Source organism: Thauera sp. DNT-1 (assembly GCF_055393985.1).
On sequence record NZ_AP043752.1, the window covers coordinates 3372830 to 3428327 of the forward strand.

General features: G+C 66.2%; 53 protein-coding genes and 1 pseudogene (2 of these 54 cut by a window edge). 24 read left to right on the plus strand and 30 right to left on the minus strand.

Annotated features, from left to right (window positions below; all coding sequences use genetic code 11):
• The 5 genes in view from ACZ5PP_RS15565 to ACZ5PP_RS15585 are tightly spaced (at most 56 nt apart) and all read right to left on the minus strand, a layout consistent with a single transcriptional unit that may run on beyond the window.
• Positions 1-168, minus strand: partial view of an alpha/beta hydrolase gene (locus ACZ5PP_RS15565; protein ID WP_464826228.1) — the beginning only. The gene continues 636 nt to the left of window position 1, outside the view; 168 of the gene's 804 nt are visible here — the first part of the coding sequence; its start codon is at positions 166-168; its stop codon lies off the left edge, out of view.
• Positions 165-1391, minus strand: a complete 1227-nt coding sequence (locus ACZ5PP_RS15570; RefSeq protein WP_464826229.1) for a multifunctional CCA addition/repair protein — start codon at positions 1389-1391, stop codon at positions 165-167. Before ACZ5PP_RS15570 ends, ACZ5PP_RS15565 begins: the two co-directional genes overlap by 4 nt.
• Positions 1391-2035 carry a glutathione S-transferase family protein gene (locus ACZ5PP_RS15575; RefSeq protein WP_464826230.1) on the minus strand — a complete coding sequence of 215 codons (645 nt, stop codon included), beginning with the start codon at positions 2033-2035 and terminating at the stop codon, positions 1391-1393. Before ACZ5PP_RS15575 ends, ACZ5PP_RS15570 begins: the two co-directional genes overlap by 1 nt.
• A gap of 25 nt (positions 2036-2060) precedes the next feature.
• On the minus strand, positions 2061-3017 hold the full coding sequence (locus tag ACZ5PP_RS15580) for a complex I NDUFA9 subunit family protein (RefSeq protein WP_004306736.1): 957 nt from the start codon (positions 3015-3017) through the stop codon (positions 2061-2063).
• 56 nt (positions 3018-3073) lie between these two features.
• Positions 3074-5017 carry a lytic transglycosylase domain-containing protein gene (locus ACZ5PP_RS15585; protein ID WP_012584592.1) on the minus strand — a complete coding sequence of 648 codons (1944 nt, stop codon included), beginning with the start codon at positions 5015-5017 and terminating at the stop codon, positions 3074-3076.
• A gap of 45 nt (positions 5018-5062) precedes the next feature.
• On the opposite strand from ACZ5PP_RS15585, the gene ACZ5PP_RS15590 reads away from it, so the two are divergent.
• Positions 5063-5653 carry a 5-formyltetrahydrofolate cyclo-ligase gene (locus ACZ5PP_RS15590; RefSeq protein ID WP_464826231.1) on the plus strand — a complete coding sequence of 197 codons (591 nt, stop codon included), beginning with the start codon at positions 5063-5065 and terminating at the stop codon, positions 5651-5653.
• Between the two features lie 37 nt (positions 5654-5690).
• Here ACZ5PP_RS15590 and ilvA read toward each other — a convergent pair whose 3' ends face one another.
• The 16 genes from ilvA to ubiB all read right to left on the minus strand — a co-directional run bounded on the left by ilvA (position 5691) and on the right by ubiB (position 21027).
• Positions 5691-7214, minus strand: coding sequence for a threonine ammonia-lyase, biosynthetic (ilvA, locus tag ACZ5PP_RS15595; protein ID WP_004306745.1), 1524 nt, complete (start codon positions 7212-7214; stop codon positions 5691-5693).
• A gap of 72 nt (positions 7215-7286) precedes the next feature.
• Positions 7287-8234 carry an HPr(Ser) kinase/phosphatase gene (hprK, locus tag ACZ5PP_RS15600; protein WP_004306747.1) on the minus strand — a complete coding sequence of 316 codons (948 nt, stop codon included), beginning with the start codon at positions 8232-8234 and terminating at the stop codon, positions 7287-7289.
• Positions 8203-8688: a PTS IIA-like nitrogen regulatory protein PtsN gene (gene ptsN / locus ACZ5PP_RS15605; RefSeq protein WP_012584594.1), complete on the minus strand. Its 486-nt coding sequence runs from the start codon at positions 8686-8688 to the stop codon at positions 8203-8205. The genes hprK and ptsN overlap by 32 nt, the downstream gene beginning before the upstream one ends.
• A gap of 136 nt (positions 8689-8824) precedes the next feature.
• The gene (hpf, locus tag ACZ5PP_RS15610) at positions 8825-9148 is read right to left on the minus strand and encodes a ribosome hibernation-promoting factor, HPF/YfiA family (RefSeq protein ID WP_004306751.1); all 324 of its coding nucleotides are present in this window, start codon (positions 9146-9148) and stop codon (positions 8825-8827) included.
• Between the two features lie 18 nt (positions 9149-9166).
• Positions 9167-10621, minus strand: coding sequence for an RNA polymerase factor sigma-54 (locus ACZ5PP_RS15615; protein ID WP_464826232.1), 1455 nt, complete (start codon positions 10619-10621; stop codon positions 9167-9169).
• 22 nt (positions 10622-10643) lie between these two features.
• Complete coding sequence (lptB, locus tag ACZ5PP_RS15620; RefSeq protein WP_004306760.1) at positions 10644-11366, minus strand: LPS export ABC transporter ATP-binding protein; 723 nt, start codon at positions 11364-11366, stop codon at positions 10644-10646.
• A complete protein-coding gene (recX, locus tag ACZ5PP_RS15625) occupies positions 11353-11802 on the minus strand; it encodes a recombination regulator RecX (protein ID WP_276662687.1) in 450 nt (149 codons plus the stop codon). Before recX ends, lptB begins: the two co-directional genes overlap by 14 nt.
• Before the next feature lie 16 nt (positions 11803-11818).
• The gene (gene recA / locus ACZ5PP_RS15630; RefSeq protein ID WP_004306766.1) at positions 11819-12856 is read right to left on the minus strand and encodes a recombinase RecA; all 1038 of its coding nucleotides are present in this window, start codon (positions 12854-12856) and stop codon (positions 11819-11821) included.
• 196 nt (positions 12857-13052) lie between these two features.
• The gene (gene pncC, locus ACZ5PP_RS15635; RefSeq protein WP_464826233.1) at positions 13053-13541 is read right to left on the minus strand and encodes a nicotinamide-nucleotide amidase; all 489 of its coding nucleotides are present in this window, start codon (positions 13539-13541) and stop codon (positions 13053-13055) included.
• Between the two features lie 4 nt (positions 13542-13545).
• Positions 13546-14028 carry a phosphatidylglycerophosphatase A family protein gene (locus ACZ5PP_RS15640; RefSeq protein ID WP_004306772.1) on the minus strand — a complete coding sequence of 161 codons (483 nt, stop codon included), beginning with the start codon at positions 14026-14028 and terminating at the stop codon, positions 13546-13548.
• A 31-nt stretch (positions 14029-14059) separates the two neighbouring features.
• Complete coding sequence (thiL, locus tag ACZ5PP_RS15645) at positions 14060-15019, minus strand: thiamine-phosphate kinase (protein WP_464826234.1); 960 nt, start codon at positions 15017-15019, stop codon at positions 14060-14062.
• A 120-nt stretch (positions 15020-15139) separates the two neighbouring features.
• On the minus strand, positions 15140-15676 hold the full coding sequence (gene ubiT / locus ACZ5PP_RS15650; protein WP_004306779.1) for a ubiquinone anaerobic biosynthesis accessory factor UbiT: 537 nt from the start codon (positions 15674-15676) through the stop codon (positions 15140-15142).
• A 36-nt stretch (positions 15677-15712) separates the two neighbouring features.
• On the minus strand, positions 15713-16609 hold the full coding sequence (locus tag ACZ5PP_RS15655) for a U32 family peptidase (RefSeq protein WP_004306781.1): 897 nt from the start codon (positions 16607-16609) through the stop codon (positions 15713-15715).
• A 118-nt stretch (positions 16610-16727) separates the two neighbouring features.
• A complete protein-coding gene (gene ubiU, locus ACZ5PP_RS15660) occupies positions 16728-17744 on the minus strand; it encodes a ubiquinone anaerobic biosynthesis protein UbiU (RefSeq protein WP_012584597.1) in 1017 nt (338 codons plus the stop codon).
• Positions 17745-17870: 126 nt separating this feature from the next.
• Positions 17871-19331, minus strand: a complete 1461-nt coding sequence (locus tag ACZ5PP_RS15665) for a high affinity choline transporter 1 (RefSeq protein ID WP_012584598.1) — start codon at positions 19329-19331, stop codon at positions 17871-17873.
• Positions 19332-19497: 166 nt separating this feature from the next.
• On the minus strand, positions 19498-21027 hold the full coding sequence (gene ubiB / locus ACZ5PP_RS15670; RefSeq protein WP_004306790.1) for a ubiquinone biosynthesis regulatory protein kinase UbiB: 1530 nt from the start codon (positions 21025-21027) through the stop codon (positions 19498-19500).
• Between the two features lie 160 nt (positions 21028-21187).
• Here ubiB and argS point away from each other — a divergent pair, with 160 nt between their 5' ends.
• The 4 genes from argS to ACZ5PP_RS15690 all read left to right on the plus strand — a co-directional run bounded on the left by argS (position 21188) and on the right by ACZ5PP_RS15690 (position 24767).
• The gene (gene argS, locus ACZ5PP_RS15675) at positions 21188-22951 is read left to right on the plus strand and encodes an arginine--tRNA ligase (protein WP_464826235.1); all 1764 of its coding nucleotides are present in this window, start codon (positions 21188-21190) and stop codon (positions 22949-22951) included.
• A gap of 16 nt (positions 22952-22967) precedes the next feature.
• Positions 22968-23636 (plus strand): SPOR domain-containing protein, encoded by a 669-nt coding sequence (locus ACZ5PP_RS15680; protein ID WP_464826236.1) that lies wholly within the window; start codon positions 22968-22970, stop codon positions 23634-23636.
• Between the two features lie 73 nt (positions 23637-23709).
• Positions 23710-24336, plus strand: a complete 627-nt coding sequence (locus tag ACZ5PP_RS15685; RefSeq protein WP_012584602.1) for a thiol:disulfide interchange protein DsbA/DsbL — start codon at positions 23710-23712, stop codon at positions 24334-24336.
• A 2-nt stretch (positions 24337-24338) separates the two neighbouring features.
• Positions 24339-24767 (plus strand): PilZ domain-containing protein, encoded by a 429-nt coding sequence (locus ACZ5PP_RS15690; protein WP_004312080.1) that lies wholly within the window; start codon positions 24339-24341, stop codon positions 24765-24767.
• A gap of 76 nt (positions 24768-24843) precedes the next feature.
• On the opposite strand, the gene ACZ5PP_RS15695 is transcribed toward ACZ5PP_RS15690, so the two are convergent.
• Positions 24844-27450 (minus strand): TRAP transporter permease, encoded by a 2607-nt coding sequence (locus ACZ5PP_RS15695; RefSeq protein ID WP_464826237.1) that lies wholly within the window; start codon positions 27448-27450, stop codon positions 24844-24846.
• Positions 27451-27573: 123 nt separating this feature from the next.
• Complete coding sequence (locus tag ACZ5PP_RS15700) at positions 27574-28542, minus strand: TAXI family TRAP transporter solute-binding subunit (protein ID WP_464826238.1); 969 nt, start codon at positions 28540-28542, stop codon at positions 27574-27576.
• A gap of 271 nt (positions 28543-28813) precedes the next feature.
• Here ACZ5PP_RS15700 and ACZ5PP_RS15705 point away from each other — a divergent pair, with 271 nt between their 5' ends.
• Complete coding sequence (locus ACZ5PP_RS15705) at positions 28814-29653, plus strand: helical backbone metal receptor (RefSeq protein ID WP_004312076.1); 840 nt, start codon at positions 28814-28816, stop codon at positions 29651-29653.
• Between the two features lie 9 nt (positions 29654-29662).
• Here ACZ5PP_RS15705 and ACZ5PP_RS15710 read toward each other — a convergent pair whose 3' ends face one another.
• The 3 genes from ACZ5PP_RS15710 to ACZ5PP_RS15720 form a co-directional block, all read right to left on the minus strand.
• Positions 29663-30139 (minus strand): PIN domain-containing protein, encoded by a 477-nt coding sequence (locus ACZ5PP_RS15710; protein ID WP_004312075.1) that lies wholly within the window; start codon positions 30137-30139, stop codon positions 29663-29665.
• 97 nt (positions 30140-30236) lie between these two features.
• Positions 30237-32060: a class I poly(R)-hydroxyalkanoic acid synthase gene (phaC, locus tag ACZ5PP_RS15715; RefSeq protein WP_004312074.1), complete on the minus strand. Its 1824-nt coding sequence runs from the start codon at positions 32058-32060 to the stop codon at positions 30237-30239.
• 49 nt (positions 32061-32109) lie between these two features.
• Positions 32110-33144, minus strand: a complete 1035-nt coding sequence (locus ACZ5PP_RS15720) for an MBL fold metallo-hydrolase (protein ID WP_464826239.1) — start codon at positions 33142-33144, stop codon at positions 32110-32112.
• Positions 33145-33295: 151 nt separating this feature from the next.
• On the opposite strand from ACZ5PP_RS15720, the gene ACZ5PP_RS15725 reads away from it, so the two are divergent.
• The 8 genes from ACZ5PP_RS15725 to ACZ5PP_RS15760 all read left to right on the plus strand — a co-directional run bounded on the left by ACZ5PP_RS15725 (position 33296) and on the right by ACZ5PP_RS15760 (position 40138).
• Positions 33296-33763 carry a PaaI family thioesterase gene (locus tag ACZ5PP_RS15725; RefSeq protein ID WP_464826240.1) on the plus strand — a complete coding sequence of 156 codons (468 nt, stop codon included), beginning with the start codon at positions 33296-33298 and terminating at the stop codon, positions 33761-33763.
• A 59-nt stretch (positions 33764-33822) separates the two neighbouring features.
• Positions 33823-34965 (plus strand): carbonate dehydratase, encoded by a 1143-nt coding sequence (gene can / locus ACZ5PP_RS15730; protein ID WP_464826241.1) that lies wholly within the window; start codon positions 33823-33825, stop codon positions 34963-34965.
• Between the two features lie 47 nt (positions 34966-35012).
• Entirely contained in the window at positions 35013-36221 is a 1209-nt protein-coding gene (locus ACZ5PP_RS15735) for an acetyl-CoA C-acetyltransferase (protein ID WP_464826242.1), read from the plus strand.
• A 133-nt stretch (positions 36222-36354) separates the two neighbouring features.
• Positions 36355-37488 (plus strand): acyl-CoA dehydrogenase, encoded by a 1134-nt coding sequence (locus ACZ5PP_RS15740; RefSeq protein ID WP_464826243.1) that lies wholly within the window; start codon positions 36355-36357, stop codon positions 37486-37488.
• Positions 37489-37904: 416 nt separating this feature from the next.
• Positions 37905-38426: a phage tail protein gene (locus tag ACZ5PP_RS15745; RefSeq protein WP_464826244.1), complete on the plus strand. Its 522-nt coding sequence runs from the start codon at positions 37905-37907 to the stop codon at positions 38424-38426.
• Positions 38427-38474: 48 nt separating this feature from the next.
• Positions 38475-38993 (plus strand): phage tail protein, encoded by a 519-nt coding sequence (locus ACZ5PP_RS15750; RefSeq protein ID WP_464826245.1) that lies wholly within the window; start codon positions 38475-38477, stop codon positions 38991-38993.
• Between the two features lie 102 nt (positions 38994-39095).
• Positions 39096-39599 (plus strand): phage tail protein, encoded by a 504-nt coding sequence (locus ACZ5PP_RS15755; protein ID WP_464826246.1) that lies wholly within the window; start codon positions 39096-39098, stop codon positions 39597-39599.
• Between the two features lie 5 nt (positions 39600-39604).
• Positions 39605-40138, plus strand: a complete 534-nt coding sequence (locus ACZ5PP_RS15760) for a GNAT family N-acetyltransferase (protein ID WP_464826247.1) — start codon at positions 39605-39607, stop codon at positions 40136-40138.
• A 29-nt stretch (positions 40139-40167) separates the two neighbouring features.
• On the opposite strand, the gene ACZ5PP_RS15765 is transcribed toward ACZ5PP_RS15760, so the two are convergent.
• The gene (locus ACZ5PP_RS15765) at positions 40168-40833 is read right to left on the minus strand and encodes a PEP-CTERM sorting domain-containing protein (protein ID WP_464826248.1); all 666 of its coding nucleotides are present in this window, start codon (positions 40831-40833) and stop codon (positions 40168-40170) included.
• 304 nt (positions 40834-41137) lie between these two features.
• Here ACZ5PP_RS15765 and ACZ5PP_RS15770 point away from each other — a divergent pair.
• From ACZ5PP_RS15770 to ACZ5PP_RS15780, 3 genes and pseudogenes are all read left to right on the plus strand, one after another.
• Positions 41138-41433: pseudogene (locus ACZ5PP_RS15770) on the plus strand (acyl-CoA dehydrogenase family protein); the annotation flags it as partial.
• Positions 41434-41719: 286 nt separating this feature from the next.
• Complete coding sequence (locus ACZ5PP_RS15775; protein ID WP_464826249.1) at positions 41720-42133, plus strand: hypothetical protein; 414 nt, start codon at positions 41720-41722, stop codon at positions 42131-42133.
• A 65-nt stretch (positions 42134-42198) separates the two neighbouring features.
• Entirely contained in the window at positions 42199-42666 is a 468-nt protein-coding gene (locus tag ACZ5PP_RS15780) for a hypothetical protein (protein ID WP_464826250.1), read from the plus strand.
• Between the two features lie 39 nt (positions 42667-42705).
• Here the strand turns inward: ACZ5PP_RS15780 and ACZ5PP_RS15785 are convergent, their stop codons facing one another.
• Positions 42706-43293, minus strand: a complete 588-nt coding sequence (locus ACZ5PP_RS15785; protein WP_464826251.1) for a DUF2889 domain-containing protein — start codon at positions 43291-43293, stop codon at positions 42706-42708.
• 129 nt (positions 43294-43422) lie between these two features.
• Here ACZ5PP_RS15785 and ACZ5PP_RS15790 point away from each other — a divergent pair, with 129 nt between their 5' ends.
• Positions 43423-43848 (plus strand): nuclear transport factor 2 family protein, encoded by a 426-nt coding sequence (locus ACZ5PP_RS15790; protein WP_464826252.1) that lies wholly within the window; start codon positions 43423-43425, stop codon positions 43846-43848.
• Positions 43849-44432: 584 nt separating this feature from the next.
• Here ACZ5PP_RS15790 and ACZ5PP_RS15795 read toward each other — a convergent pair.
• Positions 44433-45140 carry a response regulator transcription factor gene (locus tag ACZ5PP_RS15795; RefSeq protein WP_464826253.1) on the minus strand — a complete coding sequence of 236 codons (708 nt, stop codon included), beginning with the start codon at positions 45138-45140 and terminating at the stop codon, positions 44433-44435.
• 57 nt (positions 45141-45197) lie between these two features.
• Positions 45198-46838, minus strand: a complete 1641-nt coding sequence (locus ACZ5PP_RS15800) for a PAS domain-containing sensor histidine kinase (RefSeq protein ID WP_464826254.1) — start codon at positions 46836-46838, stop codon at positions 45198-45200.
• Between the two features lie 76 nt (positions 46839-46914).
• Here ACZ5PP_RS15800 and ACZ5PP_RS15805 point away from each other — a divergent pair, with 76 nt between their 5' ends.
• The 6 genes from ACZ5PP_RS15805 to ACZ5PP_RS15830 form a co-directional block, all read left to right on the plus strand.
• Positions 46915-47457: a transposase gene (locus tag ACZ5PP_RS15805; RefSeq protein WP_464826255.1), complete on the plus strand. Its 543-nt coding sequence runs from the start codon at positions 46915-46917 to the stop codon at positions 47455-47457.
• A 259-nt stretch (positions 47458-47716) separates the two neighbouring features.
• Positions 47717-48757, plus strand: coding sequence for an IS630 family transposase (locus ACZ5PP_RS15810; RefSeq protein ID WP_464825996.1), 1041 nt, complete (start codon positions 47717-47719; stop codon positions 48755-48757).
• Between the two features lie 631 nt (positions 48758-49388).
• Positions 49389-50345, plus strand: coding sequence for a WD40/YVTN/BNR-like repeat-containing protein (locus tag ACZ5PP_RS15815; RefSeq protein WP_464826256.1), 957 nt, complete (start codon positions 49389-49391; stop codon positions 50343-50345).
• 20 nt (positions 50346-50365) lie between these two features.
• On the plus strand, positions 50366-52837 hold the full coding sequence (locus ACZ5PP_RS15820; RefSeq protein WP_464826257.1) for an efflux RND transporter permease subunit: 2472 nt from the start codon (positions 50366-50368) through the stop codon (positions 52835-52837).
• Between the two features lie 21 nt (positions 52838-52858).
• Positions 52859-54871, plus strand: a complete 2013-nt coding sequence (locus tag ACZ5PP_RS15825) for a DUF1302 family protein (protein ID WP_464826258.1) — start codon at positions 52859-52861, stop codon at positions 54869-54871.
• A gap of 21 nt (positions 54872-54892) precedes the next feature.
• Positions 54893-55498, plus strand: the 5' end (the start) of a protein-coding gene (locus ACZ5PP_RS15830) for a DUF1329 domain-containing protein (protein WP_464826259.1). 699 nt of this gene lie beyond the right edge of the window; only the first 606 of its 1305 coding nucleotides appear in the window; its start codon is at positions 54893-54895; its stop codon lies beyond the right edge, outside the window.

The following is a 55498-nucleotide window of genomic DNA, read 5'->3' on the forward strand; positions in this document are numbered from 1 at the left end:
GACGGCATAGGTCTGCCAGCCGCGGCGAGCGAACCAGGGCTGGAAATGCTCTTCCCAGCACCATGCCGCGACGTAGGCGCCGTGGACGAAGAGCAGGGGGTGTTCATGGGTGGGGCGTTCGGAGGCGTGGCACAGCACCTCGAGTTCGCCGAAGCGGGTTGCGTTCATGCGGGGTCCTTGTCCAGGGCCTTCACCGCGGCCACGCGGGCGGCGTGCAAGGCCTGAGGAATCAGCGATTTGTCGCTGCACTCGGTTGCGATTCTACCGGCATCGACCGCGCGCACGGCCTGCAGCGCGCACTGCCAGCGTGACAGGGGTCTCCACTCCGACGCGTTTTCTGCGCCGCTGCCGCGGCCGGCGTGATCGCAGGCTGCCGCCTGCAGCATCAGCAGGAAGCGTTCGGGACGGCGCAAGCCGTCGCAGCGCTCGATCAGCTTCACCATGGTCTCGGCCCGCAGCTCGTGCGCGCGTGCCAGGACGCCGTGCTCGCGCGCCACCATCTCGGCGAGGTCGCGGCAGTCGGCGGGCGCTTTCAGGCGCTCCGACACCTCGCGCGCGCGGCGCGCACTCGCGGCCTCGTGGCCGTAGTGGTGCGGCAAGACCTGCGCAGGTGTGTCGCCCTTGCCGAGATCGTGCAGCAGGCAGGCCCAGCGCACCGCGAGCGGCTCGTCCGCGGCGGCGGCGTGGTCGAGCACCATCAGCACGTGCTCGCCGGTGTCGATCTCGGGGTGGTACTTCTCCGGCTGCGGGATCCCGAACAGGCGGTCGAGCTCGGGCAGCAGGCGTGCGAGTGCGCCGCAGGCACGCAGCACGCGGATCATCCGCGAGGGGCGCGCCTCCATGAGCCCGCGCGCGAGTTCCTGCCAGACGCGCTCGGCGACCAGATGGTCGACCTCGCCGGCCACGACCATCGCGCGCATCAGTTCCAGGGTCTCGGGTGCCAGCTCGAAGTCGGTGAAGCGCGCGGAGAAGCGCGCCACGCGCAGGATGCGCAGCGGATCCTCGGCGAAGGCGGGCGACACATGGCGGAAGACGCGCGCGGCGAGGTCGCCCCGGCCACCGCAGGGGTCGATCAGGCGGCCGTCCTCGGCGCGCGCGATCGCGTTGATGGTGAGGTCGCGGCGCAGCAGGTCCTCTTCGAGCGTGACCTCGGGCGAGGCGTGGCAGACGAAGCCGGTGTAGCCGTGGCCCGACTTGCGCTCGGTGCGCGCGAGCGCATATTCCTCGTTGGTGTGCGGATGCAGGAAGACCGGAAAATCGCGGCCGACCGGGCGGAAGCCGCGCGCGAGCATCTCCTCGGGCGTGCTGCCGACCACCACCCAGTCGCGATCCTTCACCGGCAGGCCGAGCAGGGCGTCGCGCACCGCTCCGCCCACGACATAGGCCTGCATCAGCCGTAGAGGTCCTCTTCCGGGATCGACTCGGTCTCGGCGCGTGCCGCCGTCGCCCACTCCTGCATGTGCGGGTTGGCGAGCAGGGTGGCGAGGTACTCGCCGGCCGCGCCCGCGGGCTTCACCGCGTAGGTCTGGAAGCGGAAGGCCACCGGCGCGAAGGCCGCGTCGGCGAGGCTGAAGCGGCCGAAGAGGTAGGGGCCCACGGCGCCGAAGCGCGCGCGGCAGTCGTTCCAGATCGCCACGATGCGCGCGATGTCGGCATCGACCTCGGGGCTGTGGCCGAAACCGGTGTAGTCCTTGCGCACGTTCATCGGCATGCCGCTGCGCAGGTTCTGGAAGCCGGAGTGCATCTCGGCGGTGACCGAGCGCGCCAGCGCGCGTGCGACCGGGTCGGCGGGCAGCAGACCGGGGCGCTTCTCGGCGAGGTATTCGCCGATCGCGAGCGAGTCCCACACCACCACGCCGTGGTCGTTCAGGCAGGGTACCTTGCCCGAGGGCGAGTGCGACAGGATGCGCTCGCGGCTGCCGGGGATGAACAGGGAGATGTGGATCTCCTCGAAGGTGAAGCCGCCCTCGCGCGCAGCCAGCCAGGCGCGCAGGGACCAGGAGGAATAGTTCTTGTTGCCGATGATCAGCTTCATCGCGGACTCCGTAGAGAGTTGCTCTTCAGCGCCGCGCGTGGCGGCGGAAGGGGTAGTAACGGGCTCGCGGCGCCGCCTGGCCGAGCCAGGCCGGGGCCACGGTCTCGAGCGCGGTAGGCACCATGCCGAAGGGTTGCGGGGTGCCGCTGGCGACGTTGTCGACCTTCATCGAGCGCACGTTGTCGCGGCTCATCAGGGGCTGGGGGGCGAGCTCCATGAGGCGCGCCTGCCACATCGCCAGCTTCTCGGACAGCGGATAGATCGGGCGCGGCTTGCCCACGAGCGCGGAGACGTACTCGACGAGCTGGCGCAGCGTGTAGACGGTCGGTCCGGCGAGCTGGAAGGTCTGCCCGCCTGCATCGTCGCGCGTCAGGCTCTGCCACACCGCCTCGGCGACGTCCTCGACATACACCGGCTGGAAGCGCGCGGTGGCGCCGGCGAGCGGCAGCACCGGGAACATGCGCGCGAGGTCGGCGAAGAGGTTGAGGAAGCTGTCGCCGCGGCCGAACACCACCGAAGGCTGCAGGATGGTCCACGCGATCTCGGGCGAGCCGGTGCGGATCGCGGTCTCGCCGGCGGCCTTCGAGCGCTGGTATTCCGACGGGCCGTCGGAATAGGCGCCGAGGGCGCTGATGTGCACGAGGCGGGGCACGCCCGCCGTGCGACAGGCGGCGACGATCTTCTGCGGCAGCTCGACGTGGGCGCGCGCGAAGTCGGGGCCGAAGGGCCTGCCCGGGCGCGAATGCAGGACGCCGACGGTGTTCACCACGGCGTCGGCGCCCTCGAACAGGCGCGCAAGCAGGGCGACGTCATGCACGTTGCCCTCCACCACCTCGACGTTGGGTAGCAGCAGAACATGGCCGGCGCGGCTGCGGCGGCGGGTGGGAATGAGGACCTTGACGCCTTCCTTGCAGAGACGATTGGCGATGGCGCTGCCGATAAAGCCGGAGCCGCCGACGATGACGACGCGTTTCGGGTTCATGTTTCGACTGGACCGTGCTGTTGCTGTGGATGGAATGGGTTGGCGCACGCGGAAGCTTACTCGCTGGCAGCCCCGGGTGCGATCGTGCCGAGTCGTGCCTTGAGCGATTGCGGCCGTTTTTCGAGCATCGCCGCGTAGATCACCGCGTTGGCGAGCACCTTCTTGACGTAGTCGCGGGTCTCGTCGAACGGGATCGTCTCGGTATAGATCGCGCCCTCGAGCGGCGCCGCGTCGCGCCAGCGCCGCGCCCGCCCGGGGCCGGCGTTGTAGCCGGCGCTGGCGAGCACGGGGTGGGCGTCGAGCCCCTCCATGATCAGGCGCATGTAGCTGGTGCCGAGCAGCACGTTGGTCTCGGGGTCGGTGAGCAGGCGCTGGTTGTAGCCGGCGAGGCCGATCCGATCCGCCACCCACTTGCCGGTGGCGGGCATCACCTGCATGAGGCCCTGGGCGCCGACGCTGGAGCGTGCCGGAACCACGAAGCGGCTCTCCTGGCGCATGAGGCCGTACACCCAGCCGAGGTCGAGCCCCTGCGCGCGCACCTGCGGCTCGATGAGGTCGCGATAGGGGGTCAGGAAGCGCAGCTCGAAGTTGCTGCGCGGGTTGGCCAGCTCGGCGGTATTGATCGCGCGGTCGTAGAGCTCGTTGCGCAGCGCAAGGTGGGCGGCGGCGAGGCGGAACTGCTCGTCGCGTTCGCGCACGCCCCAGACCCATTCGCGCAGCGCCTCGGTGCGCAGCTCCAGGCGGTAGAGCGCGAGTGCGCGCTGCAGGCCGGGGTCGCGCTCGGCCTCCTCGAGCTTGGCGCGCGGTAGCGGCGCGGTGGCGGGGGGCGGCGGGAAGGCCTCGCCGAGCTCCTCGCGCGCGAGCATGCCGTAGAAGTGCGGCTCGCCGGCGATACGCACGTAGAGCGACTCGGCGGCGTCGCGGCGCCCGGCCGCGGCGTGTGCGCGGCCCAGCCAGTAGATCCAGTCGGCGGCTTCGCGTTCGTCGGCGGGCATGGCTTCGATCGCCTCGCGCACCGCGTGCCAGTCGCCGATGCGCAGCGCCGCACGCACCCGCCACGCACGTTGCTGGGCGGTGGTCTCGATGTCGCCGGCGGCGGCGTAGAGCGCGCTCGCCTCGGGCAGGCGGTCGAGCGCGGCGTGCATGCCGAGCGCCAGATGGGCGTAGTTGCGCTCGGCCGCGCCGAGGCGGTCCTGGATGCGCAGCAGGCGCAGGCGCGCGGCGGAGACGTCTTCGCGCGCCAGGCGCACCAGTGCGGCGAGCGCGAGCTCGCGGCCGGCGCGGCTCACGGCGAAGTTGGGCTGCAGCCGATCCAGCCAGGGTGCGGGCGAGCGGATCGCCTGCGCCAGGTCGGCGTGGGCCGGGGCGTTGCCGGCGGGCAGCAGCGACAGGCTGGCGAGCGCAGCCTCGGGCTTGCGGGTGTCGATCTGTCGGCGGATGCGCCACCACACGCGTTCTTCGTCCACCGCGCCGGAGTCGACCGCCGCGCGCAGCGGCGTGTCGCAGGTCGGATCGGCGTCGGCGAGGGTGTCCCATTCGCGCGCGAGCTCGGCGAAGACGCTGCGCTCGCCGGTCAGCACGCGCGCGCTCCAGGCGTTGCAGCGCAATTCGGCGTCGGGGCTGCGCAGGTCCGCGTACACCGCGAGGAAGCCGTTCCAGTCGCCGTCCCTGGCGAGGCGGCGCAGCCAGTCGGCGCGCAGGCGTTCGGCGAGGTTGGAGCCGGCTTCTTCGGCGAGGAAGGCTTGCAGGGCCGCGACGGGCACGGGTTCTTCGGCACGCGCGAGGCGGTTGATCAGCAGCCAGTAGCGCGGATAGGCGTCGAGGGGGTGGGCCTCGCGCACGGCTGCGAGGCGTTCGAGCGTGCTGCGGTCGCCCTTGCGCAGGGCCTCGCGAGCGGCGACGATACGCCCGTCCCCGGACTCGCCGCCGATCTGTGCGAACGCGCCGGCGGGGGCGAGGAACGTCGCGGCCGTGAGCGCCGCAACCAGTGCCTTCTTCATGCCAGGTGATGCCTCCGTTTGACCGCCAACCATACCATATCGAAGATGAGTTTCGCCCCCTTGTCCCATGATCCCGGCGCGCGTCGCCAGCGCATGCGCGAACATGCGCTGGCGTTGCGCGAGCGCCTGCCTGCCGAGCGTCGCGAGCGCCTCGCCGCGGCAATCGGCGAGCATCTCGACGACCTGGTCGGACGCTTGCAGCCACGCCGGCTCGCCTTCTGCTGGCCCTACCGCGCCGAGCCCGACCTGCGCCCGTGGGTGCAGGCCTGGCGTGCGGCCGCGCCCGGGCGGGTGGCGGCCTTGCCGGTGGTGCTCGAGCGCCATGTGCCGATGATGTTCCGCGCGTGGACGCCGGGCGTGCCGATGCCGCTCGACCGCCATGGCATCCCCCACCCGGCGGACGGCGAGGCGGTCGAGCCCGAGCTGGTGCTGATCCCCCTCAATGCCTTCGACGAACGCGGCTACCGCCTCGGCTACGGAGGGGGCTACTTCGACCGCACGCTGGCGGTGCTGCGCACCGTGGCGGTGGGCGTGGGCTTCGAGGTCGGGCGCGTGCCCGACACGCTGCCGCAGGAGTTCGATCGCCCGATGGACTGGCTGGTGACCGAGGCGGGGGTGGCGAAGCCGCGCGCCTGAGCGGCGGCTGCAACCCTGCACGGCCTGCCTGCGGGGCTCAGCTCCCGGACAGGAACATGCGGTAGGCGGGGTTGTCGGTCTCGGCCACGTAGTCGTAGCCGAGCCGCTGCAGGAAGGCGTCGAAGGCGTCCTTGTCGGCCGGCGGCACCTGCATGCCGACCAGCACGCGGCCGAAGTCGGAGCCGTGGTTGCGGTAGTGGAACAGCGAGATGTTCCAGTCCGAGCGCAGGTTGGAGAGGAAATTCATCAGCGCGCCCGGGCGCTCGGGGAAGACGAAGCGGTATACCACCTCGTTTTCCACCTGCGGTGCGCGTCCGCCCACCATGTAGCGCACGTGCGACTTGGCCATCTCGTCGTCGGTGAGGTCGAGCGCAGGCAGCTCGTGGCGCTCGAGCATCTCGACCAGGCGTCCGACCTCGCTGCGGTTGTGCACGGTGACGCCGACGAAGATGTGGGCGCGCTCGGCGTCGGCGTAGCGGTAGTTGAACTCGGTGATGTTGCGGTTGCCGAGCACGCTGATGAACTTGCGGAAGGAGCCCGGCTTCTCGGGGATGGTCACCGCGAGCACGGCCTCGCGCTGCTCGCCGAGCTCCGCGCGCTCGGCGACGAAGCGCAGGCGGTCGAAGTTCATGTTGGCCCCCGAGGCCACCGCCACCAGGCTCTTGTCGCGCAGCTTGTTGCGGCGGGCGTACTCCTTGGCGCCGGCGACGGCGAGCGCGCCGGCGGGCTCGAGGATGGAGCGGGTGTCCTCGAAGACGTCCTTGATCGCGGCGCAGATGGCGTCGTTGTCGACCACGATCATCTCGTCCACATACTGCTGGCACAGGCGGAAGGTCTCGGCACCGACCTCCTTGACGGCGGCGCCGTCGGCGAAGATGCCGACCTGCTCGAGCGCGATGCGCTTGCCCGCGGCGAGCGAGCGCGTCATCGCGTCGGCGTCCACCGCCTCGACGCCGATGATCTTCGTCTCCGGGCGCAGGCGCTTGATGTAGGCCGCCACGCCGGCGATCAGCCCGCCGCCGCCGACACAGCAGAACACCGCGTGGATCGGCTTCGGGTGCGCGCGCAGGATCTCCAGGCCCACCGTGCCCTGGCCGGCGATCACGTCGGGGTCGTCGAAGGGGTGGACGAAGGTGAGTTTCTCGCTCTTCTCGAGCTCGAGCGCGTGCGTGTAGGCGTCGGAATAGGATTCTCCTGCGAGCACGACCTCGCCGCCGCGCGCCTTGACCGCGTCGATCTTGATCTGCGGCGTGGTGCTCGGCATCACGATCACCGCGCGCACGCCCAGCCTGGCCGCCGACAGCGCCACGCCCTGGGCGTGGTTGCCCGCCGAGGCGCAGATCACGCCGCGCTTCAAGGCCTGCGGCGACAGGTTCGCCATCTTGTTGTAGGCGCCGCGGATCTTGAAGCTGAACACCGGCTGCATGTCCTCGCGCTTGAAGTAGATGCGGTTGTGCGTGCGCGCCGACAGGTTGGTGGCGAGGTCGAGCGGGGTTTCGACGGCGACGTCGTACACCTGCGCGTTGAGGATGCGTTCCAGGTAATCGGGAGTGGAGCTCATGGCCGGCCAGTAGGCTGCTGCAAAGCGATCGAGCGTAACAGCCGGCGGCGCCGTGCCGCAAGTGCGGGTGGCTCAGTCGGCGCGGTAGGCCTCTTCGGCGTGCAGCGCGCGCGCCTGGCGGTCGATGAATTCCTGGGTGGAGTCGATGCCGCGCAGCTTGAGGATGGTCGAGCGCACTGCGGCCTCGAGCAGCACCGCGAGGTTGCGTCCCGCGGCCACCGGCAGCACGACGCGGGCGACCTTCACGCCGAGGATGTCCTGCGTCTCCTGCTGCAGCGGCAGCCGGCAGGGGTCGTCGGGACCGGGTTGGCGGCGGTCGAGGTGGCAGATCAGGCGCAGGCGCATCTTCCGCCGGCACGCGGTCTCGCCGAAGATGGTGCGGATGTTGATCAGGCCGAGGCCGCGCACTTCGATGAAATCCTGCAGCATCTCGGGGCAGCGGCCCTCGAGCACCGTGGGCGCGATGCGCGACAGCTCGACCACGTCGTCGGCGACGAGGCCGTGGCCGCGCGAGATCAGCTCGAGGCCGAGCTCGGATTTGCCCGCGCCGGAATCGCCGGTGATCATCACGCCGAGCCCGAGCACGTCCATGAACACGCCGTGCAGCGAGACCTTCTCGGCGAGCTCGCGCGACAGGTAGAGGCGGAGCTGGTCGATCACGCTCGCCGAGGGGTGGCGCGCGGTGAACAGCGCGACGTCGTGCGCCTCGCAGATGCCGTGGAGGATGTTGGGGATCTCGCAGCCGTCGGCGACGATGATCGCGGGGGGGTGCGCCGAGAGGATCTCGTTGAGGTGGTGGGCGACCTTCTCGTTCGCCTGGCGTTGCGCCCACGCGAGCTCTGCGGCGCCGAGCACCTGTAGCCGGGTGGGGTGGATCAGGTTGAGGTGGCCGACGAGGTCGGCCGGCCAGATGCGCTCTTCGGCGACCGACAGACGGGCACCGATCGGTCCGCTGACGTGGACGAGGCTCAGGCTTTCGCGGTGCGCCTCATACAGCCGGGTCAGGCTGGTTTGCCGCATCGGCACCCCAATTCACGAACAGGCGGTGGATCTGTGCGGCATCCGTCGCGCCGTGCAGGGTCTCGCGGAACTCGCGGTCGCTGAACATCTGCGCGAGCTCGGACAGCAGCTGCAGATGGGTTTCGTTGGCCTGTTCGGGCACGAGCAGCACGAACAGCATGTCCACCGGACGGCCGTCGGGAGCGTCGAACTGCACCGGGGTGGCCAGGCGCAGAAAAGCGCCGGCGGCGTCCTTGAGCCCCTTGATGCGGCCGTGCGGGATGGCGATGCCCTGACCCAGTCCGGTCGAGCCGAGGCGTTCGCGGGTGAACAGGCTGTCGAACACGGTGCTGCGGGCGATGCCCTGGTTGTTCTCGAACAGCAGGCCGGCCTGTTCAAAGACGCGCTTCTTGCTGCTCGCGTCGAGATCGATCACCACGTTGGAAAGCGGCAGGAGTTGGGATATCAGGCTCATTCGCAGGTGGGCTCGCGCACTCTTCCGTCAGCTGCCGCCAGGGGGGCGGGAATCCGGTCCGGGGCGTGTGCGGCCGCGCTTCGTGAAAACGCGCGCATTATAACCACACCCCGGACGGGGAGCTTCAAGCCGGTCCTCAGGCCTCGGGGACCTGGTGCTTGAGCGACTCGTGGTTATGGTCGGACTGCTTCTGCTTGTACTTCTGAACCTGACGGTCGAGCTTGTCGGTCATCGCGTCGATCGCCGCGTAGAGGTCGGCGTCGTCCGCTTCGACGAAGAGGTCCTTGCCGCGCACGTGCAGCGTCACCTCGGCTTTCTGCTTGAGCTTTTCGACCGACAGGATGACGGTGACGCTGGTGACGTTGTCGAAATGGCGGATGACGCGATCGAGCTTGGAGGTCACGTATTCGCGGATGGCGGGGGTGACTTCGACGTGGCGCCCGGTGATGTTCAGATTCATGGATGACTCCTGTTGTTGTCAGAGGGATTTGCGCAGGCTGACCGGCGGGATGTTGAGGGACTCGCGGTACTTGGCGATCGTGCGCCTCGCCACGACGATTCCCTGTTGGCCGAGGATTTCGGCGATCCTGGCGTCGGACAGCGGCTTCTTGCTGTCTTCCGCGTCCACCAGCTGGCGAATCAGCGCGCGAATCGCCGTGGAGGAAGCCGCACCGCCGGTGTCGGTCGCGACATGGCTGCCGAAAAAGTACTTGAGCTCGAAGACCCCGCGCGGCGTCGCCATGTACTTCTGCGTGGTGACGCGCGAGACGGTGGATTCGTGCAGCTCGAGCTGGTCTGCGATCTCCCTTAGGGTGAGTGGCCGCATCGCCACGTCCCCATGATCGAAGAACTGCCGTTGCTGGTCAACGATGGCCTGGGACACGCGCAGGATGGTGTCGAAGCGCTGCTGGACGTTCTTGATCAGCCAGCGCGCCTCCTGCAGCTGTCCACCCAGGCCGCCGCCCTGTGCGCGGTTCTGCTGCAGCAGACTGGCGTAGAGGCGATTGATGCGCAGACGCGGCATCGCTTCCTGGTTCAGGCTCACGGTCCATTGGCCGCGCAGCTTGCGCACGACGACGTCGGGCAGCACGTAGCGCGTCTCGGCGGTGGAGTAGCGCGAGCCGGGGTGGGGGTCGAGGCTGCAGATCAGGGCCTGCGCTTCGCGCAGACCCTCGTCGTCACAGCCGGTGAGCTTGCGGATACGGGCGAAGTTGCGCTCCGCGAGCAGTTCGAGGTGGCTGGTCACGATCTCGAGAGCGAGAGGGCGTATCGGGCACTCGGGCAAGGCCTGGAGCTGCAGGGCCAGACATTCCTGCGGGCTGCGCGCGCCGATCCCGGCCGGCTCGAGGCTCTGCACGTGGCGCAGGGCGATGGCGAGCTCGTCGAGATCGACCTCGGCGTCCTGCGGCAGCAGCTCGAGGAGATCTTCCAGCGGCTGGTGCAGGTAGCCGTCGTCGTCGAGCGCCTCGATCAGGAAGCGCACCAGCGCGCGGTCGCGGTCGGACAGGGGCGAGAGGGCGACCTGCTGGTCGAGGTGTTCGCGCAGCGACACGCCGGCGGCCTGGATGTCCTGGTAGTCGCCGTCCTCGTCGTCCTCGCTGCGGCTGGACGCGCCCTGACCCACGTTGGACCAGTCGATGCCCTCGTCCTCGCTGCTGCCTTCGCCGCCCTCGTGCGTGATCGACTCGCCCGCCGGTTCGGCGGCGGGTTCCGGCGCGGCTTCGCGCTCGGGCGCGTTGCCCGGCGGCGGCGCGGGGGCGTAGTCGACGCCGCCGTCGCCATCCTCGCGCTCGAGCATGGGATTCTCGAGCAGCACGCGCTCGATCTCCTGGTTCAGCTCGATCGTAGACAGCTGCAGCAGCTTGATCGACTGCTGCAGCTGGGGCGTCAGCGTGAGGTGCTGGGAGAGCTTGAGCTGGAGGCTGGGTTTCATCGCGGTCGGCAGGAGGGCGGGCTCACAGGCGGAAGTGCTCGCCGAGGTAGACCTGGCGCACGCGCTCGTTCTCGATGATCTCGGTAGGTTCTCCGCTCGCCAGCACGCGACCTTCGCTGATGATGTAGGCGCGGTCGCAGATGCCCAAGGTCTCGCGCACGTTGTGGTCGGTGATCAGCACGCCGATACCGCGCTCCTTGAGGAAGCGGATGATCTTCTGGATGTCGATGACCGCGATCGGATCGACTCCGGCGAAGGGCTCGTCGAGCAGGATCAGGCGCGGGTCGGTGGCGAGCGCGCGGGCGATCTCGCAGCGCCGGCGCTCCCCGCCCGAGAGCGAGATCGCGGTGTTGTCGCGCAGGTGATGGATGCCCAGTTCCATCAGCAGTTCCTCGAGCCGCTCCTCGATCTGGCGGCGTTCGAGCCCCTGGAGTTCGAGCACGGCGCGGATATTCTCGGCCACGCTGAGCTTGCGGAACACGCTCATCTCCTGCGGCAGGTAGGACAGGCCCAAGCGCGCGCGGGCGTGGATCGGCAGGTGGGTGAGGTCGGTGCCGTCGAGGGCGATCTGGCCGCCGTCGGCGCGCACCAGACCCACAATCATGTAGAAGCAGGTGGTCTTGCCGGCGCCGTTGGGACCGAGCAGGCCGACGACCTCGCCCGAGCCGACCTCGAAGCCGACGTCATGCACCACGGTGCGCGCCTTGTAGCGCTTTTGCAGGCCGGCGACCTTAAGCAGACTCATCGTAGGGCTCTTTCAGCAGCTTGCGGATCAGCTCGGGGGCGAAGCCCCGGGTTTGCAGGAAGCGCGCCTGGCGCGCCCATTCGCGTGCGTCGGCGGGTGGGGTGGCGAAGCGGCCGCGCAGCACCGCGCGCGCCCGCTCGATCTCGGATTCTACGCACTCGTCGGCGAGCGCCTCGTCGATCCGGTCACGGTCGATGCCTCGCCGCACGAGCTCGTTGCGCAATCGTGCGGTGCCGAAGCGCGCCGCCTTGCCGCGCACGAAGGCCTCGGCGTAGCGCTCGTCGGACTGCAGGCCGAGCTCGCGCATGCGCTCGAGCACCGCTTCGATCTCGGCCGGCTCGCCATGGGGTGCGAGCTTGCGCGCAAGTTCGGCGCGCGAGTGGTCGCGCCGGGCGAGATGGCGGAGCGCACGTTCGCGCAGGCTCGGCTCGCCCATGTCGGCGTCGACGGGGTCAGGCCTCGGCCGGCGCCGGGGCGGACGCGGCGGCGGGCGGCAGCTCGGGCAGGCCGACCGCGACCCGCACCTTGTTCTCGATCTCGCGGGCCAGCACCGGGTTGGCGCGCAGGAACTCGCGCGAGTTGTCCTTGCCCTGGCCGATCTTGTCGCCCTTGTAGGCGTACCAGGCGCCCGACTTGTCAACGATCTTGTGCTCGACGCCGAGGTCGATGATCTCGCCTTCGCGCGAGATGCCCTCGCCGTAAAGGATGTCGAAGTGGGCTTCCTTGAACGGTGGCGAGACCTTGTTCTTGACCACCTTGACGCGGGTCTCGGAGCCGACCACCTCGTCACCCTTCTTGATCGTGCCGGTGCGGCGGATGTCCATGCGCACCGAGGCGTAGAACTTGAGCGCGTTGCCGCCGGTGGTGGTCTCCGGGCTGCCGAACATCACGCCGATCTTCATGCGGATCTGGTTGATGAAGATCACCAGGGTGTTGGTGCGCTTGATGTTGGCGGTGAGCTTGCGCAGTGCCTGCGACATCAGGCGGGCCTGCAGGCCGGGGAGCTGGTCGCCCATCTCGCCCTCGATCTCGGCCTTGGGCGTGAGCGCGGCGACCGAGTCGATGACCACGATGTCCACGCCGCCCGAGCGCACCAGCATGTCGGCGATCTCGAGCGCCTGTTCGCCGGTGTCGGGCTGCGAGATCAGCAGATCCTCGATGTCGACGCCGAGTTTTTCCGCGTAGCCCACGTCGAGCGCGTGCTCGGCGTCGATGAAGGCCGCGGTGCCGCCGAGCTTCTGCATCTCGGCGATGACCTGCAGGGTGAGCGTGGTCTTGCCGGAGGATTCGGGGCCGTAGATTTCGACCACCCGACCGCGCGGCAGACCGCCGAGCCCGAGCGCGATGTCGAGTCCGAGCGAGCCGGTGGAGACGGTCTGGATGTCGCGCTCGATGCTGCCGTCGCCCATGCGCATGATCGAACCCTTGCCGAACTGCTTTTCGATCTGCGACAGCGCCGCGGAGAGGGCTTTGGCCTTGTTTTCGTCCATGGAAGTGCGTCCTGTTTGATTGCCTGATTATGGCACAAAGATTGCAGACATGCGGGGTGCAGGCCTGATGCCGTAAGTGTAGAGCCTGTATGCAATTACAGCAAACATGTCATGGGGATTTCCGGCGCGGGGCTGCGTCCGGCGAAGTGGCGAGGGTGGCGGTTCGGATTTCCCGGCCCCGTGCGCCCTGCGCCCCTCAGACGCAGCGTTCGAGTACGCCTTGCAGGGCGAGGATCACCGTCTGCCGGCGCACCGCGGCGCGGTCGCCGTCGAGATGGACGGTGACGACCCCGGTGGGGCGGTCGCGCCGTGCCCAAGCGAGGCAGACCGTGCCGACCGGCTTGGCGGGGCTGCCTCCACCCGGTCCCGCGACCCCGGACACGGCCACCGCGAGGTCGGCGCGGCTGTGGTCGAGCGCGCCAGCGGCCATTTCGCCCACGGTGGCTTCGCTGACCGCGCCGTGCGTCTCCAGCGTCGCGGCGCGCACGCCGAGCATTTCGGCCTTGGCGTCGTTCGAGTAGGTCACGAAGCCGCGGTCGAACCAGCCCGAGCTGCCGGCGATCGCGGTGACGGCCTCGGCGATCCAGCCGCCGGTGCAGGACTCCGCGGTGGCCAGCCACAGCCTGCGGTTGGCGAGGGCTTCGCCCACCCTGCGCGCGAGGGCGTCGAGTTCGTGATCGGTCATGGTCTCAGCTCCCCAGCAGGTGGACCAGCACCGCGAGCGCCAGCAGGGTGTAGCCGGCGGCGACGAGGTCGTCGAACATGACCCCGAAGCCGCCCTTGAAGCTGCGGTCGGCCCAGCGCACCGGAGGCGGTTTGACGATGTCGAAGAAGCGGAACAGTGCGACCGCGATCGCCTGCCACAGCAGCCCGGCGGGGGTGAACAGCAGCACCAGCCAGATCGCCACCATCTCGTCCCAGACGATGCCGCCGTGGTCTGGCACCCCCAGCGCTTGCCCGGTGCGCTCGGCGGCGAGCACGCCGGCGAGGAAGAAGCTGGCGAGCAGTGCGAGGAAGACGAACTCCGACACCGGGGTGCGGATCAGTGGGTAGATCGCCCACCCGAGCAGGGTGCCGACCGTGCCCGGCGCCCACGGCGACAGCCCGGCGCCGAAGCCCAGCGAGATGAAGTGGGCGGGGTGGCTCATCAGCAGGCGGGCGGTGGGGCGCATGGTCGTTTCGAGAGGTGGGCCGGATCGGGCCTCAGGCGAAGTGATCGTAGCCGCATGCGGCCGGGGCCGCCAGGCCGCCGTCGGCCTCGCGCAGCAGCAGGCGCTCGCGTCCGGGGGTGAATTCGCCGATGCGATGCAGGGGGAGGTCGAGTCGGGCCGACAAGGCATCGATCTCGGCACGGTGTCGGGGCGCGGCCGCGAACAGCAGCTCGTAGTCGTCTCCGCCCGCGATCAGGCAGCGCCGGCACAGCGCGGGATCGGCGCCGCTGGCGGCGAGCGCGGCGAGCGGCAGCGCCGCGACCTCGACGATGGCACCCGTGCCCGAGCATTCGAGGAGGTGTCGCAGATCGCCGAGCAGGCCGTCGGAGACGTCCAGCATCGCGCTCGCCAGGCTGCGCAGCGCGAGCCCGAGCGCTACGCGCGGCTGCGGCCGTTGCAGGGCGTCGACGAATTCGGCGTGGTGGATGGCGTCCAGGCCGGTTTCGCCGCGCAGCGCCGCGAGCCCGAGCGCGGCGCGGCCGGGCTGGCCCGAGATCCACAAGTCGTCGCCCGCGCGCGCTCCGCCACGGGTGATCGCGGCGCCGGCCGGGACCTCGCCGACGATGGTCACTGAAAGCGTCAGCGGTCCGCGCGTGGTGTCGCCGCCGGCGAGGTCGATCGCGAAGGCGTCGGCGCAGGCGAAGAAGCCGCGCGCGAACGCAGCGATCCAGGCCTCGTCCGCCTGCGGCAGCGCGAGCGCGAGGAAGGCCCAGCGCGGCTCGGCGCCCATGGCGGCGAGGTCGGAGACGTTGACCGCGAGCGTCTTCCAGCCTAGCCCTTCCGGGTCGGTGTCGGCGAAGAAGTGGGTGCCGGCCACCAGCATGTCGGTGGACACCGCCAGCCGCATGCCGGGGCGCGGCGCGAGCAGGGCGGCGTCGTCGCCCACGGCGAGCTCGGTGTGGCGCGCGGGGCGGGTGAAGTGGCGCCGGATCAGGTCGAATTCGGAGGGCATGGCGGCAAACGTCGGGCAGCGGACCGCGAGCTTACCGCGGATGCGGACGGACGCGCTGCGGTCGATGCGCGGCGGTGGCCGGAGGGGCCGGTTCGCGGCTTGCGCCGCTCCTGCAGGGGGTCAGCCGTGGCGGCCGAGCAGCTTCGCCTTGAGGGCGTCCCAGTCCACCGCGTCGAGCGTGTTCTTGACCAGCAGGCCGAGATCGGTGTCGCCTTCCATGCGCAGGCGGCGGCTGAAGAAAAGGGTGTCGGGGTCTTCCTCGCGCAGTGCCAGCGCCATGAAGTCGCGCGTGGTGGCGGAGAGGATCAGGTCCGGTCTGGCGCCCGCGGCCGGGGTGGCACGGCGGAAGCCGCGCTCGCCGAGGGTGAAGTCGAGCGTCAGCCCGGCGTCGAGCACACGCATCTGCAGGTGGCGGCCGCTCAGCGGTTCGAGGGTGTCGCGCGGCAGGATGCGGTCGAGCGCGAGGTTGAGCGCGAGCGTGAGCACGTGGGTCGGCGGCTGCTGGGGCAGGCGCGACACCAGCTTCGCCACCGGGGCGGGCACGGTGAAGTCGGGGATGCGCAGGGTGGCGAGGCGTTCGCCGATGCGCTGGCGCAGGCTGCCGGGCAGCAAGTGCGAAGGCAGCGGCGGGCGGGGCAGGGCAGGCAGTGCGGGCATGTGCGGACTCCGGGTTTGCAGCAGGTCGGAAAGGGGTCAGGCGGCGACGTACTGTTCGACGCCGGCGCGGCCGTGCCAGAAGCCGTTGCAGGGCTCCTCGACCATCCACTCGCGGCTGGCGGCGAGCGCGTCCGCCGGACCGCGCTGCTCGTCGAGCGCGGCGCGGAAGAGTTCGACGATCTGGCGAGTGTGCGCCCCTTGCGGGCTGATGCGCAGCACCTCGGCGCTGGCGCGCACGGCGGGCAGGTCGCCGAGCAGGTTGTGCACCCGTGCAGACTGGGTCTGCACGCCGTTGAGCGTCAGGAAGGGCGCGCCCTCGCGGGTGCGCAGCGTGATCCCGTCCATGATCGACAGGCAGCGGAACTCGCAGGTGTCCTTTTGCAGGTTGAAGTGGCGGGCGGTGAAGCAGCGCGCCGAGTGCGCCAGTGGCAGGCGGCCGTAGGCGAAGACTTCGGTCTCGATCGGCCTGGCGAGCGCGGCGCGCACCTCGGCGAGCGCCGCGCCCGACATCTCGGGGGCGACCGCCCAGCGCGTCGCGCCCGAGTCGATCATGAGCTGCAGCGTCGTGGGGTTGAAGATGTTCAGCGTGGGGCCGGCGATCCAGTTGTCCACGCCGGCCTCGACGAGCAGGCGCACCGCGCCCATGTCGTTGGCCTCGACGCGGAAGTCGTGCTGCCGGACGATGCGGCGCAGGGTCTTGAGGTCGGACTCGGATTCGATCAGGGCCTGCGAGCTGATCACCACCTCCTTGCCGGCGGCGGCGAGAACCTTGCCGACCTCCAGCCAGTCGTCCAGGCGCAGTTCGTGGCGGCGCGAGCACACCGTCTCGCCGAGATAGACGCTGTCGAGCGGGGCTTCGGCCAGGTCGGCGTAGAAGTCGAGCACGCTCTGGTGGGGCCAGTAGTAGAGCAGGGGGCCGAGGGCGAGTTTCATCGGGCGGTTCTCATTCGGATGGGGGGGCTCGACGCCGCGGGCGGGCGCGCTGCGGGCGCCTGCTCCGCGCGGCGGCGATCGGATCGGGTCGGGACGGCGCGGGCGGTCGGCGCGAGGCTCACTTCCACGGGCGGTAGTAGGCGCCGAGGGTGTGGCTCTGGCCTTCGGAGACCTTGTTGAGCTCGGCCATCCACGCCGGCAGCACGCTGAAACCTGCGGCGCCGCCGCTGTTCAACTTGTCGAGCGCGGCACGCCACACCTTGGTGACCTGGGCGACGTAGGCCGGGCTGCGCTGGCGACCCTCGATCTTGATCGCGCGGATGCCGATGCGCGCGAGTTCGGGCAGCAACTCGAGCGTGTTGAGGCTGGTGGGCTCCTCGAGGGCGTAGTAGGTCTCGTCGTTGACCTCGAAGCGACCCTTGCACAGGGTGGGATAGCCGGCACGCTCGCCTTCGGAGAAGCGGTCGATGAGGATGCCGTTGAGGCGCGTCTCCATGCCGCGCGGGGTGTCTTCCCAGCGCACGTGCTTGCCCGGCGAGCAGGCGCCGTTGCAGTTGGGCGACTCGCCGGTGGCGTAGGCCGACAGTGCGCAGCGGCCCTCGACCATCACGCATAGGCCGCCGAAGCCGAACACCTCGATCTCGACTTGGGTGTTGGCGACCACGCTCTCGACCTGGGCCATCGACAGCACGCGCGGCAGCACCGCGCGCTGGATGCCGAAGCGTTCGCGGTACCAGTTGATCGCCTCGTAGCTGGTCGCCGAGCCCTGCACCGACAGGTGCAGGCGCAGCTGCGGGTGGGTCTTTGCGGCGTAGGCCATGAGCCCGGGATCGGCGAGGATCACCGCGTCAACGCCGTAGTCGGCGGCGCGGTCGATCGCCTGTGTCCAGGACGACCAGTTGTCGGTCTGGGGATAGGTGTTGAGCGCTAGCAGCACCTTGCGCTTGCGTGCGTGCGCATAGGCGACACCCTCGCGCACCTGCGCCGGATCGAAGTTGAGCCCGGAAAAGTTGCGTGCGTTGGTGGCGTCCTTGAAACCGAGATAGACGCAGTCGGCGCCGTGATCGATGGCCGTCTTGAGGGCCGGGAGGCTGCCCGCGGGGCAGACGAGTTCGATCGGGGAAGACACGGACATGGAGCGGGGTTTCCAGAGGAAAAAAACGCCGCAACCATAAACGAGACCGGCGACCGACGCGTTGATCACCATCAAACGCATCGGCCGCCGGTGCGGGCTGCACGCACCCGGGCGGGCGCGGGACGGTCAGCGATGCGTGTGGTGGGTGCCCGCCGCCGCATGGTGGCCGCCGATGTGCGGGCGGTGGTGCGGCTGCCGGCCGATCAGTCCACCCGCCAGCATGCCGAGCGCGCTCGCCGCCACGCCGTAGAGCTGGGGCTCGATGTCGCCTTCGGGGACGAAGAGCTCGAAGAGGATCCAGGTCGACAGGCCGAGGATGATCGCCAGCGCGGCGCCGAGGTTGTTGGCGCGCTTCCAGAACAGGCCGGCGGCGAGCGGCACGAAGGCGCCGGCCAGGGTGACGCGGTAGGCGTTCTCGACCATCTCGTGGATCGAGGATTCGGTGCTGGTGGCGTACCAGGTGACGAAGGCTGTGAACAGCACCACGGTGATGCGCGTGCTGAGCAGGAAGGCGCGGTCGCCCATGCCCGGGAAGAAGCCGCGCAGCACGTTCTCGGAGAAGGTCACCGAGGGGGCGAGCAGGGTGCCGGAGGCGGTCGACATGATGACCGACAGCAGCGCGCCGAAGAAGATCACCTGGGCGTAGAAGGGCATGTACTGCAGGATCAGCGTCGGCAGGATGAGCTGCGAGTCCTGCTCCATCAGGCGCTCGACCATGCCGGGATCGATGATGTTGGCGGTGTAGGCGAGGAAGAGCGGCACCGCGGCGAAGAAGAAGTAGCTCACCCCGCCGAGCGTCGTGCCCCAGATCGCGACGCGCTCGTTCCTGGAGGAATTCACGCGCTGGAACACGTCCTGCTGCGGGATAGAGCCGAGCGCCATGGTGGCGAACGCGGCGATCCAGGCGACGATCTCGACCGCGTCCAGCGCGGGCAGGAACTCGAACTTGCCTTCGGCCGCGGCCTTGGCGATCACGTTGTCGAAGCCGCCCGCCATGTCGCCGGCGATCCAGCTCACCCAGACCAGGCCGATCACGATCACGATCATCTGCACGAAGGTGGTCATCGCCACCGACCACATGCCACCGAACAGGGTATAGACGAGGACGACGCCGGCGCCGATCAGCATGCCCTGGTTCATCGTGACCGCGTCGCCCGAGAGCACGTTGAACACCAGCCCGAGCGCGGTGACCTGCGCCGCCACCCAGCCCAGGTAGGAGAGCACGATGCAGATCGACAGCACGAGTTCGGTCGTGCGGTTGTAGCGCACGCGGAAGAAATCGCCCAGCGTGAGCAGGTTCATGCGGTACAACGGGCGGGCGAAGACGAGGCCGAACAGCACCAGGCAGGCCGAGGCGCCGAGCGGGTCGGAGATCAGGCCGTGGAAGCCTTCCTCGAGGAAGGTGGCGGAGATGCCGAGCACGGTCTCGGCGCCGAACCAGGTGGCGAACACCATCGCCAGCACGACGATCATCGGCAGGTTGCGCCCTGCGGTGATGTAGTCACGCGCATTGTGCACCCGGGTGGCGGCATACAGGCCGATGCCGATGGAGACGACCAGGTAGGCGACGACAAGCCAGAGCAGCATGGTTGGGCCTTTCGTGTTGGCGCATCCGCGCGCGGTGAGCGAAAAAAGAGGGCGCGAGTGTACCAACAGAACGCCGCCGCGGGGGGCGGGATGCGCGCGCCAAGGGCTTGATCGTTCGCGCTTTATTGCATGGGCGCAACGTCGGCGTTCAATGCCGCGGCGCGCGTCAGCCGAACAGGCGGTAGAGCTCCAGGCCGAGCAGGCCCATGGCGACGGCGCCGATGAAGAGCAGCAGGCGGCCCTGGGTGCGTTGCCCGGCGGCGAGCTCTTCGAGGCGCTGCTGCTGGGCGCTCTGGTGACGGGCCGATTCGGTGAGCGCCTGATGCACCAGGCGCGGCAGCTGCGGCAGGGTGCCGGCCCAGGCCGGCGCCTCTTCCTTGACCCCGCGCACCAGCGCGCGCACGCCCATGCGCTCGTCCATCCAGCGCTCGAGGAAGGGCTTGGCGGTCTTCCACAGATCGAGCTCGGGGTCGAGCTGGCGGCCCAGACCCTCGATGTTGAGCAGGGTCTTCTGCAGCAGCACGAGCTGCGGCTGCACCTCCATCTCGAAGCGGCGCGCGGTCTGGAACAGGCGCAGCAGGGTCTTGCCGAAGGAGATGTCCTTCAAGGGCTTGTCGAAGATCGGTTCGCACACGGTGCGGATCGCCGCCTCGAACTCGTCCACCCGCGTCTTTGCCGGCACCCAGCCGGCCTCGATGTGGGCGAGCGCCACGCGCCGGTAGTCGCGCTTGAAGAAGGCGAGGAAGTTGGTCGCGAGGTAGTTCTTGTCCACCTCGTTGAGCGTGCCCATGATGCCGAAGTCGAGCGCGATGTAGCGCCCGTCCTGATGCACGAAGATGTTGCCCGGGTGCATGTCGGCGTGGAAGAAGCCGTCGCGGAAGACCTGGGTGAAGAAGATCTCCACGCCGGCACGGGAGAGTGCTTTCAAATCGGTGCCCTGGGCGAGCAGCGCCGGCGTCTGCGAGATCGGCACGCCGCGCATGCGCTCCATCACCATGACCTTGCTGCCGCACCAGTCCCAATACACCTCGGGCACGATCAGCAGCGAGGAGTCGGTGAAGTTGCGCCGCAGCTGCGAGCAGTTGGCCGCCTCGCGCATCAGGTCGAGCTCGTCGTGCAGGTACTTGCTGAACTCTGCGACCACCTCGCGTGGCTTGAGGCGGCGGCCTTCGGGCCAGATCTTCTCCAGCAGCACCGCGGCGACTTCGAGCAGGGCGAGGTCGTGCTCGATGACGCGCTCGATGCCCGGGCGCAGCACCTTGACCGCGACGTCGGTGCCGTCGGGCAGGCGCGCGAAATGCACTTGCGCCACCGAGGCCGAGGCCACCGGCGTGCGCTCGAAGTCGTCGAAGACCTCGTCGATCGGACGACCGTAGAAGCCTTCCAGCACTTCGAGCGCCTGCTCGGTCGGGAAGGGTGGGACGCGGTCCTGCAGCAGGGCGAGCTCGTCGGCGAGGTCGGGCGGCAACAGGTCGCGCCGGGTCGACAGCATCTGGCCGAACTTGACGAAGATCGGCCCGAGCGACTCCAGCGCCTGGCGCAGGCGCGCGCCGCGCGACTCGGAAAAGGTGCGCCAGAAGAAGACCTTGTGCCACACGTGCGCCAGCCGGCCACTGCTGTCGGCGTCGAGCACCATGCGGTCGAGGCCGAAGCGCAGGCTGACGGAGACGATCTTGGCGAGGCGGAAGAGGCGCACGTTAACAGGCCGGGCAGACGCAAACCGCGGACTTTAGCCCGAAAGCGCCTGCGGGGGAACGGGCGGGAGCGCACCGCAGCGCAACCTGCGCTCACATCCTCGCCGGGGCGGACCGTGCCGATCCGCTATAATCGCGCGTTTCGAATTCATTCCGAGTGCCATGAGCGCCGATCCCAAAGTCCTGCTGACCGACCTGCTCCAGACCGCGCTGAAGAGCGTGGCGCCGGAGCTGGCAGCCACCCCCATCCTGCTGGAGCGCCCCAAGCAGGCGAGCCACGGCGACTTCGCCACCAACCTCGCGCTGCAGCTCGCCAAGCCGCTCAAGCGCAACCCGCGCGAGCTCGCCGGCCTGCTGCTCGCCGAGCTGCCGCCCTCGAAGCTGGTCGCCAGGGCCGAGGTCGCGGGCGCCGGCTTCATCAACTTCACGCTCGCCTCCGACGCCAAGACCGCGGTGGTGCGCGAGGTGCTGGCCAAGGGCGCGGATTTCGGCCGCGGGGCAGGCAAGGGCATCAAGGTGCAGGTGGAGTTCGTCTCCGCCAACCCCACCGGCCCGCTCCACGTCGGCCACGGTCGCGGCGCCGCCTATGGCGCCTCGCTCTCGGACGTGCTCGCCTTCGCCGGCTACGAGGTCAGCCGCGAGTACTACGTGAACGACGCTGGCCGCCAGATGGACATCCTGGCGCTGTCGACCTGGCTGCGCTACCTCGCCTTCTTCGGCATCGAGATTCCCTTCCCGCCCAACGCCTACCAGGGCGACTACGTGGTCGACATGGGCCGCGAGATGCGCGACGCCCACCAGGACCGCTTCGCCAAGGTCACCGCCATGCAGATCCTGGCCGGGACGCCCGGCCTGCCGCCTTCCGATCGCAAGGACGACGAGGCCAAGCAACAGCGCGAGGAACACCTCGACGCGCTGATCGCCAACGCCAAGAAGCTGCTCGGCGAGGACTACCCTTGGGTGCACGGCTTCGCGCTCAACGAGCAGCTCGGCGATGGTCGCGAGGACCTGCAGGAGTTCGGCGTGCGCTTCGACAAGTGGTTCTCGGAGCAGAGCCTGTTCGACACCGGCCTGGTCGAGCGCGCGGTGATCCAGCTCGAGAAGGCCGGTCACATCTATCTCCAGGACGGCGCGAAGTGGTTCCGCTCCACCGCCTTCGGCGACGAGAAGGACCGCGTCGTGCAGCGCGAGAACGGCCTCTTCACCTACTTCGCCTCCGACATCGCCTACCACCTCAACAAGTACGAGCGCGGTTTCGACCGCATGATCGACATCTGGGGCGCCGACCACCACGGCTACATCCCGCGCGTGAAGGGCGCGATCGCCGCGCTCGGGCTCGATCCGGCCCGACTGGACGTGGCCTTGGTGCAGTTCGCGGTGCTCTACCGCGACGGCCAGAAGACCTCGATGTCCACCCGCTCGGGCGAGTTCGTCACCCTGCGCGAGCTGCGCCGCGAGGTGGGCAACGATGCCTGCCGCTTCTTCTACGTGCTGCGCAAGTCCGACCAGCACCTCGACTTCGACCTCGACCTCGCCAAGAGCCAGAGCAACGAGAATCCGGTGTATTACGTCCAGTACGCCCACGCCCGCGTGTGCTCGGTGCTCGACCAGTGGGGCGGCGAGGCCGCGGAGCTGGCCGGTGCCGACCTCGGCCTGCTGCAGAACGAGCGCGAGCTCGCGCTGTGCGCGCGTCTGGCGAGCTTCGCCGAGCTGGTGCAGGACGCCGCCGCCGGCTACGCGCCGCACCAGATCGCGTTCTACCTCAAGGATCTCGCTGCCGACTTCCATAGCTGGTACAACGCCGAGCGCATGCTGGTCGAGGACGAGGCGCTCAAGCTCGCCCGCCTCGCGCTCGCCGCGGCGGTGCGCCAGGTGCTGGTCACCGGCCTGAAGATGCTGGGCGTGTCCGCGCCCGAGTCGATGTGATGCAGGGGGGGCAATCGTGAGTCGAGATCGCGGCCCGGTCCGCAAGCCGGCGCGCGCACCGGCCAAGAGCGCCGGCGGAACGCTGATCGGCATCTTCATCGGCCTCGTCTTCGGTGCGCTGATCGCGGCTGGCGCGGCGTGGTACTTCACCCGCAGCAATCCCTTCCAGGCTGCACCGGTGGCGCCGCGCGTGCAGGCGCCGGCGGCGCAGGGGCCGGCGGCGCTGCCCGGCAAGCCGGGCGACCGCCCGGTGGCCAAGCAGGATTTCGAGTTCTACCGCATCCTGCCGCAGGGCGACAACGTGCCTTCGTCGGCGGCGCAGGTCGTGCCGGTGCCCGCGCCCCAGGTGCAGGCGCCGCCCCCGCCCGTGCCCGCGCAGCAGGCCCCGGCGCCGGTGGTCGAGGCCTCGCCGCAGCCCGCGGCGGTGACGCCGCCCGCGCCCCAGCGCAACGAGCGCATCTACCTGCAGGTGGGCTCGTTCGAGAATCCGTCCGAAGCGGACAACCTCAAGGCGCGGCTGGCGCTCTCGGGCATCCAGGCGAGCGCGCAGCGCACCCAGCTGCCCGACGGGCGCATCGTGCACCGCGTGCGCGTCGGTCCCTTCGCCAAGCCCGAGGACATGAACCCGATGCGGGCCCGCCTCTCCGATGCGGGTTTCAATGCCTCGGTGAGCCGCAACCAGTGAGCCTGGACACGCTGCGGATTGAACGTCCGTGCGCCGTCCGCGTCTCACCCAGCCTCAGTCAAAGGAGTTCCGCATGAATCGTCGTGATGCCCTCAAGCTGGCCGGCCTGGCCCTCGCCCTTCCCGCCGCCTCGGTCGTGCAGGCGAACGAGCCCTTCCAGATCATCGAGCCGGCACAGAAGGCGGACGATCCCTCGAAGATCGAGGTGCTCGAGTTCTTCCACTACGGCTGCCCGCACTGCCGCGACTTTCATCCGCTGATCACCGCGTGGAAGAAGAAGTTGCCGGCCGACGTCGCCTTCCGCGCGGTGCCGGCGGTGTGGAACAACGCCCAGCTGAGCGGTCTCGCCCGGCTGTTCTACGCCGCGCAGATCACCGGCGATCTCGCCGCGCTCGAGCCGGCGATCTTCGCCGCGGTGCAGGACGACAAGCGTCCGCTGTTCAACGAGCAGCAGGTTTCCGAGTGGGTCGCCGGCAAGGTGGGCGATGCGGCGAAGTTCGTCGAGACCTACAAGTCTTTCGGCGTGGGTTCGATGGTGCAGCGCGCCGACCAGCTCGCGCGCGCGCTGAAGATCCAGGGCGTGCCGTCCATGGTGGTCGGCGGACGCTACCTGACCTCGGCCTCGCTCACCGGCAGCCACGAGAATACGCTCAAGGTCGCCGACGAGTTGATCGCCCGCGTACGCAAGGAGCGCGGCTGAAGATGAGCGATCGTGGCGCCAGCGCCGTGCCGCAGGCGGTCGAGGCCGCCGAGCGCCGCCGCATTCAGCGCTTCCTGGCCCAGCGCCGTGGCCAGCCTTGGTTCTGGGTGATGATCGGCGACGAGCGCATTGAGCTGCGCGACATCTCGGTCGATGGTTTCGCCATCGCCGCCGAAACGCCTCCGGCGGGCGGCGAGCCTTTCGACTTCGTGCTGCAGCGCGAGGGCGTTCCCGACCACATCCGCGGTCGGGCGCAGGCGGTGAATTTCATCGCTGCGAGCGGGCAGGCGGGCTGCCGCTTCCGCGCGCTCGAGGGCGATGGCGCCGAGCGCTTGCGCGACTGGCTGATCGCATTGGTGATCATGAACGCGAGCGTGCGCATCAGCGAGAAGGACGCGGCGGCAATCGTCGAGGGGCCGTCGCTGATCTGAAACTTCCTGACGTGCCCGGCAGTCGTGGGGGACGGACGTTGCTCTGGAGGTAGCGACGTCCGTCCCCCACGGCCTTTCAGGCGCGCGTGGGCTGCTGCCGTCGCGCGCGGCGAGTCTGCGCGAACCAGACGAAGCCCAGCAGCGCGAGCGCGGGCACGAACATCCATTCCCTCGACGGACGGTCGACGGACGGTACCTCGATGCGGGCGATCCTGTACCCCTGCTCCAGCCCCAGCTTCTCGCTCTGGCTCCCGAAGCGCACCGCGGCGACCTGGACTTCATCTCCAAGGCTCATCAAGGTCAGCCCGACCCTGCCCAGGCGCTCCCTGGCGCTGGGCGCAGTGTCGCCGAGCGGAAGCAGCATGCCTTTCGAGACTTCCTCGCCCTCGAGCGAAATCCCCTCCACCCAGATGCGCAGGTTGTCGTTGCGTGGAGCCTCCTCGACCAGGCGGGTCAGCTCCGAAGCCGGCAGCTCCTGATAGGGTGGGTACAGCATGTCCATCCAGAAGCCCGGGCGGAACAGCGTGAAGGTCACCAGCAACAGCAGGATCGACTCGTGCACGCGGTTGCGGGTGATGAACCAGCCCTGGGTGGCCGCCGCGAACATCAGGTTCGCCACGATCGCACTCGATACCGTCAGGGCGAACAGCCACACCGAATCGACGCCGATCATCAGCAACTGGGTGTTGAAGATGAACATGAAGGGCAGGATCGCCGTCCGCATCGAGTACAGGAAGGCCTGCACGCCCGCAGCGATCGGGTCGCAGCGTGCGATCCCCGCGGCGGCGTAGGAGGCGAGGCCGACCGGTGGGGTGACGTCGGCCATCAGGCCGAAGTAGAAGACGAACATATGCACCGCGATCAGCGGGACGAGCAGGCCGCTTTGCGCGCCGACCTCGACCACGACCGGCGCCATCAGGGTCGACACCACGATGTAGTTCGCCGTGGTGGGCAGGCCCATGCCGAGGATCAGGCAGATGACCGCGACCATGACCAGCATCACCATCAGATTGCCGCCAGACACCGCCTCGACGAACTCGGTGAGCACCAGGCCGACACCGGTCAGCGTGACGGTGCCGACGATGATGCCGGCGGTCGCGGTCGCGATGCCGATGCCGATCATGTTGCGCGCCCCGGTGACCAGGCCGGTGTGGAGGTCGGCGAAGCCCTGCCGGGTTGCCTCACCCACGTTGCCGGTGTTGCGGAAGATCGCCTTGAGCGGGCGCTGCGTGACCAGGATGAAGATCATGAACAGGGTCGCCCAGAACGCCGACAGCGCAGGCGAGAGCTCCTCCACCATCAGGTTCCAGATCAGCGCGACCACCGGCAGCAGGTAGTACAGGCCCGTCTTCAGCGTCGGGCCGGTCTCCGGCAGCTCGGTCAGGGGGCTGCTGGGGTCGTCCATGTGCAGCTCGGGGTGCCGCGTCGCGTACCACAGCAGGCCGATGTAGCAGCCGAACATGAGCACCGCGACGATGATCGCCGAGGCGTCGCCTGCCAGCGCCTTGATCCAGCCCATGCCGTAATAGACCGCCCCGGCAAGGACGATCAGGCCCGACACGGTGAGGCCGAAGGACAGCAGGCGATGTCCGGCGGATTTCGTCACCCGGCGCGGCAGCCCGCGGATGTCGGCCTTGAGCGCCTCGAGGTGCACCACGTAGAAGAGCGCGATGTAGGAGATCAGCGCCGGCAGGAAGGCATGCTTGATGACCTCGGTGTAGGGAATGCCCACGTACTCGACCATCAGGAAGGCCGCAGCGCCCATGACCGGCGGCATGATCTGGCCATCGACCGAGGCCGCGGCCTCGACCGCCGCCGCCTTCTTGGGCGCATACCCCACGCGTTTCATCAGCGGGATCGTGAAGGTGCCGGTGGTGACGACGTTGGCGATCGAGGAGCCGGAGATCAATCCCGTGCTCGCGGAAGCCACCACGGCGGCCTTGGCCGGGCCGCCGCGCAGATGCCCGAGCAGCGAGATCGCCGACTTGATGAAGTAGTTGCCGGCGCCCGCGGTCTCGAGCAGGGAGCCGAACAGCACAAAAAGGAAGATGAAGCTGGTCGATACCCCGAGGGCCACCCCGAACACGCCCTCGGTGGTCAGCCACAGGTGGCTCATCCCCTTCGCCAGCGAGGCGCCGCGGTGGGCGATCATCTCCGGCATGTAGGGGCCCAGAAAGACGTAGCCGATGAACACCACCGACAGCACGACCATGGGCAGGCCGAGTGCGCGGCGTGCGGCTTCGAGCAGCAGGATCAGGCCGCACACGGCCACCGCGAGGTCCGTCGTGGTCGGCAGGCCGGGGCGGGCGGCCAGTTCCCTGTAGAAGAGGAACAGGTAGCCCATGCAGAACGCCCCGACCGCTGCAAGTACCCAGTCCCCGAGCGGGATCCGGTCGCGTGGAGAGCGCTTCAGTGCCGGGTAGGCGAGAAAGGCGAGAAACACGGCCAGTGCGAGGTGGATCGAGCGCGCCTCGGTGTCGTTGAAGACGAACATGCCGAGCGAGAACGGCAGCGGCGAGGCGATCCAGAGCTGCATCAGGGACCATGCCAGCGCGACCAGCACGATGAGCCGCGCCGGCCATCCGGTCGGCTTGCGCCCACCCGTGTCGGCCTCGGCGACGATCTGGCGGAGCTGTTCGTCGGTGAGCTCGAAACCGTGTTCTTGTTTTTCCGGGCTGGCCATGGCCTACCTCGTCGTGAAAGTCCGCATTCGACGGACGATGGAAAGAAAACGGCGAGGGCCTCGGGACCGCCGCCGTTCTCGTGACATCGGGCTTGCTCGCCAGGGATGTGGCAAGCGGTGGACTTACATCCAGCCCTTTTCCTTGTAGTACTTCACCGCGCCCTCGTGCAGCGGGGCCGACATGCCGTTCTTGATCATGTCCTGCGGCTGCAGGTTGGCGAAGGCCGGGTGCAGCTTCTTGAAGTCCTCGAAGTTCTCGAACACCGCCTTGACCATGATGTAGACCGACTCCACCGGCACCTTGGCCGAGCTCACGATGCTCGCCACCACGCCGAAGGTCTTGGTCGCATCCGGGTTGTTGGCATACATGCCGCCCGGGATGGTGACCGGAGCGAAGTAGGGGTACTGGGCGAGGATCTTGTCCACGCCCGCGCCGGTGATCGGCACCAGCTTGGCGCCGCAGGTGGTGGTCGGGTCCTGGATGTTGGCCGCCGGGTGGCCGACCACGAAGGCGAAGCCGTCGATCTTGTTGTCGCATAGCGCGGCGCCGTGCTCGTCGGGCTTGAGCTCGGAGGCGAGCGAGAAGTCGGCGAAGCTCATGCCCATCGCCGGCAGAAGCACCTCGAGGGTCGCGCGCTGGCCCGAACCCGGGTTGCCGATGTTGAAGCGCTTGCCCTTGAAGTCCTCCATCTTGCCGATGTTGGCTTCCTTGCGCGCCAGCACGGTGAGCGGCTCGCCATGCAGCGAGAACACCGAGCGCAGGTCTGCGAAGGCGCCGCCGTCCTTGAACTGGACCTCGCCCTTGAGCGCGTTGTACTGGATGTCCGACTGCGAGACGCCGAAGTCGAGTTCGCCGGCCTTGATGGTATTCACGTTGTACACCGAACCGCCGGTGCTTTCGACCGAGCAGCGCACGCCGTGCTGGGCGCGGTCCTTGTTGATCAGGCGGCAGATCGCGCCGCCCGCGGCGTAGTAGACGCCCGTGACACCCCCGGTACCGATCGTGATGAACTTCTGCTGGGCGTGCGCGGGGGCGGCGCCGAGCGAGCCGGCGATTGCGAAGGCGGCAGCCAGGGCAGTCAGTCTTTTCATGTGAGCTTTCTCCGTGAAGGTGGAACGCCGGCTGGCCGAAGGGGCGCCGACAGGGAGGACACGTGCTGCGGATCGGGGCGGGAGCCGGGTGGCCGCGAAAGCGGCCACGAGCGCCCACCAAGAATGGCCAAGCTTGGCACAAAACGATTCCTGCCTGCACTCGGGATTTCCCGAGGTGCGCGGCTTGCACATGAATTCCCCGCAGGGCGCGAGGGCGGGAGGGTGTGGCGCGATAAGATGCGGCTCCGCACGTTTCATCCGAGCATTGACCATGCATTCCAAGGCTTCACAGGACGGGTGCCCGACCTGGATCGACGCTGCCGGGCGGCTGCATTCGCCCGCCGGCGCGGACGCGCGCATCGTCTCCCTGGTGCCCTCCCTGACCGAACTGGTGTTCGACCTCGGCCTGGGCGAGCGCCTCGTCGGGCGCACCGGCTTCTGCGTACACCCGCGCGAGGCCTTGCGCGCCGTTCCCAAGGTCGGCGGGACGAAGGACGTCAATCTCGCGCGCATCCGCGAGCTCGCGCCCACGCATGTTCTCGTCAACATGGACGAGAACCGCCGCGAAACCGTCGACGCGCTCGCCGCCTTCGTGCCCCACATCGTCGTCACCCATCCCAACACGCCGCAGGACAACCTGGTCCTCTTCGCGCTGCTCGGCGGCGTCTTCGGCGCTGAAGGAGCCGCCGCCCGGCTCGCCCACGAACTGCGCGCAGTGCTCGACGAGGCCGCGGCGTTGCGCGCGGCGCTCGCCGGCGAGCGCGTGCTCTACCTGATCTGGCGCGAGCCCTGGATGACGGTGGCGCGCGACACCTACATCGCCGCCACGCTCGCCGAGGTCGGCTGGAGCACCCTGCCAGCGGTGGAAGGTGGCGAGACCGGAGCGGCGCGCTATCCCGCCTTCGACTGGAATGCGCCCTGGCTCGCCGGAGTCGAGCGCGTGCTGCTGTCCACCGAGCCCTACCGCTTCCGCGCGGCGCATCTCGCCGAGGTCGCGCGCCTGGCTGCGCGCCCGGCGCTGCTGGTCGATGGCGAGATGGTGTCGTGGTACGGTAGCCGTGCCGCGCGCGGCCTGCGCTGGCTGATGGCGCTGCGGCGCGGGCTGGCGTGAGCCGGGGGCTCAGGCCGGCGTTGCGCGCGGCTGTGCGAGCGTGTGCTGCACTCGTTCCGGGGTGAGGATGGCGAAGCGCTCGCGTACGAGGCGGTGGCGCGCCAGGCGCAACAGGGCTTTGTCGCGGGTGATCAGCGTCGCCATGCCGGCGGCGCCGGCGATTTCGAGGAACTTCTGGTCGTCGGGGTCGCGACAGCTGGGGAGCGTGCCGGCGTCGGCATCGTCCGCCAGCACTGCGATGCGGTCGATGTAGCGTGCGCGCAGGCCATCCTGGCGGCCCGGGTCGAGACCGAACTGCGCATAGGCGAGCACGCGGCGCAACTCTTCCAGCGCATCTGCACGCGAGACCAGGCGGCACGATCCTGCGTCGATCCACGCGCGTAATGCCTCGAGCGCGGGGTCGCGGAACATCCACAGCGCGAGCACCGTGTTGGTGTCGAGCACGAGGGTGGGCGGCAGGGGGGCTTGCGAGGAGGGTTCGGTCACGTTCGCAGTGGGTGAGCCGGGTCGCCGGCGCGGCGATGCAGCGTGGTGAACGAAAAACGGGGAGGGCTTCCCCTCCCCGTACTCGTCGCGACAAGGCTCAGGCGGCGGCCTTGGCGTCGATGCGGATCTTGACGAAGCTGCCCGGGGCGTCTTCGAGGACCTCGAGCTTGCCGTTCACCGGATCGCGCGCCTCGGTCTGCTCGCTGTCGTGTGCGGTGACCCAGGCCTGCCAGTCGGTCCACCACGAGCCCGGGTGCTGCTGCGCGCCTTCCAGCCAGGCGTCGGCGGTCTCGGCGAGCTTCGCGCTCGGGTTGAGCCAGTAGCCGTACTTGTTGGCGGCGGGCGGGTTCACGATGCCGGCGATATGGCCGGAGCCGCCGAGCACGAAGCGGGTCGGGCCGCCGAAGCGACGGGCGCCCATGTAGGTGCTCTTCCACGGCGCGATGTGATCCTCGATCGTGGAAATGAAGTAGCACGGCACCTTGATCTTGCCGAGGTCGATCGGGGTGCCGTCGATCTCGATGCCGCCCGGCTCGATCAGGCGGTTTTCCATGTACATCGTGCGCAGGTAGAAGCTGTGCATGGCCGCCGGCATGCGGGTCGAGTCCGAGTTCCAGTACAGCAGGTCGAACGGGAACGGATCCTTGCCGAGCAGGTAGTTGTTGACCACGAAGGACCAGATGAGGTCGTTGGCGCGCAGCATGTTGAAGGTGCCGGCCATCTCCGAGCCTTCCAGGTAGCCGCGCTCGAACATCTTCTTCTCGAGGCTGGACACCTGGCCTTCGTCGATGAACACGCCGAGTTCGCCCGGATCGGTGAAGTCAGTCATGGTGGTGAAGAAGGTCGCCGAGAGGATGCGCTTCTGGCGCTTGGCGGCGAGGTAGGCGAGCGTGGTCGCCAGCAGGGTCCCACCCAGGCAATAGCCCGCGGCATTCACTTCCTTCTCGCCGGTCTGGCGCTCGATCGCGTCGAGGGCGGCGATGACGCCTTCCTTGACGTAGGCGTCGAAGCTCTTCTGCGCCAGGCGCTCGTCGGGGTTGACCCAGGAGATCACGAACACGGTGTGGCCCTGGTCCACTGCCCACTTGATGTAGGAGTTCTTCTCGCGCAGGTCGAGGATGTAGAACTTGTTGATCCAGGGCGGCACGATCAGCAGCGGCTTCTTGAGGACCTTTTCGGTGCTCGGGGTGTACTGCAGCAGCTGCATCATCTCGGTCTGGAAAACGACCTTGCCCGGCGTGGTGGCGACGTTCTTGCCCAGCTCGAAGGCCGAGGTGTCGGTCATCTTGACGCGCAGGTTGCCGCCGCCGTCCTCGACGTCGCGCAGCAGGTTGTTGAGGCCCTTGAGCAGGTTCTGGCCGTGGCTCTTGACCGTCTCGCGGAAGACCTCGGGGTTGGTCATCGCGAAGTTCGACGGCGACAGCGCGTCGATATACTGGCGGGTGTAGAAGGTGACCTTCTTCTGCGTCTGCTCGTCGAGGCCGTCGACGCCGCTGACGGTGTCGTGGATGTGGCGCGCGGCGATCAGGTAGGACTGCTTGATGAAGTCGAACAGGAAGTGCTGCTCCCACTCCTCGTCCTTGAAGCGCTTGTCGCTCTTCTCGGGGGCGGCGACGGGCGAGGCGCTCAGGCCGGCGACACGCATCATCGAGTGCTGCCACAGCGAGAAGTAGTCCCACACCAGATTCATCTGCGCCTGGGCGAGCTTGTACGGGTTGGCCAGCAGCTTGGCCATCATGTCCATGAAGGCCTGGGCGATGCCGAGCTCGTCGGCGGGGGTGCTCACGCCCTTCTTGAGTTGGCGATGAACGTGGTCGCTGATCAGGTGCGAGGCGCGGCGGGCGACTTCGGCATAGGTCTTGGCGACTTCCTGCGGGTCGGGCAGGTCGCAGGCGGGGGTCTCGTTGCTGGGTGCGGCCATCTTGTTCGGGCTCCTGTTTTTGCGGCGGGGCGGTCTGTTGCGGACAATGTTACGGACAATGGGTGAAACGGATCAGGCCGTCCGCATCGACGCGTCTCGAGAGCTCTCCCCTCTTCTCGAGATGGTTGAGGTGAGCGATCGCTTCCCCCATGGCGAACATGACCTGATGGGTATCGAGCTCGCGCGGAAACAGCGTCGGCAGCAATGCTGCGGCGCTTTGCGGCATGGCACAAGCCGCCACAAGCACCTCGCAACGTTCGCGATGATGCTCGACGAGCTGCTCCACGCGTGCCCGGATACCCTTGAAAGGTTTGCCATGTGATGGTAGCACGAGCGTGTCGTCGGGCAAGGTGCAGAATTCTCGCAATGAGTGGAGAAACCATCCCAGGGCGTCGCCATGCGGCGTTGCAGCATAAACGCTGACGTTGGTGGAGATGCGCGGCAGCAACATGTCGCCCGCGACCAGTACACCGAGCTCGGCGCAATAAAGGCTGGCGTGCTCGGGTGCGTGGCCGAAGCCGACGATGACGCGCCAGGTATGGGCGCCGATGCGCAACTCGTCGCCGGCAAACATGCGCTCGTAGCGGCCGGGCACCTGCGGCGCACCGATGCGGTAGGCGTTGCCGCGGGTCAGCAGGGCGTCGCGGCGCATCTCGTCGAGGCCGTGGCGGCGGAACTGCTCGACCATGTCGGTGGCGCAATAGCCCGGCAGCTGGTGCCACACTGCCTGGGCGGCGAAGAACTCGCCCTGGGTCATGTGGATCGCCGCGTCGTCGCGCGCGGCCAGCCAGGTGGCGAGGCCGATGTGGTCGGGGTGGTGGTGGGTCACCACGACGCGGCGCAGTGGCCGGCCGTCCGCGGCGAGCACGGCGTCCCACGCCTCGCGCGTCTCGTCGCGGGCGAAGCCGCAGTCCACCACCGCGAGCGTCTCGCCTTCGTCGAGCAGCCACAGGTTGATGTGGTCGAGTGCGAAGGGCAGGCGCATGCGCACCCAGCGCAGGCCGGGTGCGATCTCGATCGTGTGGCCGGGTGCGGGCAGGCTGTCGAAGGGGTATTCGAGGGCCGTCGGGGTGGCGGTGTTCATGGGGTCTCCTCTGTGGGGGGCGGGCTCGTCCGCTGCGTGGATTCGTATGCCCGGGCGGCGTTCCTGCCGTCGAGCGGTTCCGGAACGAAGGTTATTACGTGAACGTTAACGTATCGACAGGCATAATTACAGCTTCGACGGAGACATGAGCATGCGACCCGAATTGCCCCAGTTCCAGCCCCGCGACCCCGGCTACGCCGAGCGCGTGCGCGCCAGCTTCGCGCTGCAGCAGGCGATGAGCCTGATCGGTGCCGAGATACCCGTGGTCGAGCCCGGCTACACCGAGATCCACCTGCCCTTCAGGCCGGAGATCTCCCAGCAGCACGGCTTCATCCACGGCGGGGTGGTGGGCATGATCGCCGACTCGGCCGCGGGCTACGCGGCCAACACCCTTACCCCGGCGGACACCAGCGTGCTCACCGTCGAGTACAAGCTCAATCTCGTCGCCCCCGCCGACGGCGAGCGCCTGGTGGCACGCGGCGAGGTGGTCAAGCCGGGTCGCACGCTGATCATCACCAAGGCCGAGGTCTTCGCCATCCGTGACGGAAAATGGACCTTGTGCGCCCTGATGCAGCAGACGATCATGGCCATGCACGGCAAGAAGGAGCGCGCCGCCTGAAGGCTTGCTCTTCCCCTTCCCCCGAGAGATCCGTTCCCGAACCTTCCCGGAGTCCTGCCATGCCCTCCCGTCTGTGCGCACTCGGCGCCAACGACACTACCGAGCTCGAGCACGTGCGCGGATTTTTCCGCCAGTACGCCGCTTGGCTCGGCGTGGACCTGAGCTTCCAGGGCTTCGCCGACGAGATCGCCAACCTGCCGGGCGCCTACGGTGCCGCCGACGGCCGCCTGTTCTACGCCGAGGTCGATGGCAAGCCGGCCGGCTGCGTGGGCATCCGCCGCTTCTCCGAGGGCGTGTGCGAGATGAAGCGGCTCTACGTCGATCCGGCCTTCCGTGGCCGCGGCGTGGGGCGCAAGCTCGCGCTCGCCGCCATCAAGGCGGCGCGCCTGTTCGGCTATCGCCGCATCCTGCTCGACACCATCCCGTCGATGCGGATCGCGGTAAAGCTCTACCGCGAGCTCGGCTTCAAGGAAGTGCCCGCCTGTTACCCCTCGCCGATCGAAGGCGCGATTTTTCTGACCCTCGACCTGGAGAACTGGTCGGAGGACGAGGTCAACAACGAGAACCTCTTCCACCTCTTCGACTACAACCAGGCGTGGTCGCGCCAGATGCAGCAGCTCGATCCCGGCTTCTTCGGCAAGCTGGCGCAGCTTCAGGCCCCGGAATACCTCTGGATCGGCTGCTCCGACTCGCGCGTGCCGGCCAACCAGATTGTCGGCCTGCTGCCGGGCGAGGTCTTCGTCCACCGCAACATCGCCAACGTGATCGTGCACACCGACCTCAACGCGCTGGCGGTGATCCAGTACGCGGTCGATGTGCTGCAGGTGAAGCACATCATGGTCGTCGGCCATTACGGCTGCGGCGGCGTCAAGGCGGCGCTCGAACGTACCCGCGTGGGCCTCACCGACCTGTGGCTGCGCCACGTGCAGGACGTCCACGTGCGCCACCTGCAGGCGGTCGATGGCCTCCCGCCCGAGCGGCGCCACGACCGCCTGTGCGAACTCAACGTCATCGAACAGGTGGCCAACGTTGCGCAGACCGTGGTCGTGCAGGACGCCTGGCGGCGCGGTCAGCGCGTCACCGTGCATGGCTGGATCTACGGCCTGCAGGACGGACTGATCCGCGACCTGGGGATGAACGTCAGCCGCCCCGACGATTTCATGCCGCGCTACGCAGCGGCGCTCCAAGCGCTCGGCAACTGAGCTCCGCGCAGATTCGAATCGATCAACACTCGTAACAGGAGAATCACATGTCCGATCCCGTCGTCATCGTTTCCGTCGCCCGCACCCCGCTGGGCGGTTTCCAGGGCGACCTGTCCGGCCTCACCACGCCGCAGCTCGGCGCCATCGCCATCAAGTCGGCGGTCGAGCGTGCCCGCCTCTCGCCCGAGCAGGTGCAGGAGGTGATCATGGGCTGCGTGCTGCCCGCCGGCCTGGGCCAGGCGCCCGCCCGCCAGGCCGCGCTCGGCGCCGGCCTGCCGCTGTCGGCCGGCTGCACCACGATCAACAAGGTGTGCGGCTCGGGCATGAAGGCCACCATGCTGGCCCACGACCTGATCTTCGCCGGCAGCAACGAGATCATGGTCGCCGGCGGCATGGAGTCGATGTCCAACGCGCCCTACCTGCTGCCCAAGGCGCGCGCGGGCTACCGCCTCGGCCACGGTCAGATGTTCGACCACATGTTCCTCGACGGCCTCGAGGACAGCTACTCCAAGGAGAACAAGGGCCGTCTGATGGGCACCTTCGCCGAGGACTGCGCCGGCCACTTCGACTTCACCCGCCAGGCCCAGGACGAGTTCGCCATCGCCTCGACGACGCGCGCGCAGGCCGCGATCAACAACGGCGACTTCTCCTGGGAGGTGGTGCCGGTGACCGTTTCCGGCCGCAAGGGCGACGTGGTTGTCGACAGGGACGAGCAGCCGCTGAAGGCGCAGATCGACAAGATTCCGGGCCTGAAGCCCGCGTTCAAGAAGGACGGTACCGTCACCCCGGCCAACTCGAGCTCCATTTCGGACGGCGCCGCCGCGCTGGTGCTGATGCGCAAGTCCACCGCCGACAAGCTCGGCCTCGAGCCCGTCGCCACCATCGTCGGCCATGCCACCCACGCGCAGGCGCCGGCGCTGTTCACCACCGCCCCGGTGGGCGCGATGCAGAAGGTGCTGGCCAAGGCCGGCTGGACCACCGAGCAGGTCGACCTGTGGGAGATCAACGAGGCCTTCGCGGTCGTCACCATGGCGGCGATGCACGAGATGAAGCTGCCGCACGACAAGGTCAACGTGAACGGCGGCGCCTGCGCCCTCGGCCACCCGATCGGCGCCTCGGGCGCGCGCATCCTGGTCACGCTGATCGGCGCGCTGCGCAAGCGCGGCCTCAAGCGCGGCGTGGCCAGCCTGTGCATCGGCGGCGGCGAAGCCACCGCGATGGCGATCGAGGTCGATTCGTCGGTGGCTTGCGGCTGAATCGGATCAACCGCTGCGGCCGCTCGCGAGACGACCCTGCCAGGTCCCTCGTTTCGGTAGGGGCGACCCGCCGGGTCGCCCCTACGACGCGCAGCGCCACACCAGCAAGGACTTCTACAAGGACAGCAGTGCAATGATTCTCACCCAGGAACAGGAACTCATCCGCGACTCCATGCGTGCCTTCGCGCAGGAGCGCCTGGCCCCCTTCGCCGCCGAATGGGACCGCAACCACACCTTCCCGCGCGAGGCGCTGAACGAGCTCGCCGAACTCGGCGCGCTCGGCATGGTGGTGCCCGAAGAGTGGGGCGGCGCCGGCATGGACTACATGAGCCTGGTGCTGACGCTGGAAGAGATCGCCGCCGGCGACGGCGCCACCTCGACCATCGTCAGCGTGCAGAACTCGCTGCCCTGCGGCATCCTCAACCGCTTCGGCAGCGACGCGCAGAAGGAAGCCTGGCTGAAGCCGCTCGCGCGCGGCGAGCGGCTCGGCTGCTTCTGCCTCACCGAGCCGCACGTGGGCTCGGACGCCTCGGCGATCCGCACCACGGCCGTGCGCGACGGCAACGAGTGGGTGTTGAACGGCGTCAAGCAGTTCATCACCACCGGCAAGCACGCCGACGTCGCCATCGTGTTCGCGGTGACCGACAAGGCCGCCGGCAAGAAGGGCATCACCTGCTTCCTGGTGCCGGCGAACGCGTCCGGTTATCAAGTCGGCCGCATCGAGGAGAAGATGGGGCAGAAGGCGTCGGACACCACGCAGATCCTGTTCGAGGACTGCCGCATCCCCGCCGATTCCGTGATCGGCAAGGAAGGCGAGGGCTACAAGATCGCGCTGTCGAACCTCGAGGCCGGCCGCATCGGCATCGCCGCGCAGTGTCTCGGCATGGCGCGTGCGGCGCTGGAAGCCGCGGTCAAGTACGCGCAGGAGCGCGAGAGCTTCGGCAAGCCGATCTTCGAGCACCAGGCGGTCAACTTCCGCCTCGCCGACATGGCGACCCAGCTCGAGGCGGCGCGCCAGCTCGTGTGGCACGCCGCCAGTCTCAAGGATGCCGGCCGGCCGTGCCTCAAGGAAGCCTCGATGGCCAAGCTCTTCGCCTCCGAGATGGCCGAGCGCGTGTGCTCGGATGCCATCCAGGTGCATGGCGGCTACGGCTACGTCACCGACTTCCCGGTCGAGCGCATCTACCGCGACGTGCGTGTGTGCCAGATCTACGAAGGTGCGAGCGACATCCAGAAGCTGGTGATCGGGCGCGCGCTGGCGGGCTGATCCTCGGCCGCCATTTGCCGCGGGCGCCGCGAGGCCGGCCTTTCCTGCGAGGGGAGGCCGGCCTCGCCCCGTTTGCGCAGCCTCCTCGCCATGGCCACCGGCACCGGCAAGGCGCGAGCGGTCGTCGGCCTGACGTACAGCCGGCTCAAGGCCGAGCACGTCCGCCGCACCCGACCCCTTCGCCCAGCGCGTTGCCCAGGCCGAGGCGCGCATCGGCTCGACGTGCGCCTCGGCGACAGGCTGCAGGCGGGGCTCGAGTTCAGGTTGCCGATGTTGCGAAGCGGGCTGCATTGCAGGGAAACCGGGGGCAAATCGCCATTCCACGGAGTTTCTCATTTCGGCAGTGACAGCGTCGGTTTCCTTGCCTACTCTTCCGTGAGGCGCCAACCCTCGGGGCGCGGCATACGGAGGTTGTCATGGCTGATCCATTTCTGGGCGAGATCCGGGCCTTCGCCGGCAATTTCGCTCCCCTCGGGTGGGCGCTGTGTCAGGGGCAGCTTTTGCCCATCGCCCAGAACGACGCCTTGTTCGCGCTGATCGGAACGACCTATGGCGGTGACGGGCAAACCACCTTTGCGCTGCCCAACCTCGCGGGCCGCATTCCTGTCCATCAGGGTGCGGGGCCCGGCCTGACCCCGCGGGCGCTGGGGGAGGCGGGCGGCAGCGAAACGGTCGCCCTCGGTGTCCCGCAGCTTCCCGGTCACAGCCACGTTGCGATTGGCGCCAACTCGGGTGCGGACAGGGTCGGGCCGGCTGCAGCCTACTGGTCCACCGATCCAGGGGGCAACACCGGTGCGTACAGCACCACGGCCGGCAGCCAGATGGCGACCGGCGCGATCGGCACTGCCGGGGGCGGACAGGCCCACGCCAACATGCAGCCCTTCCTCGTGCTCAACTACATCATCGCGCTGGAAGGCATCTTCCCGTCGCAAAGCTGAGCACCATCCGTCCAGTACCCTGAAGCGCATCCGAAAGGAGAGATGTCGATGAGCGATCCCTACATCGGAGAAATCCGATCGTTCGGCTTCAACTTCGCGCCGCGCGGTTGGGCCCAATGCAACGGGCAACTGCTTCCCATCGCGCAGAACACCGCGCTGTTTTCCATCCTCGGCACCATGTACGGTGGCGACGGAAGGACGAACTTCGCGCTGCCCAATCTGTCGGGAGCGGTCGCGATGGGCAGTGGCCGGGGCAGTGGTCTCACGCCGCGTAGCCAAGGCGAGCGCGGTGGTTCGGAGTCCGTGACCCTGACGCTGGGCGAGATGCCAGTCCACGGTCACGCGGCCAATGCCAATCCGGCGAACGGCAATCAACCGGGCCCGGGCGGCAACTTTTGGGCGCAGGACCTGGGTGGAAGCAAGGACTACGCTGACGCTGGCACGGTGGCGATGGCGCCCGGGGCGATCGGGATTGCCGGGGAGGGCCAGCCTCACTCCAACGTCCAGCCCTTCCAGGTGCTCAACTTCTGCATTGCACTGCAAGGGATTTATCCGCCGAGAGGCTAGCAAGATCTGCCTGCGTGCGCCCGATGGGCGGCTTGGCCCGCCAAGCGTTCAACACACACTGGAGCCGCGGTTCGGCTTGGTGATCAGTGAGGAGGCAAGTTCATGAGTGAACCTTTCGTCGGCGAGATCCGGCCCTTCGGCTTTGGCTATGCGCCCAGGGGTTGGGCGACCTGCGACGGTCGATTGCTGCCGATCAACCAGAACCAGGCGCTGTTTGCGCTGCTGGGCACGATGTACGGTGGCGACGGGCGAACCACCTTCGCGCTGCCGGATCTGCGAGGCAGAGCCGCGATGCACATCGCTCAAGCCCATCCGCAGGGGCAATCGGCCGGCACCGAGACCGTCAGCCTTACTGTCGCCCAGGTGCCCCAGCACAGCCATGCAGCCATGGCCAGCGCGGCGCCGGGCACCCAGTCGAGCCCGGCCGGAAAGGTCTGGGCCCAGGACTCCAGCGGGAATGTGATCTTCAGCAGTGCGGGAAACGCACCACTGGCCGCCGGGGCGATCGGCCCCGCGGGGGCGGGCCAACCACACGCGAATATGCAGCCCTATCTCGCCGTGAACTACTGCATCGCGCTGCAGGGCATCTTCCCGTCCCGCGACTAGCCGGGATGGACGGCGAAGCGAGCCTGCCGCCTGCCGCTGCGCTGCGCGCAGGCCCGGAGGTCGCGCTGCGGGCCGAATGCGGGAACGACGAAGCCTTCGTCTTCAGGCTGTTCGTCGAAGCGCGTGCGCCCGGTTTCGCGAATATCCCTCTCGAGCCGGCCCAACGGGATGCGTTGTTCCGCCAGCAATTCAAGTTGCAGACTGCGCAATATCGGTGCAGCTTTCCGGCGGCGTCTTTCAGTATCGTCGAGTGGGGTGGCGCTACCATCGGTCGCTTCTACGTCGACCGGTCGGCGCCGAGCATGCACGTGATCGACGTGGCGCTGCTGCGGGCGTGGCAGGGGCGCGGCATCGGCAGCCGTCTGCTGGGTGAGTTGCTGGAGGAAGCCCGCGTGGCTGGCCGCGCGGTGAGCTTGCATGTCGAGCGCGAGAGTCCCGCGCAATCTCTTTACCTGCGGCTGGGATTCCGTGTGGTCCGTGACAAAGGGGTCTATCTGCAAATGGAATGGCGGCCGGCCCCGGGGGGGCGGGCCGCCTGAATCTGCCAGCCGCGACCGGCGGGCTGGCCCTACTGCGCTCGTCTGCGGCGCGTGGCGGCGAAACCTGCCAACGCCATCGACAGCAAGGCACCGGTTGCCGGCTCTGGCACGTTGTTCGTCGGTGGCTGTGCGGTGGTCGTGATCCTCAGGGTCGAGAAATCGAGCGCCGCGCCGTTGAATGCGGTCTCACCGAACAGACCCAGGCCCGGGCCCTGCAGCGCAAGGGAGAAGGTGGCCGTCCCGGTTCCGAGCGTGGCGAAGACGGAATCCGGCAGCGTCAGCGTATAGACGTCGTATTCCGATCGCGCCCCGCCACCGGCTTCGAACAGCGTACTCATCGCGCTGGTCAGGTCGAAGCCATTCAGCGTGAAGGCCGCGACCTGACTCCCCGGCGCCGCGGACTCATGGTCGTAGATGCCGAGCGTCAGGCTCGCGCCGAGGATGGTGGGCTGCGATCCGTAGGACGAGAAAGTCCAGCTTGCCGAGAAGTTGCTCGCGGTGTCGGCGCCGCTGAACACGCCGTTGAACGGGGCCGATTCGTTGCCCCCCGCCGTCAGGAAATCGGCCGTACCGGGCGTGCTGCCGTTGGTGAAGTCTTGCTCGCCTAACGTCAGCAGCACATCCGCTGCCGCGGCCTGCGATACCAAGGCAAGCGCAGGTGCCAGCACTTTGAAACCCGTCCAGTTTCGATTCATCGATCTCTCCTTGGGTCTTGTGGGTGAGTCAGCAACGTTCAACGGGCCTCGCCGCGGTTTCCACACGGACAGCGGGTTGATGCGTGTCATTAAAGACGTGGCGCCTTCCGGTAGCAAGGCATAGTGAAGGCTAAAAAGATGGATCCCGACAGCACCGTCTTTTCTGGTGAGTCGCGCCGTTCGTGTCGGGCGGACTTGGCTGCGGTCACGGAGGCCGGATTCGCCGGATCTCTGACGCAAGTGGCAACAGGCGAGGCCGATTCCATGCGGAACGGATAGGCAGGAGGAGTGGGGGAGCTGCCCCTATTCCCAGGCACTGTCGAACCTCGAGGCCGGCCGCATCGGCATGGCCGCGCAGTGCCTGGGCATGGCGCGCGCGGCGCTGGAGGCCGCGGTCAAGTGCGCGCAGGAGCGCGAGAGCTTCGGCAAGCCGAGATGGCCGAGCGCGTGCGCTCGGATGCCATCCAGGTGCATGGCGGCTACGGCTACGTCACCGACTTCCCGGTCGAGCGCATCTACCGCGACGTGCGTGTGTGCCAGATCTACGAAGGTGCGAGCGACATCCAGAAGCGGGTGATCGGGCGCGCGCTGGCGGGCTGATCCTGCGCGGGCGCGACCGCAGGCCGGCCCTCCCGTCGCGGGCCGCGCCGGCCGCGGGTTTGCAGGGAACGGCAGCGACGCTTCGTGCGTCGGTGCGGCCCGGTGTGGGCAATTTGCCCGTCGGTCGTGAACTGCACCACGGCTGCAGTCGAAGGGTTCGTGAGAACATCCGCTGCAGGAGCGTCGGATCGATCCGCGGTGCCTTCCGCGGTTGCCGGGTCGGGCGCACCGGAACGATTGAAGAACGATCAGCGAGGCGAGCGTCATGGAAGCCGTGTCCCCTGCAATGAATTCCTCCGTTACCCGCGAGCTCATGCGGCCGAGCGAGCCGCGTCAGGCGCAGGCCGTCGAGGGCGAGCAGCAGGCGGCGCGCGCGCAGGACCCTGCGGCACGCGCTGCCTCGGCGAGCCAGGTCGTGCCGCCGAGCGCGGTGGTCACGCTGAGCGCGGCAGCGCGTGCCGAAGGTGCGGCGCAGTCGCCGCCCCCGGCCCAGGACGGCACGGTCGAGGCGCGCGCGATCGAGCAGGCGCGTGCGGCTGCAGCCGATGGCGACGTGCGCAACAATTACTCCGCGCAGCGTGCGCTGGCCTCCTACGAGGCGATGTCGCAGGTCGGCGCCAACAATGCCGCTGCGCGCCCGAACCAGCCCGAACCATCGATGGCGCCGGGGCAGCGCGAGCCGGGCGTGCTGCGCACCTGAGTTGCGGCAGGGTTCGGCCTCGACAAGGGCCGGGCACGGCGGCCGAGCACTGAGCACAGATCATCATGTCCATCCCTGGACTGGGTTCATCCGCCCCCACTGCCTCCTGGCTCGGCGGGCAACTGTCGCGCGAGCAGGCGCAGCGCGGCGCCGAACAGCTCGAGGCCAAGGCGGCCGCGCTCTCGGCCGAGGCCGCAGGCGCGCGCGACGCGGCGGACGATGCCCAGCGCCGTGCCGACGAACTCCAGACCCAGGCAGGACAGGCGCGTACGCGCGCGGAGATCGGCAAGCAGGCGGTCGGCGCGATGCGCGGCATGGACCGCGCGACCCGGGCGCTGTCGGCAGCGCTGGGTCGCATCGCCGATGCGAACGGGGCGGCCCCCTCCCGGGGTGCTACGACGCAGGACTCCAGCCGGCCTCTCGTGCCCCTGCAATCCGCAACTGGACAAGGCGCGAGTCTGTATACGCCCGCAGCCGCGGTCCGGCCAGCGCTCTCCGTCCAGCCTGGGCAGATCGTCGACCTGAGGGTTTGAGCCGCACCGGTCGCGCGATGCGCGCCGCGGTATCACCGTTCAGCGCGTGTTTCGCATCTCCGCGGACTCCTCCTCCACAAGCTCGGGATATTCCTGCCGCAGTGTGTCGCCATCGCGCCGCCAGGCCGCACAGCCGCCGACAAACGCGACCGCACGGCTGTCGGTCCATTTGCGCGGGTCCGGCTCGGCGGCGAACTGGCGGGTGATCAGCGTGGGCCAGATCGCCTGGGTGTAGGTGTTGCCGATCTGGACCAGCAGGTCGGTGAGGTGGGAGCAGCCCTCGACGCCACCGACTCGCTCGCGCGCCTCGCGCAAGAACCCCGTGCCGACCTTCAGTCCGATCAGCCGGCGGTAGGCCGCCCGGCTTTCCGGACAGGCGGCCCACGGTACGGTCCGCATGCTCGTGTCCACGTCGTGGATCACCGCGTCGTCGTCGATCAGCACCGCGATCGAGATGTGATGGAGCGTTTCGCCGGGGCGCACCAGCGGGCGTGAGCGGAAGGGCATGTCCTCGCCCTTCTCGTCGATCACGGTCGCCTCGATTTCCCACAGCCCGTCCCGGCGCCGAAAGGCCTCGCACACGATGCGCCGCGTGTGCACCCGTTCCCGTTCGCTGTTTCCGAGCATGTCTGCCGCCTATGGTCCGTATCGTTGGTCGTTGCCTGTGTGTCCGCACCCACGCCTGTCGGCGCCTTGGCGCCTATACTGCTGCGGCCGGTCGGTGGACGATAACAAGAGATGGAGGAGGGTGAAAGAATGGACATCGAACAATTCATGCAGGGATACCGGAAAGCCTGGGAAGAGCGCGACGACGCGCAGTTTTGCGCCTTGTTCGTGGCGGACGGCGAGTACCACAACACGCCCTTCGCGGTGCAGCGCGGTCACGCGCAACTCGCCGCCTACTGGCAGCGCGTGAAGTTGCAGGAGGACGTGCGGGTGCGCTACGAGATCCTCGCCGCCACCCCGGCCGGTGGCATCGCCCATTGGCACGTCACCTACCAGGTGGCCTCGGAGGAGCTGTTCCGGATCTGGGCGCAATCCACCGGCACCAACCTGGTCGCGCGCAAGCCGGGCGATCCGCTGCCGCGGATGGTACTCGACGGCGTGCTCGAGGCGGAGTTCGACGGCGGCTTGTGCAGGCGTTGCGACATCTGGTGGCACAGCATGCCGGAGCAAGGATGACGAGCGCATCGGACCCCGCTTCCTGGCGTAATATTCCCTGACGGTTCTGACTGGAGGCGGGGTGGCTCCAGGCCCCGCAGGGAGTGCGCATGGCAGTGATTCTTGCGAAGACGGGCAAGGGTCACGCCGAAATCGCCCACCGGTCCGGCGAACTGAGCGCGCGGATTCGGCGAGTGCAGATCTTCATCGATGGGAAGTGTTCGGTCGAGGAGCTGCGCAATCTTGAGCACTGCGACGATCTCCAGCACCGCCCGGGGCTCCTCGAAGAGCAAGGACTCATCGAGATGCTCGAGGCGTGCAACGAGACACGCACGCCCGGAGGCGCAGCACCAGCTCGGTGCCTTCCAGGGGGGGGGAGAATCGTGCCCGCCGGCAACGGGCCCGCTACTTCATGCTCGACACGATCAACGCCTTCGTCGAGGCCGTGGGCACCAGCTCGCTGCAGGAGCGTATCGCAGCGGCGTGAAAACAGGCCGAATTGCGCCAGTTGTTCGAGGAGTGCTAACACGCCATCGTCTGTCCGTGTTTTCCTCTTTCGATATTTCGCTTTGGCCCTCGGCCTCTACGGTCTTCTTATGCAAAACTCATTCTGATCTGGAGGGGCACTTCCCAGGTGCAGGAAGACGTGATTTCGATCCGGTATTAAAGCTCCATTCGCAGTCGCCGCAATGACTGCTGTTACGGATCGTGAAATGAATCAGATCGCCGGTGGATCTTAATCCAAGCTTGCTCATGATGCGCCCTCGGTGTGCTTCAACGGTCTTGTAACTGATGTCCAGTAATCTGGCAATTTCTTTGCTGCTGTTTCCGGCAACGACCTTTTCAAGGATTTCCAATTCCCGTTGTGACAATGTTGAAAGAAGGTCGAGGTGTTTTTGTTTTTCACTTTGCTTATCTCTCGCCTCTTTGCATGCCGCGAGTGCGGCGTTCACCGCATCGAGTAGATCCTGATTGCGGTAAGGTTTTTGAAGGAAGTCGAAGGCGCCTCTCTTGACTGCCTGTGCGCCCATCTGGGCGTCGCCGTAGGCTGAAAGGAAAATTATCGGGAGCTTGAAGTTCCTTTCGTACAGTGCCTGTTGCAACTGCAATCCACTTACGTTCTGCATTCGAACATCGAGAATAAGGCAGCCGTAAAGACAGGAAACGTTGGCGTCAAGAAAATCTCTCGCGGATTCGAATGTCCGAACATTCAGGGAGATCGAATTGAGGAGCCAAGCGAGCGAGTCTCTGACCGACGCCTCGTCGTCGACGACAAATACTGTTGGCGTACTTTCGATCGTTGTGGGTTGCATGAGACTCTCCTTCTTGCGCTGTCAAGTGCTACTGCAGGAATAATTCATGAACGTCAATTACATTGGCAAGGTGAACTGGAATCGTGATCCGCGTTGCTCTGTCTTCGAAAACGAAAGTTCGCCGCCGTGTGATTCGATAATCGATCGGCAGATTGCCAGCCCAATCCCGAGTCCGTCCGGTTTGGTTGTGAAGTAGGGCTCGAAGACGCGCTTGGCCGTCTTTCGCTCGAGGCCAGCGCCATGGTCTTGGACGAATACCTTCATCAATCGTCCTTCAGCGATAACTTCGTTTCCGATTGTAAGTATCCGAGAAGGTGGCTCCATTTCAGACATTGCTTCGATTCCATTCTTGATCAGATTGAAAAGAACCTGCTGGATTTCAATCTTGCAGAGAGGGGCAAGCGGAGGCGAAGCCATCAGCTGGAGCTGAATTTCAACCTTGAATCGATGAATTTCGAAACTAAGAAATGAAAGCGTGTCCTGAATGACTTCGTTGATGTTCTCGGGAACTTTTTCGGGTTTGTGCTTGCAGACGAAATCCTTGATCCGCCTTAGAATCTCGCCAGCCTGGTCGAGGTGGGTTGTCGCAAGCTCCAGCGATCGAGAAATCTCCGCAGTGCCCTCCACATGTTCAAGCCGCAGTCGGCAGCCCTGAAGGTAATTGACTGCTGAAACCAAGGGCTGGCCCATTTGATGTGCGAGTGCTGCAGCCATCCCCGCCATCGCGTCGATACGCCCAAGGCGGGTGAGTTCCGCGTGGCGCAACCTCTCCAGTTTCTCGATCCGCTTGCGATACGTGATGTCGGTGAATGCCGCCACGACCATCTTCTCGTTCTTGAGCTCCAGTAACGATGAGCTGACGCTCAACCACCGAACCTTGTGGCTCTCCTCGTCTTGCATCCCGATCTCGATATTTCTGAGTGAATCTCTTTGGAGGTCGTGGATCCGCCAAGGCAATCGTCTCTTCGATACCCCCGTTCCGTCGCTGAGAGAGAATCGTTGAGGCAGTTGTTGCCATGTTGCGGGAGGTGTTTTAGGAGCGCCGATAATTTCGTTGAACTGGTAGTTGGCTTCGAGAATCATGCCGCTATCGGAGGTGATCGAAATTCCGATGGGGAGCATATGAAAAAGTTTCTCGTATTTTTCCCGGTTCTCGTTCGCAGCATCTTCCGCTAGCTTCCGCGTTGCAACTTCCTGCTCGAGCTCCTTGACATGCTTGTGTAGCTCGAGTGTTCGTTGGTGGACCAGGATTTCAAGTTTTTCGACGCTGGCCTTCAGATTGTCCTCTATGCGCTTGTGTTCGGATATGTCCTGAATTACCCAAATCGATCCGAGCCGTGGCCTGGAAGGGTCAAGCAGCGCACCGGTCACGATACACCAAACGACAGAGCCATCCTTACGAATAAACGGGCGCTCGTCTTTAAAGGTTTCGTGGCGTTCGAAGAAATGACCGTATGTGTCTTCGATTATCTGGAATGAGTCTTCGGTTGGATACAGCAGCCGTACAGACCGATTGTCTAGCTCGCCTCTCGAATAGCCGAACAACTCTTCAAGTCGCGTATTGCAGCGGACGAAAATGCGGTTCCGCAAGTGGCAGATCGCCAAGGGCGTGTTGCGGAATATGACTTCGTACCCGGCGGCGGAGTCGCTTGTGTTATCCCCGTGCATCTTGCGCTCCTTTGGTAGGTATCCGCTCATGTGGTTTTTCTCCTCTTTGCCGGCAAGCTGCGTCTTGTGAAAAAGCTGGCGTCCGATGATGTGGCGGATGTGCTTGATGCAGCAGTGCCATGCGTCGCTCGACCCGGCGATGGAGGATGCTCACAGCGAAGTCGGGGCGATGCGCCGCCTTGCTGGGATGGACCCGACCCACGGCGTACCGTCCGGGGAGACGGCCATCCTCAAGTTCCGGCACCTGCTCGAGAAGCACGCGCTCACCGGGCACATGATGAACATCATCGACGGCACGCACGAACAACGCGGCCAGCTGCTGCCACCGCTGCACCATGATGACCCGGCCACGTTCGGCAACAAGGGCTACGTGAGCAACATCATCACACGACAGGCCCGAAAAGCGGGCTTGTTGTGGGGTGTCTCGCTCATCGTCCGCAGGCGGCATCCGGTCAGCGAAACGAGCAAGCGCAACAGCCCAAGTACGCGCACGGTCCTCGCTCGGGTCGAGCAGGCCTTTTGCCTCGTCAAGCGCGGGCTTGCGTGCGAGGACGCGCACTGCGGAAGCGGTGCGACGCACATCGTCTCGGGGGCTACGCGGACCCGGTTGACCAACATCGATCTCGCACGGCCCGCTTTGACGAGTTGATGGCCAGCATCCATCCGCTGTGCCCACAAAAGGGCTAACGAGACTCGAAAGGCCTCGCAAAGCAGCTGTGCAAGTGGAAGACATGATCATCGTAGTCGGCATGAATGGCTGGCTTGGGTGAGCTTGCTCAGGACAGCAGGCGATCAGGCGCCTTGGAGATTCTGCAGCAACACCCGCGCTTCGTCTGTAGGGCTGCCCCTAGGCGTTTGAGTGTTATTAACCCGGCCCTTAAATAAACTGTTTTCTCTATAATGTGTGCATGGAAAAGATCGATGCACGCAAGCTGGGTCCTGAAGGGCGCGAGACGCTGCGCAAGATGGTGCTGCGCCTGAATACGCAGTCTGGAATGAACGGCGTGGAGTTGGCGAAGATCGCCGGCGTCCATGTGCGCACGGTGCAGGCGTGGCTGAGGAAAGCGCGCACGGACGGTGTCGGGGCGCTGGTCGAGAAGACGCGAGGCCGGCCCTATGGGGCCTGCCGGAAACTGACGATGGCGCAGGAAGTGTGGGTGCGCCAGCGCATCGTGGGCGCGGTGCCCGAGCAGTTGAGCTTGCCTTTCGCCCTGTGGACCCGGCGGGCGATCCAGGCCTTGGTGGAGCAACAATTCGGACTGCAGTTGTCCGATCGTCTCGTAGGCAAGTACCTGAAGCGCTGGGGCTACACCGCTCAGCGCCCGGTCAAAAAAGCGATGGAGCAGCGTAACGATCTGGTCCAGGCTTGGCTGCGCGAGCGTTACCCTGCCATTGCCGCGCGCGCCAAGGCCGAGGGCGCGGTCATCTACTGGGCCGACGAAACGGCCGTCAAGGAAGACACGAACTGGATTCGAGGCTTTGCGCCGGCCGGTCGCACGCCGGTGCTCGAGGCGTCGGCCCGCTGGGCCAAGCTGTCGATGATCTCGGCCATCACCAATCGGGGCGAGATCGCTTTCCAGATCGTCGAGGGCACGATCAACGCAGAACGCTTTATCGAGTTCCTCGACCGACTGATCGCCAGTGCGGCGAGCAAGGTGTTCCTGATCGTCGATAACCTGAGGGTGCATCACGCCAAGCTCGTCCAGGCCTGGGTCGAGCCGCGTCGTGCGCAGATCGAGTTGTTCTACTTGCCGCCCTATGCGCCCGAGTCCAATCCGGACGAATACCTGAACCACGACTTCAAGACCGCCCTGCGCCTGGAGCCTCCCAGCCGCGATGATTCGCAGCTCTTGAAGAAGGCCCACGCCATCATGGACCGCATCGCATCGCTCCCCGAGCGTGTCCGGTCCTACTTCGAGCACCCGGCCGCTGCATATGCTGCGCAGTGAGCGTATTTAAGGGCCGGGTTAATAGCACCACTTGTCGCGGTGGTGCAAGCCCCCTAGCCTGCAGCCATCGTCAGTTCGCTGCGCAAAGCTCGAAGGTTGCCTGGCATAGACACTACGCGGTGATCTTTGGCGTACTTGTGTAGCTGCTGCCATTTAGTCAAAAACCAATCCCGCGCAAACCATGGCTAACGCGCTGTTAAGCAGTAGGCGGCGTCATGCCGGCAACTCGTCGGACCTCACCAAAGCGCTTGCTCGGCGAACTAAAGTCAATGCACTTTCTTCGTTTCGCGCAGAGACGTTAATGCAAGCCAGCCGATACGAGAATGGCGAGGAGAGGTGACCTGCGTTGGTTGTTCATTCTGTTGATGTGAAAGCTATGCCCTGTGCAACTCGACGTGCAGTAGTTCCGGAAAGCCGGAAAAAATGCCGAGCCGGTATCCCGGATACGGCTTCTTCAGCGATGCGAAACGTAAAACCATATTCCCATTGACCAAGCGGTCCTCGCGCTGCTTCCGTTGGTGACGCGCGAGTTCGCATCCTGGATGCGCGAGGTCAATTGGTTTGGTTCAGGTGGTAGACGGGCGTGCCTCGAATGGCGGGCCGCGAGGGTCTGGGAAAGCGGGAGACAAGGATGACGTTTGCGTGTTTGAAGAGAGTCGGTGCTTCGGTGCTGTGCCTGCAGATGGTCGCCTGCAGCCAAGGGCCGGACCTGTCCGGTCTGGCCGCGGAGCGCAGTCGTCAGCCGCAGCGTTACGACGTGGCGCAGGCTATTGCAGCCAACGGGCAAGTGGTGGTGGTCGGAACACAGAACGGTGCCGTGCTGGTATCCGGCGACCAAGGGCGTACCTGGCGGCGGAAGGTTCTCGGCCATGCCTCGATGATCGATATCGCCGTTTGCGGTGAAAGCGGTTTCGTCGCCATCGATCATTACCGCAAGGTTTGGTTTGCAGGAAAGGATGGCAACGATTGGCGGCCGCGCGAACTGGAGCGGCCCCGCACACCGCTGGCTGTCGCCTGCGACGATCAGGGCGGCTGGTGGGTCGCTGGTGTGAACTCCGTCATCGCTGGCAGCCGTGATCAGGGCAAGACCTGGCGCATTACCGATCTTGGCGAAGACACTCAGGTTACGACCATCCAGTTCATCGATGGCCGGAATGCCATAGCGTTTGGTGAATTCGGCCTGATGGTGACGAGTGAAGACGGCGGTGCGACTTGGAGGAAGGGGCCAAAGCTTCCGGGCGACTTCTATCCGTATGCGGCGGTCTTCCGCGACCGGAACGAAGGATGGGTGTCGGGACTCGCTGGCCAGATTGTGCACACCCGCGATGGCGGGCAAACGTGGAGCAAACAGGTTAACGAAACATCGGCTTCGTTGAACCGCATGTTTCTTCACAAGGACGTGCCTTACGGAGTGGGTAACGGTGGAGTGATCGCTCGTCTGGACGGAAACATCTGGCGTGCCGTGCCATATACCGACGCACTGCCGGTGTTCCTGGGCGGTGGTGCTTCATTGCCGGGCCATTCCGCAGTTGTTATCGGAGGTCCTCGTGGCTTGCTACGCACCGTTAGCGTCGCCAACAACCAATAGGCGAAGGAGAGAGCGAGAAAATGGTCACCCAATTTCGTCATTCCATTACTCACAGGCTGCATCGGGGTGAGGAATGGATCTTTAGCAATCCGAAAATTGTCCTGTCGCTGATTTTGGCGGTGACGATGCTCTTCGGAATCGCCCTGCCCAAGCTTCGGATCTTCACGGATTTTTCCGATCTGCTGCCGCAGAACCATCCCTACATCAAGGTGTATAACAGGCTGAAGGAAAACTTCGGCGGCGCCAACGTAATAATAATGGCGGTCGAGGTCGAAAAAGGGACGATCTTCAACAATGAAACACTCAGGCTCATTCACGAGGCGACCAAGGGCGTCGATAGTCTGCCTGGCGTCAATCACAACCTGGTTAGCAGTCTGACTCACCGCACGGCGCGCAAGGTTTTCCTCGACGAGCAGGGTTCATTCCGATCCGAATCCTATTACGACCCCTCCAAGCGGGAGTGGAGCGTCGCGGAACTCGAACAGCTCAAGAACGACGTCATCGCCAACCCGACTATCTACGGTCTGCTGGTGTCCCCGGACCTGAAGGCGGCGCTGATCAGGGCGCAGCTGAACGAGTCTGATATCGACTACCCGGCGACTTTCGGCGCACTGCAGGAAGTGCGCAAGTCGATTGCCACCGCAGGCCACCAGATCTATGTCACTGGCAATCCGGTGCTGACCGGCTGGGTCTATACCTATGTCGGGCAGATTGTGGAGATCCTGGCATGGACCATGTTGTTGCTGGCCGTCTTGCTGATCGTCTACTTCCGCACCTTATACGGCATTGCGCTACCCGTATTAGGAATTGCCTTGTCGACGATATGGGGATTAGGGTTCATGGCGTTGATGGGCATCAACCTCGAGCCCTTATCCTTGCCAATCCCGTTCCTGATCGCCGCGCGTGCGACATCGCACGGTGTGCAACTGGTCGCTCGCTACTATGAAGAATTGGCGATCGTCAAGAACGGCAAGCTGGCTGCCCGGAATGCTCTGGATGCGCTCTTCCGGCCGGGGTCGCTAGCAATCATCGTCGACGCGATCGGCATCGCAGTGCTCGTGCTCGGTGCCGCCCCGTTCAATCACAAGCTCGGTATCGCTGCGGGTTTCTGGGGCTTTTCGGTCATTTTCACGGTGCATTTCATGGTGCCCCTCGCGCTCACCATTCTGCCGCAGCCAAGGAAGACCGAGAACGATAACCAAGGTGTGCGAAAGCTGTTGGGAGGCTTCATGGCACTTACGGGGGGCACTGAAGGCGGCGCCCGCAGCATTCTTGTCCTCACCCTCGTCGGCGCGATTGGTTGTACCTACTTCATCAGCCGTGTCCAACTTGGCGAGTCGGAGCCAGGCTCCCCTCTGCTACATCAGCACCACGATTACAACCTCTCGACCAAGGCGATCAATACGCGCTTTCCCGGCTCCGAGGAACTGCATGTCGTGGCCCGCACCGACGAGATCGGTGGAATCAAACGTCCGGAAGTGATGGCAGCCATCGAGCGGTTCCAGGCGCATATGCTGTCAGATCCGGAACTGGGCGGCACCAAGGCGATTCCAGGCGTGATCAGAGTGGTGAATAAGCTCACCCATAACGACGATCCGCGCTGGATGCAGTTGCCCGACACCGCCGAGGAAATGGGGGGGCTGATGTTTGCCTATATGGCGTCGAGCCCCATTCCAGGTGCGCTGAAAGAGTTCATAACCTCGGACGAGAACGAGGCGAACATGGTCTTTTACTACAAGGACCATCGGGCGGAAACCGTTGATCGTATCGTCGCGTTGGCAGAGGACGGGATCAAGCAGATCGAAGCGGAGGTTCCGGGCCTGCATATCGAACTGGGGGGCGGTATTCTCGGCGTTACGGCCGCTGGAAATCAGGCGCTCCACTCCGATCACATGATCATCATCCCGGCAGTGATGATCCTCGCGTTTGCGTTGGTGACCATCTATTACAGTTCAGCTCATGCGGGCTGGCTGATGGTCCTGCCGATGTTGTTCTCGACGTTGATGACCTATGCCTACATGGGGGCGATGAATATTGGTATCAATGTCAATACAGTGCCGGTGATCGCCGTCGGTGTCGGTGTCGGTATCGACTATGCGGTCTACTTCATGGACCGGATTCGGGAGGAATTCGTCGAACTCCGCGATCTGAAAAAGGCCGTTATCAACGCCGTGGCGACCACGGGCTACGCCGTGAGCTTTACCGCCGCTACCCTGATTGCCGGTGTGGCGATGTGGATTTTCATGTCCGATCTGCGCTTCCAATCAGATGCGGCTGTGCTGCTTTCTTTCATGCTCATCGTAAATGCAATTGCCGCGATGCTGATTGTGCCGTCGTGGTGCGTGGTATTCCGGCCAAGGTTCGTAATCGCCACCAAGTACGACGAAGATGGTGTCCTTGAGAATGAGGAGGAAGCGGCAGGTCGTGAAGCGGAGCGCTTCGAAGAGGGGGCATCGGATGGCGGTCAACTCGGTTTTTTACTGAAGCCGTAATCAGCGAGGAGGGGGCATAAAATGAACAAGATTGACAGAAAGCGACGCAGATTGCAGTTCTTGGCTGCAGCCGCATGGCTTGGGCTCACTGCCAATAGCGCGGGAGCGAAGAGCGATTTGCCCGCATTGGGAGAAGACGCATCCCCGTGGGAGGTGGATGTCACTTATGAGAACCATACGGTAAATCGCCAGAATGTCGGCCTGGCCAAATTCCGCAACACCATGCAGGCGGAATTTAACAAGGAGATGGCTGACGGCTGGGTGGCGCACGGCATCCTGCGCGGGAGCTGGGATGGTGTCTATCGCATGAATAGTGGCGACTACGGCAGGGGGGCCGGGGGGCCGGTCACGATCGAGAATGTCGCCGGCCCCGGTCTGCCTCCGGTGCCAACAAATGCCGGGACGCCGCTGAATCAGTCGCAGGTTCCCTGGGGCGGCGGTGTCAACAACCCGATCGGGCAAGCGTTCGGTCTGCCGTCGACCAATGCTTTCGGTTTTGATCTGACCAGGAATCCGAATGAAGGCATGCGTGTGTTGGGCGACCGCTGGCACCATACCGAGGGTGGGGTCGCATTCGGCGTGCCCGTCCGTCCCTGCGATACGGACAAGCGAGGCTGTCGTGACTTTGGTGGATACGGGGATTTGAAACGTAGCGAGTTGGAACTGCCCGAGTTCAACGATCGTCTCGATTTCATCCGTGAAGCCTACGCAAGGAAGGTATTGCATTTGGAGAATGGCAACGAACTTTTCTTGAAGCTTGGAAAGCAGCAAGTGGTCTGGGGGCGGACCGATCTATTCCGAGTATTGGATGTCATCAACCCGGTCGATTACTCCCGAAACAATATCTACGATGAGCTCGCCGACATCCGCATTCCGATGTGGATGGTACAGGCCGAATACCGTATGGGTGCGAGCGAGTCGATGCAGGATCGAAACCTTCAGGTGGTGTGGAACTTCGACAAGTTCCGGGCCAACAATCTCGGTCAGTGCGGTCAGCCGAACGTGATTCTCGATGCCGGTTGCTTCTTCCGGGGGATGGCAAACCTATGGGATAACGGCGGTACAGTCGCCAACTTTGCCGGGAATGGAACGGTTGCCACGGATTTCGGCCCTCAACAGATTGGTATTCGCAATGTCAACCTCCCCGACTGGTCTCTTGATAATACGCAGCTCGGGGTCAAATATGAGGGTGTGACCCAGAATGGGTTTGCCTTCTCGTTGAACGCGCTGACCTATCGCTCTCAGTTGCCGAGTCTGCATTCCATTAACGGCAGCGGCACTGTTAATCCATTCACGGGCGGAAACGGGAACAGCTCCGGCGTGCCGGTCAAGAATCTGATCGCCTTCGATATGCATTTCCCACGAGTCAACCTGATCGGTGGCTCGATGGACTTTCAGATTCCCGATGCTGCAGCGGCGGTGCGGGTTGAGATGGCGCTCACTGAAGGCGAAGAGTTCGTCAATACGGCGCGGGAGAAACTTTATTCTGAGAACCGTGTGTTCAGGTCGGTGATCGGAGTGGATCGGCCGACGTTCATTCCCTTGATCAGCGAAAAATCCGCCACCTTGATTTCGGGGCAGCTTTTCTATCAGCACATATTCGATCACGAGAGCAAAGACGGACCGTTGGGCAAGGTTGGCATTCCGGACTGGAAGGATAACTTTATTGGCACTCTGCTCATCAAGGGGTCTTTGATGAATGGCAGGGTTAGCCCGCAGCTCATTCTTGTTCGCGATTTCAGGGCGAAGGCCTCTGTTCTGGCGCCGCAGGTTGAATGGATCGTCACAAATGATCTGAAGTTGACCGTTGGTGCGAATTACAAGACCTCAAACGGAGATGATCGCTACAAGTTCGACGATACGCGTTCCAACGCACCCTATGAGCCATTCACGAATACCTACTTCCCTGGCCAAGCGGTCGGGCAGTCGGCAGGACTGGGGGGGCTCGAACCGCTCGGTCGTTTCCGTGCCGGACCGATTGGTGCTGCGTTCCGGGAAGACGACATCTATTTCAAGTTGATCTATAAGTTCTGATTCGATCGAGGAGATATTGAAATGAAAATGACCAAGGTGGCGCTGCTGGTGGTTTCTCTCATGGCCGGCATGAACGTGGCGTATGCGGCGAGCGACGCAGAAATTGAAAATTCGTTCAATCCGTACAAGAGCAAGGTGCCGACTGCTCCTGGGGTCACGGCTGGTGTGGCAATCAATAAAGCTAACGTCGGGCAGTTCAAGGGTGTTCTGGATCAAGAGATTGGCAAGATGATCGGTCAGGGCGACATGGAGATTGTGGTCGAGGATACTCACCCAATTCCGCTTCACCCAAATTACATTGCGGCAACGCGTGAGCATTCTGGAAAGGTGAAGCTGGGTAGCAATTCCGGTACGTTGGAAGGCTATGTGGCTGGTCGGCCATTTCCTGAAAAGCCCGATGGAGGCGATCCGAGAGCAGGAGAGAAGCTGGCGTTCAACTTCAAGTATGCGCAGATCGTCGGCGACAGTGGGCGTATTTATCCGTTCATCTGGACCTATAGGGACGCGAAGAGCGGGAAGGTCGAGCGCAAGATCGATTTCGATTTTCACTTTATAAATTTCAAGCATCGTGTGACGCAGGATCCCATGCCGAATATCGAACCGAATCCATCGGATATCTATCGGGGG

What these genes read in the sequence shown, in the direction of transcription:
- ACZ5PP_RS15570 (WP_464826229.1), bottom strand. Translation starts at nt 1,391, where the DNA reads ATGCAGGCCTATGTCGTGGGCGGAGCGGTGCGCGACGCCCTGCTCGGC.
- ACZ5PP_RS15575 (WP_464826230.1), bottom strand. Translation starts at nt 2,035, where the DNA reads ATGAAGCTGATCATCGGCAACAAGAACTATTCCTCCTGGTCCCTGCGC.
- ACZ5PP_RS15580 (WP_004306736.1), bottom strand. Translation starts at nt 3,017, where the DNA reads ATGAACCCGAAACGCGTCGTCATCGTCGGCGGCTCCGGCTTTATCGGC.
- ACZ5PP_RS15585 (WP_012584592.1), bottom strand. Translation starts at nt 5,017, where the DNA reads ATGAAGAAGGCACTGGTTGCGGCGCTCACGGCCGCGACGTTCCTCGCC.
- ACZ5PP_RS15590 (WP_464826231.1), top strand. Translation starts at nt 5,063, where the DNA reads ATGAGTTTCGCCCCCTTGTCCCATGATCCCGGCGCGCGTCGCCAGCGC.
- ilvA (WP_004306745.1), bottom strand. Translation starts at nt 7,214, where the DNA reads ATGAGCTCCACTCCCGATTACCTGGAACGCATCCTCAACGCGCAGGTG.
- hprK (WP_004306747.1), bottom strand. Translation starts at nt 8,234, where the DNA reads ATGCGGCAAACCAGCCTGACCCGGCTGTATGAGGCGCACCGCGAAAGC.
- ptsN (WP_012584594.1), bottom strand. Translation starts at nt 8,688, where the DNA reads ATGAGCCTGATATCCCAACTCCTGCCGCTTTCCAACGTGGTGATCGAT.
- hpf (WP_004306751.1), bottom strand. Translation starts at nt 9,148, where the DNA reads ATGAATCTGAACATCACCGGGCGCCACGTCGAAGTCACCCCCGCCATC.
- ACZ5PP_RS15615 (WP_464826232.1), bottom strand. Translation starts at nt 10,621, where the DNA reads ATGAAACCCAGCCTCCAGCTCAAGCTCTCCCAGCACCTCACGCTGACG.
- lptB (WP_004306760.1), bottom strand. Translation starts at nt 11,366, where the DNA reads ATGAGTCTGCTTAAGGTCGCCGGCCTGCAAAAGCGCTACAAGGCGCGC.
- recX (WP_276662687.1), bottom strand. Translation starts at nt 11,802, where the DNA reads ATGGGCGAGCCGAGCCTGCGCGAACGTGCGCTCCGCCATCTCGCCCGG.
- recA (WP_004306766.1), bottom strand. Translation starts at nt 12,856, where the DNA reads ATGGACGAAAACAAGGCCAAAGCCCTCTCCGCGGCGCTGTCGCAGATC.
- pncC (WP_464826233.1), bottom strand. Translation starts at nt 13,541, where the DNA reads ATGACCGATCACGAACTCGACGCCCTCGCGCGCAGGGTGGGCGAAGCC.
- ACZ5PP_RS15640 (WP_004306772.1), bottom strand. Translation starts at nt 14,028, where the DNA reads ATGCGCCCCACCGCCCGCCTGCTGATGAGCCACCCCGCCCACTTCATC.
- thiL (WP_464826234.1), bottom strand. Translation starts at nt 15,019, where the DNA reads ATGCCCTCCGAATTCGACCTGATCCGGCGCCACTTCACCCGCCCCGCG.
- ubiT (WP_004306779.1), bottom strand. Translation starts at nt 15,676, where the DNA reads ATGCCCGCACTGCCTGCCCTGCCCCGCCCGCCGCTGCCTTCGCACTTG.
- ACZ5PP_RS15655 (WP_004306781.1), bottom strand. Translation starts at nt 16,609, where the DNA reads ATGAAACTCGCCCTCGGCCCCCTGCTCTACTACTGGCCCCACCAGAGC.
- ubiU (WP_012584597.1), bottom strand. Translation starts at nt 17,744, where the DNA reads ATGTCCGTGTCTTCCCCGATCGAACTCGTCTGCCCCGCGGGCAGCCTC.
- ACZ5PP_RS15665 (WP_012584598.1), bottom strand. Translation starts at nt 19,331, where the DNA reads ATGCTGCTCTGGCTTGTCGTCGCCTACCTGGTCGTCTCCATCGGCATC.
- argS (WP_464826235.1), top strand. Translation starts at nt 21,188, where the DNA reads ATGAGCGCCGATCCCAAAGTCCTGCTGACCGACCTGCTCCAGACCGCG.
- ACZ5PP_RS15685 (WP_012584602.1), top strand. Translation starts at nt 23,710, where the DNA reads ATGAATCGTCGTGATGCCCTCAAGCTGGCCGGCCTGGCCCTCGCCCTT.
- ACZ5PP_RS15690 (WP_004312080.1), top strand. Translation starts at nt 24,339, where the DNA reads ATGAGCGATCGTGGCGCCAGCGCCGTGCCGCAGGCGGTCGAGGCCGCC.
- ACZ5PP_RS15695 (WP_464826237.1), bottom strand. Translation starts at nt 27,450, where the DNA reads ATGGCCAGCCCGGAAAAACAAGAACACGGTTTCGAGCTCACCGACGAA.
- ACZ5PP_RS15700 (WP_464826238.1), bottom strand. Translation starts at nt 28,542, where the DNA reads ATGAAAAGACTGACTGCCCTGGCTGCCGCCTTCGCAATCGCCGGCTCG.
- ACZ5PP_RS15705 (WP_004312076.1), top strand. Translation starts at nt 28,814, where the DNA reads ATGCATTCCAAGGCTTCACAGGACGGGTGCCCGACCTGGATCGACGCT.
- phaC (WP_004312074.1), bottom strand. Translation starts at nt 32,060, where the DNA reads ATGGCCGCACCCAGCAACGAGACCCCCGCCTGCGACCTGCCCGACCCG.
- ACZ5PP_RS15720 (WP_464826239.1), bottom strand. Translation starts at nt 33,144, where the DNA reads ATGAACACCGCCACCCCGACGGCCCTCGAATACCCCTTCGACAGCCTG.
- ACZ5PP_RS15725 (WP_464826240.1), top strand. Translation starts at nt 33,296, where the DNA reads ATGCGACCCGAATTGCCCCAGTTCCAGCCCCGCGACCCCGGCTACGCC.
- can (WP_464826241.1), top strand. Translation starts at nt 33,823, where the DNA reads ATGCCCTCCCGTCTGTGCGCACTCGGCGCCAACGACACTACCGAGCTC.
- ACZ5PP_RS15735 (WP_464826242.1), top strand. Translation starts at nt 35,013, where the DNA reads ATGTCCGATCCCGTCGTCATCGTTTCCGTCGCCCGCACCCCGCTGGGC.
- ACZ5PP_RS15740 (WP_464826243.1), top strand. Translation starts at nt 36,355, where the DNA reads ATGATTCTCACCCAGGAACAGGAACTCATCCGCGACTCCATGCGTGCC.
- ACZ5PP_RS15745 (WP_464826244.1), top strand. Translation starts at nt 37,905, where the DNA reads ATGGCTGATCCATTTCTGGGCGAGATCCGGGCCTTCGCCGGCAATTTC.
- ACZ5PP_RS15750 (WP_464826245.1), top strand. Translation starts at nt 38,475, where the DNA reads ATGAGCGATCCCTACATCGGAGAAATCCGATCGTTCGGCTTCAACTTC.
- ACZ5PP_RS15755 (WP_464826246.1), top strand. Translation starts at nt 39,096, where the DNA reads ATGAGTGAACCTTTCGTCGGCGAGATCCGGCCCTTCGGCTTTGGCTAT.
- ACZ5PP_RS15760 (WP_464826247.1), top strand. Translation starts at nt 39,605, where the DNA reads ATGGACGGCGAAGCGAGCCTGCCGCCTGCCGCTGCGCTGCGCGCAGGC.
- ACZ5PP_RS15765 (WP_464826248.1), bottom strand. Translation starts at nt 40,833, where the DNA reads ATGAATCGAAACTGGACGGGTTTCAAAGTGCTGGCACCTGCGCTTGCC.
- ACZ5PP_RS15775 (WP_464826249.1), top strand. Translation starts at nt 41,720, where the DNA reads ATGAATTCCTCCGTTACCCGCGAGCTCATGCGGCCGAGCGAGCCGCGT.
- ACZ5PP_RS15780 (WP_464826250.1), top strand. Translation starts at nt 42,199, where the DNA reads ATGTCCATCCCTGGACTGGGTTCATCCGCCCCCACTGCCTCCTGGCTC.
- ACZ5PP_RS15785 (WP_464826251.1), bottom strand. Translation starts at nt 43,293, where the DNA reads ATGCTCGGAAACAGCGAACGGGAACGGGTGCACACGCGGCGCATCGTG.
- ACZ5PP_RS15790 (WP_464826252.1), top strand. Translation starts at nt 43,423, where the DNA reads ATGGACATCGAACAATTCATGCAGGGATACCGGAAAGCCTGGGAAGAG.
- ACZ5PP_RS15795 (WP_464826253.1), bottom strand. Translation starts at nt 45,140, where the DNA reads ATGCAACCCACAACGATCGAAAGTACGCCAACAGTATTTGTCGTCGAC.
- ACZ5PP_RS15800 (WP_464826254.1), bottom strand. Translation starts at nt 46,838, where the DNA reads ATGAGCGGATACCTACCAAAGGAGCGCAAGATGCACGGGGATAACACA.
- ACZ5PP_RS15805 (WP_464826255.1), top strand. Translation starts at nt 46,915, where the DNA reads ATGCAGCAGTGCCATGCGTCGCTCGACCCGGCGATGGAGGATGCTCAC.
- ACZ5PP_RS15810 (WP_464825996.1), top strand. Translation starts at nt 47,717, where the DNA reads ATGGAAAAGATCGATGCACGCAAGCTGGGTCCTGAAGGGCGCGAGACG.
- ACZ5PP_RS15815 (WP_464826256.1), top strand. Translation starts at nt 49,389, where the DNA reads ATGACGTTTGCGTGTTTGAAGAGAGTCGGTGCTTCGGTGCTGTGCCTG.
- ACZ5PP_RS15820 (WP_464826257.1), top strand. Translation starts at nt 50,366, where the DNA reads ATGGTCACCCAATTTCGTCATTCCATTACTCACAGGCTGCATCGGGGT.
- ACZ5PP_RS15825 (WP_464826258.1), top strand. Translation starts at nt 52,859, where the DNA reads ATGAACAAGATTGACAGAAAGCGACGCAGATTGCAGTTCTTGGCTGCA.